The organism is Amycolatopsis sp. NPDC003865 (assembly GCF_053605345.1).
In genome coordinates this window covers 331558-386741 of record NZ_JBSGJA010000003.1, presented here as the reverse complement: position 1 = coordinate 386741, position 55184 = coordinate 331558, and the positions used below count along the sequence as shown (strand labels likewise).

General features: G+C 70.3%; 56 protein-coding genes and 4 tRNA genes (2 of these 60 only partly in view). 26 read left to right on the top strand and 34 right to left on the bottom strand.

Annotation, left to right across the window (positions count from 1 at the left end; all coding sequences use genetic code 11):
* The 4 genes from ACWEVP_RS10505 to rplJ form a co-directional block, all read right to left on the bottom strand.
* Positions 1-1171, bottom strand: the 5' portion of a protein-coding gene (locus tag ACWEVP_RS10505) for an ABC transporter ATP-binding protein (protein WP_452062310.1). The gene continues 23 nt to the left of window position 1, outside the view; only the first 1171 of its 1194 coding nucleotides appear in the window; it begins with the start codon at positions 1169-1171; its stop codon lies beyond the left edge, outside the window.
* 286 nt (positions 1172-1457) lie between these two features.
* A complete protein-coding gene (locus ACWEVP_RS10500; protein ID WP_452062309.1) occupies positions 1458-1595 on the bottom strand; it encodes a hypothetical protein in 138 nt (45 codons plus the stop codon).
* A gap of 101 nt (positions 1596-1696) precedes the next feature.
* A complete protein-coding gene (gene rplL / locus ACWEVP_RS10495) occupies positions 1697-2083 on the bottom strand; it encodes a 50S ribosomal protein L7/L12 (RefSeq protein ID WP_436392906.1) in 387 nt (128 codons plus the stop codon).
* 50 nt (positions 2084-2133) lie between these two features.
* Complete coding sequence (gene rplJ / locus ACWEVP_RS10490) at positions 2134-2688, bottom strand: 50S ribosomal protein L10 (RefSeq protein ID WP_125310035.1); 555 nt, start codon at positions 2686-2688, stop codon at positions 2134-2136.
* Between the two features lie 285 nt (positions 2689-2973).
* Between rplJ and ACWEVP_RS10485 the strand changes: the two genes are divergently transcribed.
* Positions 2974-3819 (top strand): hypothetical protein, encoded by an 846-nt coding sequence (locus tag ACWEVP_RS10485; protein WP_452062308.1) that lies wholly within the window; start codon positions 2974-2976, stop codon positions 3817-3819.
* Position 3820: 1 nt separating this feature from the next.
* On the opposite strand, the gene ACWEVP_RS10480 is transcribed toward ACWEVP_RS10485, so the two are convergent.
* From ACWEVP_RS10480 to ACWEVP_RS10455, 6 genes are all read right to left on the bottom strand, one after another.
* Positions 3821-4600: an alpha/beta fold hydrolase gene (locus ACWEVP_RS10480; RefSeq protein WP_452062307.1), complete on the bottom strand. Its 780-nt coding sequence runs from the start codon at positions 4598-4600 to the stop codon at positions 3821-3823.
* A 70-nt stretch (positions 4601-4670) separates the two neighbouring features.
* Positions 4671-5390, bottom strand: coding sequence for a 50S ribosomal protein L1 (rplA, locus tag ACWEVP_RS10475; RefSeq protein ID WP_452062306.1), 720 nt, complete (start codon positions 5388-5390; stop codon positions 4671-4673).
* Positions 5391-5470: 80 nt separating this feature from the next.
* Positions 5471-5908, bottom strand: a complete 438-nt coding sequence (rplK, locus tag ACWEVP_RS10470; RefSeq protein WP_043781763.1) for a 50S ribosomal protein L11 — start codon at positions 5906-5908, stop codon at positions 5471-5473.
* A gap of 74 nt (positions 5909-5982) precedes the next feature.
* Positions 5983-6819, bottom strand: coding sequence for a transcription termination/antitermination protein NusG (gene nusG / locus ACWEVP_RS10465; protein ID WP_452062305.1), 837 nt, complete (start codon positions 6817-6819; stop codon positions 5983-5985).
* A 73-nt stretch (positions 6820-6892) separates the two neighbouring features.
* On the bottom strand, positions 6893-7333 hold the full coding sequence (gene secE, locus ACWEVP_RS10460) for a preprotein translocase subunit SecE (protein ID WP_364460561.1): 441 nt from the start codon (positions 7331-7333) through the stop codon (positions 6893-6895).
* Between the two features lie 26 nt (positions 7334-7359).
* Positions 7360-7432 (bottom strand) — tRNA-Trp (locus ACWEVP_RS10455).
* A 197-nt stretch (positions 7433-7629) separates the two neighbouring features.
* Here ACWEVP_RS10455 and ACWEVP_RS10450 point away from each other — a divergent pair.
* On the top strand, positions 7630-8559 hold the full coding sequence (locus tag ACWEVP_RS10450) for a TIGR03619 family F420-dependent LLM class oxidoreductase (protein ID WP_452062304.1): 930 nt from the start codon (positions 7630-7632) through the stop codon (positions 8557-8559).
* Positions 8560-8653: 94 nt separating this feature from the next.
* Complete coding sequence (locus tag ACWEVP_RS10445) at positions 8654-9559, top strand: SGNH/GDSL hydrolase family protein (protein WP_452062303.1); 906 nt, start codon at positions 8654-8656, stop codon at positions 9557-9559.
* Positions 9560-9630: 71 nt separating this feature from the next.
* On the opposite strand, the gene ACWEVP_RS10440 is transcribed toward ACWEVP_RS10445, so the two are convergent.
* The 6 genes from ACWEVP_RS10440 to ACWEVP_RS10415 form a co-directional block, all read right to left on the bottom strand.
* Positions 9631-10029: a MaoC family dehydratase gene (locus ACWEVP_RS10440; protein WP_452062302.1), complete on the bottom strand. Its 399-nt coding sequence runs from the start codon at positions 10027-10029 to the stop codon at positions 9631-9633.
* Positions 10026-10475, bottom strand: coding sequence for a MaoC family dehydratase N-terminal domain-containing protein (locus ACWEVP_RS10435; protein ID WP_452062301.1), 450 nt, complete (start codon positions 10473-10475; stop codon positions 10026-10028). The genes ACWEVP_RS10440 and ACWEVP_RS10435 overlap by 4 nt, the downstream gene beginning before the upstream one ends.
* A 77-nt stretch (positions 10476-10552) precedes the next feature.
* Positions 10553-10717, bottom strand: coding sequence for a 50S ribosomal protein L33 (gene rpmG, locus ACWEVP_RS10430; protein WP_005152047.1), 165 nt, complete (start codon positions 10715-10717; stop codon positions 10553-10555).
* A gap of 49 nt (positions 10718-10766) precedes the next feature.
* Positions 10767-10839: transfer RNA gene (locus ACWEVP_RS10425), tRNA-Met, on the bottom strand.
* 50 nt (positions 10840-10889) lie between these two features.
* Positions 10890-10962 (bottom strand) — tRNA-Thr (locus ACWEVP_RS10420).
* 79 nt (positions 10963-11041) lie between these two features.
* Entirely contained in the window at positions 11042-13687 is a 2646-nt protein-coding gene (locus ACWEVP_RS10415) for a putative bifunctional diguanylate cyclase/phosphodiesterase (RefSeq protein ID WP_452062300.1), read from the bottom strand.
* A 237-nt stretch (positions 13688-13924) separates the two neighbouring features.
* On the opposite strand from ACWEVP_RS10415, the gene ACWEVP_RS10410 reads away from it, so the two are divergent.
* The 3 genes from ACWEVP_RS10410 to lon all read left to right on the top strand — a co-directional run bounded on the left by ACWEVP_RS10410 (position 13925) and on the right by lon (position 18291).
* Complete coding sequence (locus ACWEVP_RS10410) at positions 13925-14863, top strand: GNAT family N-acetyltransferase (protein WP_452062299.1); 939 nt, start codon at positions 13925-13927, stop codon at positions 14861-14863.
* A gap of 70 nt (positions 14864-14933) precedes the next feature.
* Positions 14934-15788 (top strand): SAM-dependent methyltransferase, encoded by an 855-nt coding sequence (locus tag ACWEVP_RS10405; RefSeq protein WP_452062298.1) that lies wholly within the window; start codon positions 14934-14936, stop codon positions 15786-15788.
* A 100-nt stretch (positions 15789-15888) separates the two neighbouring features.
* Positions 15889-18291 carry an endopeptidase La gene (lon, locus tag ACWEVP_RS10400; RefSeq protein WP_452062297.1) on the top strand — a complete coding sequence of 801 codons (2403 nt, stop codon included), beginning with the start codon at positions 15889-15891 and terminating at the stop codon, positions 18289-18291.
* Between the two features lie 65 nt (positions 18292-18356).
* Here lon and ACWEVP_RS10395 read toward each other — a convergent pair whose 3' ends face one another.
* Complete coding sequence (locus ACWEVP_RS10395; RefSeq protein WP_452062296.1) at positions 18357-19151, bottom strand: class I SAM-dependent methyltransferase; 795 nt, start codon at positions 19149-19151, stop codon at positions 18357-18359.
* Between the two features lie 220 nt (positions 19152-19371).
* Positions 19372-19454 (bottom strand) — tRNA-Tyr (locus ACWEVP_RS10390).
* Between the two features lie 118 nt (positions 19455-19572).
* On the opposite strand from ACWEVP_RS10390, the gene ACWEVP_RS10385 reads away from it, so the two are divergent.
* Positions 19573-20064, top strand: coding sequence for a YajQ family cyclic di-GMP-binding protein (locus ACWEVP_RS10385; protein WP_452062295.1), 492 nt, complete (start codon positions 19573-19575; stop codon positions 20062-20064).
* 31 nt (positions 20065-20095) lie between these two features.
* Here ACWEVP_RS10385 and ACWEVP_RS10380 read toward each other — a convergent pair whose 3' ends face one another.
* Both ACWEVP_RS10380 and ACWEVP_RS10375 read right to left on the bottom strand, forming a co-directional pair.
* Entirely contained in the window at positions 20096-21298 is a 1203-nt protein-coding gene (locus ACWEVP_RS10380; RefSeq protein ID WP_452062294.1) for a tyrosine-type recombinase/integrase, read from the bottom strand.
* Complete coding sequence (locus ACWEVP_RS10375; RefSeq protein WP_452062293.1) at positions 21288-21830, bottom strand: replication initiator; 543 nt, start codon at positions 21828-21830, stop codon at positions 21288-21290. The genes ACWEVP_RS10380 and ACWEVP_RS10375 overlap by 11 nt, the downstream gene beginning before the upstream one ends.
* Positions 21831-21842: 12 nt before the next feature.
* Between ACWEVP_RS10375 and ACWEVP_RS10370 the strand changes: the two genes are divergently transcribed.
* Together ACWEVP_RS10370 and ACWEVP_RS10365 are read left to right on the top strand one after the other, a co-directional pair.
* On the top strand, positions 21843-22019 hold the full coding sequence (locus tag ACWEVP_RS10370) for a UTRA domain-containing protein (protein WP_452062292.1): 177 nt from the start codon (positions 21843-21845) through the stop codon (positions 22017-22019).
* Positions 22016-22489, top strand: coding sequence for an HIT family protein (locus ACWEVP_RS10365; RefSeq protein WP_452062291.1), 474 nt, complete (start codon positions 22016-22018; stop codon positions 22487-22489). The genes ACWEVP_RS10370 and ACWEVP_RS10365 overlap by 4 nt, the downstream gene beginning before the upstream one ends.
* 421 nt (positions 22490-22910) lie before the next feature.
* On the opposite strand, the gene ACWEVP_RS10360 is transcribed toward ACWEVP_RS10365, so the two are convergent.
* Complete coding sequence (locus tag ACWEVP_RS10360) at positions 22911-23588, bottom strand: TIGR02391 family protein (protein WP_452062290.1); 678 nt, start codon at positions 23586-23588, stop codon at positions 22911-22913.
* Between the two features lie 227 nt (positions 23589-23815).
* Positions 23816-24481 carry a hypothetical protein gene (locus tag ACWEVP_RS10355; RefSeq protein WP_452062289.1) on the bottom strand — a complete coding sequence of 222 codons (666 nt, stop codon included), beginning with the start codon at positions 24479-24481 and terminating at the stop codon, positions 23816-23818.
* A gap of 147 nt (positions 24482-24628) precedes the next feature.
* On the opposite strand from ACWEVP_RS10355, the gene ACWEVP_RS10350 reads away from it, so the two are divergent.
* Together ACWEVP_RS10350 and rfbA are read left to right on the top strand one after the other, a co-directional pair.
* The gene (locus ACWEVP_RS10350) at positions 24629-25765 is read left to right on the top strand and encodes a sialidase family protein (RefSeq protein ID WP_452062288.1); all 1137 of its coding nucleotides are present in this window, start codon (positions 24629-24631) and stop codon (positions 25763-25765) included.
* Positions 25766-25818: 53 nt separating this feature from the next.
* Positions 25819-26694, top strand: a complete 876-nt coding sequence (gene rfbA / locus ACWEVP_RS10345; RefSeq protein WP_452062287.1) for a glucose-1-phosphate thymidylyltransferase RfbA — start codon at positions 25819-25821, stop codon at positions 26692-26694.
* On the opposite strand, the gene ACWEVP_RS10340 is transcribed toward rfbA, so the two are convergent.
* The 3 genes from ACWEVP_RS10340 to htpX form a co-directional block, all read right to left on the bottom strand.
* On the bottom strand, positions 26691-28001 hold the full coding sequence (locus ACWEVP_RS10340) for an NtaA/DmoA family FMN-dependent monooxygenase (protein ID WP_452062286.1): 1311 nt from the start codon (positions 27999-28001) through the stop codon (positions 26691-26693). The two genes, rfbA and ACWEVP_RS10340, sit on opposite strands and share 4 nt — an antisense overlap.
* 1 nt (position 28002) lies before the next feature.
* Positions 28003-29097: an LLM class flavin-dependent oxidoreductase gene (locus ACWEVP_RS10335; protein ID WP_452062285.1), complete on the bottom strand. Its 1095-nt coding sequence runs from the start codon at positions 29095-29097 to the stop codon at positions 28003-28005.
* 81 nt (positions 29098-29178) lie between these two features.
* Positions 29179-30030, bottom strand: coding sequence for a zinc metalloprotease HtpX (gene htpX / locus ACWEVP_RS10330; protein WP_452062284.1), 852 nt, complete (start codon positions 30028-30030; stop codon positions 29179-29181).
* A gap of 134 nt (positions 30031-30164) precedes the next feature.
* Here htpX and ACWEVP_RS10325 point away from each other — a divergent pair, with 134 nt between their 5' ends.
* From ACWEVP_RS10325 to ACWEVP_RS10315, 3 genes are all read left to right on the top strand, one after another.
* On the top strand, positions 30165-31133 hold the full coding sequence (locus ACWEVP_RS10325) for a YncE family protein (RefSeq protein WP_452062283.1): 969 nt from the start codon (positions 30165-30167) through the stop codon (positions 31131-31133).
* Positions 31134-31172: 39 nt separating this feature from the next.
* Positions 31173-32048 (top strand): LLM class F420-dependent oxidoreductase, encoded by an 876-nt coding sequence (locus ACWEVP_RS10320; protein ID WP_452062282.1) that lies wholly within the window; start codon positions 31173-31175, stop codon positions 32046-32048.
* Between the two features lie 86 nt (positions 32049-32134).
* Entirely contained in the window at positions 32135-32725 is a 591-nt protein-coding gene (locus ACWEVP_RS10315) for a helix-turn-helix transcriptional regulator (RefSeq protein ID WP_452062281.1), read from the top strand.
* On the opposite strand, the gene ACWEVP_RS10310 is transcribed toward ACWEVP_RS10315, so the two are convergent.
* The 4 genes from ACWEVP_RS10310 to ACWEVP_RS10295 form a co-directional block, all read right to left on the bottom strand.
* Positions 32718-33812 (bottom strand): lanthionine synthetase C family protein, encoded by a 1095-nt coding sequence (locus ACWEVP_RS10310; protein WP_452062280.1) that lies wholly within the window; start codon positions 33810-33812, stop codon positions 32718-32720. The genes ACWEVP_RS10315 and ACWEVP_RS10310 overlap by 8 nt on opposite strands.
* A complete protein-coding gene (locus tag ACWEVP_RS10305) occupies positions 33809-36754 on the bottom strand; it encodes a lantibiotic dehydratase (protein WP_452062279.1) in 2946 nt (981 codons plus the stop codon). The genes ACWEVP_RS10310 and ACWEVP_RS10305 overlap by 4 nt, the downstream gene beginning before the upstream one ends.
* A gap of 67 nt (positions 36755-36821) precedes the next feature.
* Complete coding sequence (locus ACWEVP_RS10300) at positions 36822-36944, bottom strand: hypothetical protein (RefSeq protein ID WP_452062278.1); 123 nt, start codon at positions 36942-36944, stop codon at positions 36822-36824.
* Positions 36945-37049: 105 nt separating this feature from the next.
* Positions 37050-37418 carry a YrdB family protein gene (locus ACWEVP_RS10295; RefSeq protein WP_452062277.1) on the bottom strand — a complete coding sequence of 123 codons (369 nt, stop codon included), beginning with the start codon at positions 37416-37418 and terminating at the stop codon, positions 37050-37052.
* Positions 37419-37617: 199 nt separating this feature from the next.
* Between ACWEVP_RS10295 and ACWEVP_RS10290 the strand changes: the two genes are divergently transcribed.
* The 12 genes from ACWEVP_RS10290 to ACWEVP_RS10235 all read left to right on the top strand — a co-directional run bounded on the left by ACWEVP_RS10290 (position 37618) and on the right by ACWEVP_RS10235 (position 50343).
* A complete protein-coding gene (locus ACWEVP_RS10290) occupies positions 37618-38850 on the top strand; it encodes a class I SAM-dependent methyltransferase (RefSeq protein WP_452062276.1) in 1233 nt (410 codons plus the stop codon).
* Position 38851: 1 nt separating this feature from the next.
* Positions 38852-39643: a glucose-1-phosphate cytidylyltransferase gene (locus ACWEVP_RS10285; RefSeq protein ID WP_452062275.1), complete on the top strand. Its 792-nt coding sequence runs from the start codon at positions 38852-38854 to the stop codon at positions 39641-39643.
* On the top strand, positions 39640-40287 hold the full coding sequence (locus tag ACWEVP_RS10280) for a PIG-L deacetylase family protein (RefSeq protein WP_452062274.1): 648 nt from the start codon (positions 39640-39642) through the stop codon (positions 40285-40287). Before ACWEVP_RS10285 ends, ACWEVP_RS10280 begins: the two co-directional genes overlap by 4 nt.
* Before the next feature lie 5 nt (positions 40288-40292).
* Complete coding sequence (locus ACWEVP_RS10275; protein ID WP_452062273.1) at positions 40293-41312, top strand: NAD-dependent epimerase/dehydratase family protein; 1020 nt, start codon at positions 40293-40295, stop codon at positions 41310-41312.
* Positions 41312-42592, top strand: a complete 1281-nt coding sequence (locus tag ACWEVP_RS10270; protein WP_452062272.1) for a DUF4910 domain-containing protein — start codon at positions 41312-41314, stop codon at positions 42590-42592. Before ACWEVP_RS10275 ends, ACWEVP_RS10270 begins: the two co-directional genes overlap by 1 nt.
* A gap of 5 nt (positions 42593-42597) precedes the next feature.
* The gene (locus tag ACWEVP_RS10265; RefSeq protein WP_452062271.1) at positions 42598-43923 is read left to right on the top strand and encodes a hypothetical protein; all 1326 of its coding nucleotides are present in this window, start codon (positions 42598-42600) and stop codon (positions 43921-43923) included.
* Between the two features lie 7 nt (positions 43924-43930).
* The gene (locus ACWEVP_RS10260; protein WP_452062270.1) at positions 43931-44875 is read left to right on the top strand and encodes a glycosyltransferase family 2 protein; all 945 of its coding nucleotides are present in this window, start codon (positions 43931-43933) and stop codon (positions 44873-44875) included.
* A complete protein-coding gene (locus ACWEVP_RS10255) occupies positions 44872-46056 on the top strand; it encodes a polysaccharide pyruvyl transferase family protein (RefSeq protein ID WP_452062269.1) in 1185 nt (394 codons plus the stop codon). Before ACWEVP_RS10260 ends, ACWEVP_RS10255 begins: the two co-directional genes overlap by 4 nt.
* Positions 46053-46601 carry a dTDP-4-dehydrorhamnose 3,5-epimerase family protein gene (locus ACWEVP_RS10250; protein ID WP_452062268.1) on the top strand — a complete coding sequence of 183 codons (549 nt, stop codon included), beginning with the start codon at positions 46053-46055 and terminating at the stop codon, positions 46599-46601. The genes ACWEVP_RS10255 and ACWEVP_RS10250 overlap by 4 nt, the downstream gene beginning before the upstream one ends.
* Before the next feature lie 8 nt (positions 46602-46609).
* Positions 46610-47926, top strand: a complete 1317-nt coding sequence (locus tag ACWEVP_RS10245) for a glutamate-1-semialdehyde 2,1-aminomutase (protein WP_452062267.1) — start codon at positions 46610-46612, stop codon at positions 47924-47926.
* A 153-nt stretch (positions 47927-48079) separates the two neighbouring features.
* The gene (locus tag ACWEVP_RS10240; protein ID WP_452062266.1) at positions 48080-49561 is read left to right on the top strand and encodes a right-handed parallel beta-helix repeat-containing protein; all 1482 of its coding nucleotides are present in this window, start codon (positions 48080-48082) and stop codon (positions 49559-49561) included.
* A gap of 167 nt (positions 49562-49728) precedes the next feature.
* The gene (locus tag ACWEVP_RS10235; RefSeq protein ID WP_452062265.1) at positions 49729-50343 is read left to right on the top strand and encodes an HAD family hydrolase; all 615 of its coding nucleotides are present in this window, start codon (positions 49729-49731) and stop codon (positions 50341-50343) included.
* Here the strand turns inward: ACWEVP_RS10235 and ACWEVP_RS10230 are convergent.
* From ACWEVP_RS10230 to ACWEVP_RS10210, 5 genes are all read right to left on the bottom strand, one after another.
* Positions 50330-50944 carry a maleylpyruvate isomerase family mycothiol-dependent enzyme gene (locus tag ACWEVP_RS10230; RefSeq protein ID WP_452062264.1) on the bottom strand — a complete coding sequence of 205 codons (615 nt, stop codon included), beginning with the start codon at positions 50942-50944 and terminating at the stop codon, positions 50330-50332. The genes ACWEVP_RS10235 and ACWEVP_RS10230 overlap by 14 nt on opposite strands.
* A 549-nt stretch (positions 50945-51493) precedes the next feature.
* On the bottom strand, positions 51494-52141 hold the full coding sequence (locus ACWEVP_RS10225; protein WP_452062263.1) for a phosphatase PAP2 family protein: 648 nt from the start codon (positions 52139-52141) through the stop codon (positions 51494-51496).
* Positions 52138-53313, bottom strand: a complete 1176-nt coding sequence (locus ACWEVP_RS10220) for a glycosyltransferase (protein ID WP_452062262.1) — start codon at positions 53311-53313, stop codon at positions 52138-52140. The genes ACWEVP_RS10225 and ACWEVP_RS10220 overlap by 4 nt, the downstream gene beginning before the upstream one ends.
* The gene (locus ACWEVP_RS10215; protein WP_452062261.1) at positions 53310-54563 is read right to left on the bottom strand and encodes an O-antigen ligase domain-containing protein; all 1254 of its coding nucleotides are present in this window, start codon (positions 54561-54563) and stop codon (positions 53310-53312) included. Before ACWEVP_RS10215 ends, ACWEVP_RS10220 begins: the two co-directional genes overlap by 4 nt.
* Before the next feature lies 1 nt (position 54564).
* A protein-coding gene (locus ACWEVP_RS10210) for a right-handed parallel beta-helix repeat-containing protein (RefSeq protein WP_452062260.1) crosses the window boundary here: on the bottom strand, positions 54565-55184 show its 3' end. Its footprint extends 904 nt past the window's final position; 620 of the gene's 1524 nt are visible here — the last part of the coding sequence; its start codon lies off the right edge, out of view; the stop codon is at positions 54565-54567.

The window sequence follows — 55184 nt, the reverse complement described above, 5'->3', positions numbered from 1 at the left end:
TCGGTGGCATGCGGTGCGAGCCGGATCTCGGGGGCTGGCCGCCGGGGATCCGCGCGACCTGGTCGGCGGGCAGCTGGCCGTGGTGCTGGTTCGGCACGCCGTCGCCCTGCCGGGCGCCGGCCGGGACCTGCTGCTGTTGCTGCTGCTGGGCGTGCGCGACCTGCCGCGGGCTGACGCCGTAGTGGCGCTGCTCCTCGGGGCTCAGGGAGGCGATGATGCTCTGCTGCGCCGCGTCCGGGAGGCGGTGCATGATCTCCATGACCCGGTCCTTGCGGCGGACCGCGCCCATCCGGGTCGGCACGCCCGGCGTCGGCTGCATCTGCGGCGGCACGCCGGAGACGTCCTCGACCCCGCCCGCGTGGTGGCCGGCGTCGAACATCGCCTGCTCGGCCGCCATCTGGGCGCTGTCCTTCTCCTCGGACATGCCGATCGGGCCCTGCATCTTGCCGTTGAGGAACTGCTTGACGACCGGCTCCTCGCTGGTCAGCAGCACCTCGCGCGGGCCGAACATGACCAGTTCCTTGCGGAAGAGCATGCCCAGGTTGTCCGGGACCGTGCGGGCCAGGTTGATGTTGTGCGTGACGATCAGGAAGGTCGCGTCGATCTGCGCGTTGACGTCGAGGAACAGCTGCGAGATGTAGGTGGTGCGGACCGGGTCGAGGCCCGAGTCCGGCTCGTCGACCAGGATGATCTCCGGGTCGAGCACCAGGGCGCGGGCGAGGCCGGCGCGCTTGCGCATACCGCCGGAGATCTCGCCGGGGAGCTTCTTGTCGGCGCCGTTCAGACCGGTCATGTCGAGCTTCTCGAGAACGATCCGGCGGATTTCCGTCTCGGACTTCTTCGTGTGCTCGCGCAGCGGGAAGGCGACGTTGTCGTAGAGGTTCATCGAGCCGAACAGCGCGCCGTCCTGGAAGAGGACGCCGAAGAGCTTCCGGATCTCGTAGAGCTTGTGCTCGGAGCAGGTGACGATGTCGACGCCGTTGATCACGCACCGGCCGCGGTCGGGCTTGAGCAGCCCGATCATCGACTTGAGGAACACCGACTTGCCGGTTCCCGACGGTCCGAGCATCGCCGACACCTCGCCCGGGGGCAGCGTCAGCGTGACGTCCCGCCAGATGGCCTGCTTACCGAAGGACTTGGTCAGGCCTTCGATGACCACCTCGGCACCCATCGCACCTCCAGGAGCTGTTCCGCGTCATTGCGCCCGCTGCCACACCCATGCCGCCCCATGTCGGCGGCGGGTGCGGGCTGTGCCGCACGAACCCGCGTCAACCAGGTGCAACGAGCTGAGTGCGAACAGGTTACTCACCAGTTTTCTTTTCTGGCCAGCCCTGGACCCAACGTCATCCCGCCGTGATCGGCATCGGGAGGCACGGTAGCCCATTCGGGGCAACGACGCAGATCTCCGATGCCCGGAACCCACGATTTAGGGACCCGGGGCTATTCGGACAGCACTCCTAGGGGATCAGCGCGAAGGCGGCGACGACCAGCAGGAACACCATGGGCGCCACGACGGCGGGCAGGGAGAGCGTGAGGAGGGGCTTGCGGTCGGTCAGCTGCTGCGCGAGGAGCTCGATGTGCTCGGGGTCGGTCATGGTCGTCAGATCGTTCCGGGACGCGCCGGTGCAACAAACGGAAACGGGCGGGCACCCGGTGGGGTGCCCGCCCGTTCGCGGTGGCGCTTGCGCGCCGGAAATCACTTGATGGAGATCTTGGCGCCCGCGGCCTCGAGCTTCTCCTTGGCGGCCTCGGCGGCCTCCTTGTCGACCTTCTCCAGGAGGGCCTTGGGAGCGGCCTCGACCAGCTCCTTGGCCTCCTTCAGGCCCAGGCCCGAGACGACCTCGCGGACGACCTTGATGACCTGGATCTTCTTGTCGCCGGCGCCCTCGAGGACGACGTCGAACTCGTCCTGCTCCTCGGCGGCGGCGGCCGGGGCGGCACCCGGGGCGGCAGCGGCGACGGCGACCGGCGCGGCGGCGGTCACGTCGAAGACCTCTTCGAACTCCTTCACGAACTCGGAGAGCTCGAGGAGGGTGAGCTCCTTGAAGGCGTCGATCAGCTCGGCGGTGCTCAGCTTCGCCATGATGGCTTCCTCTCAGAAAAAACGAACTGGACGTTCGGGGGTGGGGTGGTTCAGCTCTCGGCGGGTGCTTCGGCTGCTTCGGTACCGGCGGCGTTGCGCTGCTTCTCCTCCAGCGCGGCAGCCAGGCGGGCGACCTGGGACGCCGGCGCCTGGAACAGCGCGGCGGCCTGGGACAGCTTCGCCTTGAACGCGCCCGCCGCCTTGGCGAGCAGGACCTCACGGCTGTCGAGATCGGCGATCCGGTTGATCTCGTCCACGGACAGCGCTTTGCCGTCCATGTAGCCGCCCTTGATCACAAGCGCGTTGTTGTCCTTCGCGAAGTCGCGAAGCGCCTTGGCGGCGTCGACCGCTTCACCCTCGACGAAGGCGATGGCGGTGGCACCGACGAAAAGGTCTTCGAGCCCCGTGACGCCCGCGTCTTCGGCGGCGCGCTTGACGAGGGTGTTCTTCGCGACCCGGTACTTGGCACTGGTGCCGAGAGCGCGGCGCAGCTGGGACAGCTGGGACACGGAGAGGCCGGTGTACTGGGTAACGACGGTGGCCGAGCTGTTGCGGAAGCTCTCCGCGATCTCGGCGACGGCCGCCACCTTGTCGGGCTTCGCCATGGTCGCCTCCTCTCTTGGCTAGTGTTTCCACTGGCATCGAGGAGTCCTGCGAAACGACGAAACGCCCTCGCGCAAGCAGGCGCGGGGCGTTTGGTGATGGGCACGCGTGGGTGCCCTGCCTCGTTCCTCCTGCGCGGGCCGCCCGGCGAGTTGCGGGACCTTCGTTCCCCGTTGAGGCGGGGAAAACCAGCGGTCTTCGGTAGAACCGTTGTCGAGAATACCCTGTCAAGTCGACAAGCCTTCTCCCACCCCCACCTTCGCGGCCGCGTGGGGCATCATGGTGACGTGGCGGAGCAGCGCGATGACGGAAAGCCGGGAGCGGAGATCGAACCGGCGGGCTCCAACGCGCCCGCCCCACAGCCACCGATCGATCCGGCGGACCTCGAGCAGTTCCGCCAGTTCCAGCAGTTCCAGGACTACCTGCGCTTCACCCAGACCCAGCAGGGCAACCAGCCGGCCCCACCACCGGACGCCGGGGTGGTCCAGGCCCCGCCGTCATCGCCCCAGCCCGCGGGCGGCGCCCAGCCCCCGATGATCCCGCCGGGCTACCAGCTGGTCCCGACCGAGCGCCGCCGCGCGCCGCGGTGGTTGAGCTGGCTGGGCAAGAAGGTGATCGCGTGGGTGCTGGCGATCGTGATCCTCGGCGTGGCGGGAACGTGGCTGTACAACCACTTCTTCCCCAACGACTCGGGCAAGACCTCTGCCCAGCTCGCCCAGGAGGGCGGCGGGAAGTACCAGACGAACCACATCCTCTCGACCAGCCCTTACGAAGCCGTCCGCGAGGTCTACGACGCTGTCGCGCAGAACCTCGTCCCGCAGGCGTGCGGGCGGATGGACGAGCCCATCCAGCAGAAGTTCGCCCAGGACCTGGGTTACGCGGACTGCCAGGTCGCGGTGCACGAGCTGAACCGCAAGGTCACCAACAAGAACAAGTACGCCGAGTCGATGCCGTCGTACGTCTCGGAGCCGATCCCGGGTGACCGGTTCACGATCAGCTCGTGCCAGTTCGGTATCGAGGGCGGTCCCGCGCTCGGCGCGTTCACCGTGGCGAAGGTGCCGAAGGGCCAGTGGCTGATCGTCGAGCACACCAACGAACCCACCCCCTGCCCCGCGGCACCGCCGACCAGCTGACTCAGCGAGGCTGCGGCGCGGTCAAAAACGCCACCAGGGCCTCCGAGAACACCGGCGACATCACGGCCGTCATGTGGTCACCCGGGATGCGCACCAACCGCGCCCCCGCGATGGCCGCTGCCAGCCTCTCCGGCTCTGCCGCCAGCAGGTCCTGGTCGCCCGCCAGCACCAGCGTCGGGACGCCGATCGCCGACAGGTTCAGGCTCCCCTCCTGCGACGCCGATGCCAGCGCCACCGCCGCCAGCGCCTGGCGGTCGCCGCCCACCGCGTCGGCCAGCAGGCGGAACGGGACGCCTGAGGGCGGCACCGTCGACGGGTCCTCGGCCAGCAGTGCCGAAGCGATCTCCGCCGGCTTCACCACCCGCAGGTCGACGCCGCCGAAGTCGACGATGCCCGATCCCACTCCGCCCGTCGCCAGCCTGCGGATCCGCTTGTCCGACGCTGTCGCCGCGAGCGCGATGATCGCGCCCATCGAGTAGCCGGCCAGGGACACCTCGTCCAGGGCCAGCTCGTCCAGCAGTGCCGAGATGTCGCGGGCCATGCAGTCGCCCGTGTACGCCGCTTCGTCGTGGGGCTTCTCCGAACGGCCGTGGCCGCGGGCGTCCAGGGAAATGACCGTGAGCCCGGCGGCGCGCAGGGCCGCGACCACGCCGGTGGAGATCCAGTTCGCGTTCGTGTCGGCCGCGAAGCCGTGTTGCAGCAGCACCGGGTGGTGGGCGCCGTCGCCCTCCCACACCGTGTAGTTCAACCGGAGGCCGTCGAACGACGCGAAAGTCGGCATGACCTCCATGAGACATGAAGAAAGGGCGCCCCCGCAGCAAGCGGGAGCGCCCTTTCCGGTGATGTCCGACTCAGACAGCCGCATCCTCGGCGAGGAGGTTGCGGGTCCGCAGCGGGTCGACCGGGATGCCCGGGCCCATCGTCGTGGTGAAGGTGACCTTCTTCAGGTAGCGGCCCTTCGCCGACGACGGCTTGGCGCGGAGGATCTCGTCCAGCGCCGCCGCGTAGTTCTCGACCAGCTTCTCCGTGTCGAAGGAAGCCTTGCCGATCACCAGGTGCAGGTTGGCCTGCTTGTCGACGCGGAAGTTGATCTTACCGCCCTTGATGTCCTTCACGGCCTTCTCGACCGCGGGGGTCACCGTGCCGGTCTTCGGGTTCGGCATCAGGCCACGCGGGCCGAGGATGCGGGCGATGCGGCCCACCTTGGCCATCTGGTCCGGCGTCGCGATCGCGGCGTCGAAGTCGAGCCAGCCACCCTGGATGCGCTCGATCAGTTCGTCGGTGCCGACCGCGTCCGCGCCGGCGGCTTCGGCCTCGGCGGCCTTGTCGCCGACGGCGAAGACGATGACGCGGGCGGTCTTACCGGTGCCGTGCGGCAGGTTCACGGTGCCGCGGACCATCTGGTCGGCCTTGCGGGGGTCCACACCGAGACGCATCGCGACCTCGACGGTCGCGTCCATCTTGGTCTTGGAGGTCTCCTTCGCCAGCTTCGCGGCCTCGAGCGGCGCGTACAGGCGCGCCTTGTCGACGAGTTCCGCAGCCTGGCGGTAAGCCTTGCTGTGCTTGGTCATGCTTCTGTCCTTACTTCAAAAACGGATCAGTGTGGTGTCAGAGCCAGCACTCGGCTCTCCCACGGGTGGAGCTGCAGACGTCAGGCGTCGACGACCGTGATGCCCATCGACCGGGCGGTGCCGGCGATGATCTTCGCGGCCTGGTCGATGTCGTGCGCGTTGAGGTCGGTCTCCTTGGTCTTGGCGATCTCGCGGACCTGGTCCCAGGTGACCTTGGCGACCTTGGTCTTGTGCGGCTCGCCGGAGCCCTTCTCCACGCCCGCGGCCTTCAGCAGCAGCTTCGCGGCCGGCGGCGTCTTCAGCTTGAAGTCGAACGACCGGTCCTCGTACACGGAGATCTCGACCGGGACGACGTCCCCGCGCTGCGACTCGGTCGCGGCGTTGTAGGCCTTGCAGAACTCCATGATGTTGACGCCGTGCTGACCCAGCGCCGGGCCGACCGGCGGCGCGGGGTTGGCCGCACCCGCCTTGATCTGCAGCTTGATGATCGCCGCAAGCTTCTTCTTCTTGGGTGGCATTTCTTTTCCTGTCCTGTACTACGTTCCCCGCGTACCTGCCGTGGACGCGGGGACTGCGGCCGGAAAGGCCGGCCTCAGATCTTGGAGACCTGGTTGAACGACAGCTCGACCGGGGTCTCCCGGCCGAAGATCGACACCAGGACCTTCAGCTTCTGCCCGTCGACGTTGACCTCGGAGATCGTCGCCGGCAGCGTCGCGAACGGGCCGTCCATGACCGTGACCGACTCGCCGACCTCGAAGTCGACCTCGACGGCCGGGCCGCCGAGCGGCGCGGCCGCGGCGGCCTCGCCCTTGCTGGCCTTGGCCGGGGCTTCCTTCTCGACCTGCGGGGCGAGGAACTTCAGCACCTCGTCCACGGTCAGCGGCGACGGCCGCGAGGTGGCGCCGACGAACCCCGTGACACCCGGCGTGTTGCGCACCGCACTCCACGAGGCGTCGTTCAGGTCCATCCGGACCAGGATGTAGCCGGGCAGCACCTTGCGCTGCACCTGCTTGCGCTGGCCGTTCTTGATCTCGGTGACCTCTTCGGTCGGGACCTCGATCTGGAAGATGTAGTCCTCGACGTCCAGGGTCTGGGTCCGGGTCTCGAGGTTGGTCTTCACCTTGTTCTCGTAGCCGGCGTAGGAGTGCACGACGTACCACTCGCCGGGCGCGGCGAGCAGCTCGGCGCGCAGCTTCGCGACCGGGTCCTCGTCGTCCTCGGCGGGTTCGGCGACCTCGTCGGTCACGTCCTCGTCGGCCGCGGCCTCGGCGGAAGCGTCCTCGTCATCGGAAGCGGCTGCGTCGACCTCGTCGGACACCTCGACGGGCTCCAGGTGCGCGGACTCCTCGTCACCGAGTGCCGCGTGCACCTGCTCGTCGGAAAGCTCGGTCAGGTCGTGACCGGCTGATGTGCCGTTGTCGGAGGTCACGTTCCGTCCTCTCAGTTGATCATTGCCGGGGTCAGGCCGGGACCTGAGCCCCATCGGCGCGCGCCGGGGCGCGTCAGCCGAAGATCTTGCCGATGCCCCACTTGAATGCCAGGTCGAGCACGCTCACCAGGGCCACCATGAACACGACGAAGGCCAGCACGACCGCGGTGTAGGTGACCATCTGCTTGCGGTTCGGCCAGATGACCTTGCGCAGCTCCGCCCAGACCTCGCGGATGAAGCGCATGAGCCGCGCGAACACGGAGGCCTTCTTCGCCTTCTGGTCCCGCTTCGGGGTCGGAGCGCCCTTCGCGTCGGGAGCGGTCTTCTCCCCCGACTTGCCGGCCGGCCGGGTCTTGTCGTCCGCACGTGCCGCGGACTTGCCCGCCGGGCGAGCGGTCGCACGGCGCTCACGCCGGGCAGCGGCTGTGACGGGACGGGACTGGCTCTCGGGCTTCTGCCCGGTGCCGTCCTGCTCCTGCTCGCCGCCGCTGGCGTCGCTGTCGCTCACGACCACTCCTCCGCTCCACCAGTTCCGTTACGCAGGGGTGACAGGACTTGAACCTGCAACCTGCGGTTTTGGAGACCGCTGCTCTGCCAATTGAGCTACACCCCTGTGGAGCCCCGATCGCTCGGAGCCCCGTTGGACGCATTCCATCGTCCCCACCATCCAGGCGGGGATGACCGTAGTGCGTTCCAAGTCCCGAAGTCTACGGCAAGCCTCGCGAGAGCCCGCAACCGCGCCCCCCGATCGACCGCCGTACCCCGGCCGGCCTGCGGAAAACTCCCCGCCGGCCACCTGATCATGCCAGGATGTCCGCCATGACGGACAACCCGGAGTCCCGCTCACCGGTGAGCGGGACGCGGCTGGGGCTCGCGCTGCCGCAGTACGGCTCGCTCGCCGACCCCGCGGCCGTCGCGCGCTTCGCGACCGCCGCCGAGGACCTGGGTTTCGGGTCCCTGTGGGTCGGCGACCGGATCCTGACACCGCACGCGCCCTCGGACCTCTACCCGGGCGGCGGGACGCCGGAGCACCCGTACCCCAAGGAGTTCGAGACCTTCGCGGACCCGTTCACGACCTTGGCGACCGCCGCGGCGGTGACCCGCACGGCCCGCCTGGGGATGAGCGCTCTGACCGGCCCGGTGTATTCCCCCGTGCTGCTCGCCAGGGCCCTGACCTCGCTCGACCTCGCCAGCGGCGGCCGGCTGGACGTCGGGCTCGGGCTCGGCTGGCTGCGCGAGGAGTACTTCGCGACGGGCGTCCCGTGGGAGGGCCGCGGCAAGCGGCTCGACGACGTCCTGGACGCTCTCGAGGCACTGTGGACCGGCGACCCGGTGGCGCACGAGGGCCCGCAGTGGCGGATCGCGCCGTCGACGGTCGGCCTGCGCCCGGCGCAGGCGCCGCGGCCGCCGGTGCTGCTCGGCGGGTTCTCGCCGCCCGCGCTCGCCCGGGTCGGACGGCGGGCCGACGGCTGGCTCGCCGGGTGGATGCCCAAGGAGTACCTGATCGGCCTCTGGGCGGTCGCGCTCGACGCGGCCGAGAAGGCCGGGCGCGACCCCGGCGACCTGCGGCGGGTCCTGCGGATCAACCCGCGTGCGGGCACCGGCGTCGAGACGGTCGCCGACGTCGGTCCCTGCCTGGACGTGGCCCGTGAGCTGGGCATCACCGAGGTCCTGGTCGATCTGCACTACGTCGCCAAGGACGTCGATCACGCGCTGGAGCTCGCCGCCGAGCTGGTGTGACGGAGATCATCGTCACGGAGCGGGGTTCGGCGGTTCCCCCTAGTCACCCGGATCGCCGACTTCGGAACCGGCCTCGCACCGGTAGAAACGAAGGGTGGCGAAGAACAGCGGGGGCGGCTGCCTCGTCGTCGTGCTCGTCGTCGGCCTGCTGGCCTTCGGGTACTACAAGTGGCAGCACGGCTCTTCGTCGGCTCCTCCGGACACCGGGGCCGAGACGGGGGGCGGGACGGGCCGGTATGTGGCTTTGGGCGACTCCTACACGTCCTCGCCGCACAACGGACGGCAAGCCGGTCCGCCGCCCGGGTGCCAGCGTTCGCTCGACAACTACCCGCACGTCGTCTCGGCGAAGTTGAAGCCCGCCGAACTGGCCGACGTCAGCTGCAGCGGGGCTACGACGGCGAATTTGACCTCGCCGCAGAAGACTTCCGACGGGACCAATCCGGCTCAGCTCGACGCCGTCAACTCCAAGACCACGCTCGTCACGCTCGGGATCGGCGGGAACGACGTCGGGTTCATCTCCATCGCCGCTTCCTGTGCCACCGCTCATCCCTCCGGGTCGCCTTGCCGGGATCGGTTGACCGCCGGTGGGCACGATCAGCTCGCTGAGCGGATCGATGCCGCCGCGCCGAAGGTGGGGGCCGTGCTCGACAAGATCCACCAGAAGGCGCCCAAGGCCAAGATCGTTGTCGTCGGGTATCCGACCGTCTTGCCTGATGGGGATGGGTGCTGGCCCGTTCTTCCCGTTGGTTCCGGCGATGTCGACTACTTCCGTGGGGCGCTCGGGAAGTTGAACAAGATGCTTGAAGATCAAGCCGATGCCCATCACGCCGGTTATGCCGATACCGCTGCTCCCAGCAAGGGGCATGATGTCTGCTCGGCTTCCGACACCCGCTGGGTCGAAGGCGTCATCCCCGCCTCGCGGACCGCTCCGCTGCATCCCAATGTGCGTGGTGAGCAGGGGATGGCTGATGCCGTGCTCGGGGTTTTGAAGCTTCCCTGAGTTCTCTTCCGGCACCCCGAAGCTGGTCTCGGTGCTCGTTCTCGTTGCCCCTTGCGGTGGTCTCGCTGACGCTAGGCGCGCACCAATGCCTGCGGCTTGCCCAGGACCGTCTTCCCGTCGAACTTGGCCACCAGGTCGATCCTGGCGGTTCCGTCGTCGTTGACCGCCCCCACCTTGCCGGAGAACTCCACCGTTGCTCCCTCGGGCGTGTTGGGGACCACCACCGGCCTGGTGAAGCGGGCGCTCAGGTCGATCAGCCTTGCCGGGTCTCCCAGCCAGTCCGTCACCACCCGGCCGGCCAGGGCCATCGTCAGCATTCCGTGGGCGATCACGTCCGGGAGTCCCACGCCCTTCGCGAACTCCTCGTTCCAGTGGATCGGGTTGAAGTCCAGGGACGCTCCCGCGTAGCGGACCAGCTGCTCGCGCGTCACCCTCAGCTCGATCGAGGGCAGCTCGTCGCCGACGTTCACGCGTCCTCCCCCCGGACCACCAGCTGGGCCCTCGTCGTGGCGATGTGCTCGCCGTCGCCGTCGGCGATCTCCGCTCGCAAGTTGATGAAGTCGTTGCCCGCGCGGGCCATGATCTTGTCGATGTGCGTCGTCAGCAGCAGCCTGTCGCCCACCCGCACCGGGCGGCTGTAGCTGAACTGCTGGTCGCCGTGAACCATGCGCGAGTAGTCGAGCCCGAGCTCCGGGTCGCTCACGATCGCGTTGATCGCCGCCAGGTTGACGATCGTGATGAACGTCGGTGGCGCGATCACGTCCGGGTGACCCGCCGCGCGGGCCGCCTCCGGGTCGCGGTAGACCGGGTTTTCGTCGCCGATCGCGTCGGCGAACTCGCGGATCTTCTCCCGGCTCACTTCGTAGCTGGTCTGCGGCGGGTACACCCGCCCGGTGAACGACTCGTCCAAGGGCACCCGAGGAGGCTACCAACAGCAAGAAGCCGCCCTGGTGGTCCAGGGCGGCTTCTCGAAAGCTGGGTGAACGCGCTACGTCAGCGGGTTTCCTTGTGCGTCCGGTGCGTACCGCAGTTCGGGCAGAACTTCTTCATCTCCAGGCGATCCGGGTTGTTGCGCCGGTTCTTCTTGGTGATGTAGTTGCGGTGCTTGCACTCTTCGCACGCCAGCGTGATCTTGGGTCGCACGTCGGTGGCAGCCACAGCGTTTCCTTCTCTCTCAGGTCCGGGGGCCAGCCCCGTCGTTACCGCGTAGCGGTGGCCGGACTTGAACCGGCGACACAGCGATTATGAGCCGCTTGCTCTGCCAACTGAGCTACACCGCCCTTACATGACCCAAGCCGCGACACGCTGGCGTGACGCGGCTGAGGTCGAGAGCCCCTTTACGGAATCGAACCGTAGACCTTCTCCTTACCATGGAGACGCTCTGCCGACTGAGCTAAAGGGGCCTGCCTCTCGCGAGGACTTGGAAAGATTAGCAAGGGCCGTCACCCCGTCGTGCACCCGGGGTCCGCTAACCGCAAAACCTCAGGTCAGCAGGGTAAGCACGGTCTCGGAGTGGCGGCCAGGGGAGCGCGCCGTGCGGGCCTGCAGCCACGCCTCCAGGCGGTCCTCCGGCAGCGGACGTGAGATCAGGTAGCCCTGCGCGACGTCGCAGCCCATCGCCTCCAGCTGGTCGCGCGCCACGTCCTCCTCGACGCCCTCGGCCACCACCGTCAGCCCGAGCGAGTGCCCCAGCTCGACGATCGACCGGACCACCGCGAGGTCGCCGAGGTCGGTGCCCATGCCGAGGACGAAGCTCTTGTCGATCTTCACCTGGTCGACCGGTAGCTGCCGCAGGTAGGCCAGCGACGAGTAGCCCGTCCCGAAGTCGTCCACCGCGAGCGTGATGCCGAGCGAGTGCAGCTCGCGCAGGATCGGCAGCGCCTTCTGCGGGTCGGACATCACGCCGGACTCGGTCAGCTCGAACGTCAGCAGCTCCGGCGGGATGCCGTAGTGCTCCAGCTCGCGGGCGACCTTGTTCGGGAAGTCCTCGTCGGCCAGGTTGCGGACCGACAGGTTGACCGCCACCGAAATCCGCAGGCCCTCGTCGAGCCACTTCCGGCAGCGCTTGAGCGCCTCGCCGAGCACGAAACCCGTCAGGACGCCGATCAGGCCGGCCGCCTCGATCGCCGGGACGAACTCGTCCGGGCCGAGCCTGCCGAACTCCGGGTGCACCCAGCGCACCAGCGCCTCGACGCCCTGCACCTGCCGGTTCGGCAGGGTGATCTTCGGCTGGTAGTGGACGCTGACCTGGCCGTCCTCGAGAGACTGCCGGAACTGCGTGACCATCTGGAAGCGGCGCAGGAAGATCTGGCCCATGCTCGGCACGTAACCGCGGACCTCTTCGCCGCCCTTCGTCGCCCGGACGGCGACGTCGGCGCGCTGCAGGAGGCCTTCGATGTCGACGACGTCGCCGGACTCCTCGGGCGTCGTCGTCGCGTAGCCGATCATCGCGTTCGCCTCGACCGACAGCCGGTCCACCGGGTACGGCGCGGACAGCTCTTCGCGCAGCCGTTCCGCCGCCGCGTGCGCGTCCTCCGGCGGGCAGCCGACGAGCAGCGCCGCGAAGGACGCGCCTTCCAGGCGGGCGAGCGGGACGTCGGGGCCGAGCGCGTCGCGGATGCGGCGGCCGGCGGCGATCACCATCCGGTCGGCCCACGCGTAGCCCAGCGCGTCGCTGACCGTCGAGAAGACGTCGAGGTCGATCCGCAGCACGACGGCGTTCGCGAAGTCCCGCAACGGTTCCTTCGCCACCTGCCGGAAGCCCGGCCGGTTCAGGTGCCCGGTGAGCGGGTCGTGGTAGGCGTCGTGGCGCAGGGTCGCGAGCAGGCGCCGGTTGTCCAGCGACGTCGCCAGGTGGCTGGCCATCGTGCCGAGCAGCTGGACGTCGTACTTGCCGAACCCGCGCCAGCGGGACAGCCGGTCGTGCGCCTCGACGACGCCGAGCAGCTGGTTCGCGCTGCGCAGCGGCACGACGAGCGCCTCCTGCGCGCCGCGGTCGAGCAGCGCCGCACGGACGTCGGGGTTGGCTTCGGTGATCCGGAAGTGCCGGACGTGCGCGCCGGGCAGGCGCAGCAGCGGGTCGTCGGCGGCCGGGTCGGCGACCGGCAGGTCCTCGCCGGCGACGACGACGCGCATGGCGTCCTTCGGTTCGAGCCGCAGCCGCAGCACGACGCGGCCGGCCGCCAGCTGGTCCTTGATGCGCTCGGCGATCGTGGCCCACTCGCGGACGTCGACGCCGCCGACGAGCTCGTCCGCGCGGCTGGCCGGGCGCGCCGCGGCCTGCTGGCCGGAGCGGGCGACCATCAGGCTGACGTCGGACAGCGCCTCCATGTCCCGCTGCTCGCGCAGCAGGTCGGAGTAGGCCCAGTAGAGCGCGGTCAGGCCGAGGAAGACGGCGAGCACCAGCGGCCACGCCTTGGGCGTGTTCGAAATGACGAGGTAGCCGGACAGGCCGACGGAGGCGTTGACGAACCCGACGACCAGGATCCGCGCGGTGAGCCGGACGGCGGTGCTGACCCGCATGCGGCGCCGCAGGACGCGGACCGCGGCCAGCGCGAGCAGCGTGCTCACCAGCGGCGCGGTCAGGGTGCCCGCCAGCGCGGCGACCCACGGGATCTTGTCGCCCGCCCCGGCGCCGACGGCGACCTTCACCAGCCCGGCGACCCCGAAGGCGCCGGTGATCTCGAGCAGGAACGCGCCCGCGTTGTAGAGGACGCGGCCGGCGACCTTGCGCGCGAGCAGCGTGCCGATGCCGGCGACCAGGTGCGCGGCCAGCACGACTTCGAACGGCGCGACGAAGAACCCGATGACGAGCGGGATCTCGGTGAACGAGATGGTCCACGAGATACCGCTGCGGACGTCGACGTTGATGCCGAGCTGCTCGGCGAGCAGGAACGCGACCGCGAGCACCGGCCCGATCCACAGCAGCCTGCTGTCCCAGTGGAACGGCAGCCACGAGCCGACGGCGAACGCGGCGACGAGCCCGATGCTCAGGACGGCGAAGGTGTACGCGCGGAACCGGCGTTCGTCGGTGCGGGCTTCGGCGGAGACGGGCGGTGTCCCGGAAGCGGCTCCCGGCCCGGGCTGCGCCTGCGCTCCGGCGTCGCCGTGGGCGTTGGTGTCCGGCATCCGACCTTCCCTCCCGGCTTGTCCACCGGTACTGATCCGTGACTTCGGGTGTGGACAAGGGCCATACCGTACCCCGTAGGGCGTACCCGTGTCCCTTTCGAGACAGTAGGAGATCACCCCAGGGTTAACAATGCCTCGATGGCGCTGACCTGCGTGGACCAAGGGGTGAAACAACGGGTGCACAAGCAGGGGTAAGTCCCCTGCACGCGGCGGCCCGGGTAGCGCTTCAATGAACCCATGCACAGCGACGTGATAGCCACCGAACACGCGGCCCGGCTCGCGGCGGTGGACTCCCTGCTCCCCGGTTCTTCTTCCTTCGAGGCGGCCGAAAACGCCGTGGTGCTGGAGGTCGCGACGGGTGACTCCGCCGCCTCCGCCCTCGCCTCGCGCATCCAGGTCGACCAGGACGCGCCGAACGCGCCGTGGCGGGCGCTCACCGAGCACCGGCTCGACCTCCAGCTGGCCGGCCCGCGGCCGGCCGAAGCCCTCGACGCGCTGCTCACACGATGGGATGAACATCTGCGCGCGGTCGCCGAGCGCGGCGACACCGAGACCGCGGCGATCGTGCCGCGAGCGAGCCGCGACGCCGCCGGCACGCGCGAAATGCTGCACCACGGCTTCGCGCCGCTGCGGGTGATCGCGGTCCGCCCGGCCGAGCGGATGATCCCGGCGGGCCCGCGCGGCACACCCGGCGTCAAGATCCGCCGCGCCGAGCCGCGCGACCTCGAAACCGTCGTCGCGCTGGGCCTGGAACTGCACACCTTCGACGCGCAGTACGGCACGGTCAACTTCCGCCAGGGCGTCGAGGACATCATGGCCAAGGACCTGGCGGAGCAGCTGAACCGCCCGGAGCCGCCACTGTGGATCGCCGAGCTGTACGGCCGCCCGCTCGGCATGGTCAACGTCCAGCACCCCGGCGAGACCGGCTGGATCAGCGACCGCGTGAAGGCGTCCCGCGTCGGCTACCTGTCGTCGCTGGCCGTCGCGGAGACCGCGCGGTCGTCCGGTGTCGGTACCGCGCTGGCCGCGCACGCCCACCACGTCCTGGACGAGGAAGGCGCCGACGTCGTCCTCCTGCACCACGCGGCGGCGAACCCGCTGTCGACGCCGTTCTGGTACGCGCAGGGGTACCGGCCGCTGTGGACGTACTGGCAGCGCCGGCCGGCCGTCCGCTGAACAACTGGCGGCTTACCCCGCGACGTCGGTCCTTATAGGCTTGGCCCGGGAGCAGCGAGGGGAGCCGGAAGTGACCGACCAGCGCGATTCGGCGCCGAGAGCGCCCGAGGGCGTCGACACCGAGAAGCCGTCCGCGGCCCGGATCTACGACTGGTACCTGGGCGGCACGCAGAACTGGGCCGTGGACCGCGAGTTCGGCAGGCGCATGGAGCAGCAGTGGCCGCTCGTGCGCCCCGGCTCGAAGCAGAACCGCGAGTTCATGAACCGCGCGGTCCGGGCGGCGCTGCGGGCGGGCATCCGCCAGTTCATCGACCTCGGCTCCGGCGTCCCGACGGCGGGCAACGTCCACGAGGTCGTCGAGGCGGAGCTGCCCGAGGACCACGACGCGAAAGTCGTGTACGTCGACTACGAGCCGGTCGCGGTCGCGCACGCGACGCTGATCCTCGAAGAGGAGATGGCGACGGACTGGGCGGGGATCGTCCAGGCCGACATGCGCGACGCGAAGGCCGTGCTGCGCGCCGAAGAGACGAAGCGGCTCATCGACTTCTCGCAGCCGGTCTGCCTGATGATGATGGCGGTCCTGCACTTCGTCGGCCCGGACGACGACCCCATCGGCCTGCTGAAGGCCTACCGCGACAAGCTCGCGCCGGGCAGCTGGCTGGCGATCTCCCAGATGAGCGAGGGCGACGGAACCGGCAAGTACCTGGACGGGCTGCGCTGGTTCGTCGAGCAGTACCGCAAGACGAGCAACCCGGTGTGGCTGCGCGACCGCGACGAGATCGCACCCCTGTTCGGTGACTGGGAGATCATGGAACCGGGCATCGTGCACCTGCCGGACTGGCGGCCCGACCGGAAGCTGAACGCCTTGGAGGCCGAGGCCCGGCCGTTCGCCTGGTGCGGCATCGGGGTCAAGCCAGGCGCCTGACCTGCGGTTTCGGTGATCGCTGTGGGCGAACGCACCATCGGAAACAAACGCACCCATCGGAGAGTTGAGCAAGGCAGACTCAACTACACGAGGAGTGCACATGTCCGACACCCGCCTCCTGCCCGTGCTCCCGCTCGATGACGACGTCGTGCTGCCGGGCATGGTCGTCCCGCTCGACCTCACCGACACCGAGACGCGAGCCGCGGTGGAGTCCGCCCAGGCCAAGACGCCGAGCCAGGCGTCCTTCCCCGGCATCCGGTCGACCGGCGCCACCAAGGCCGAGGTCCTGATCGTCCCGCGCGTCCACGGCGAGTACGCCGAGTTCGGCACGGTCGCGACGGTCGAGCGCATCGGCCGCGTGCCCGGCGGCAAGGCCGCCGTCCTGCTGCGCGGCACCGCCCGCGCGCTCGTCGGCCGGATCGCCGACGGTCCCGGCGCCGCCCGCTGGGTGCACGCCGAGGACGCCCCCGAAACCACCGACGACCGGACCGCGCAGCTCGCGGCCGAGTACAAGGCCGTCGTCATCTCGATCCTCCAGCAGCGCGGCGGCTGGCAGCTGATCGACGCCGTCCAGCAGGTCGAGGACGCCTCCGCGATCGCCGACCTGTCCGGCAACGCGCCCTACCTCTCCATCGACCAGAAGCTCGAACTGCTCGGCGCCCTGGACGTCACCGCACGCCTGGAGAAGTCGCTCGAGTGGAGCAAGGAGCACCTGGCCGAGCTCGAGGTGACCGACACGATCCGCAAGGACGTCGCCGAGGGCATGGAGAAGCAGCAGAAGGAGTTCCTGCTGCGCCGCCAGCTCGAGGCCATCCGCAAGGAGCTCGGCGAGCTCGACGGCACCGCCGACGAAACGGACTACCGCGCCCGCGTCGAGGGTGCCGAGCTGCCGGACGCCGTCAAGAAGGCCGCGCTGGCCGAGGTGGACAAGCTGGACCGCACGTCCGAGCAGTCCCCCGAGGGCGGCTGGATCCGCACCTGGCTGGACACCGTCCTGGAGCTGCCCTGGAACGAGCGCACCGAGGACGTCTACGACATCGCCGCGGCTCGCGCCGTGCTGGATGCCGACCACGCCGGCCTCGACGACGTCAAGGAACGCATCATCGAGTACCTGGCCGTGCGCAAGCGCCGTGCCGAGTCGGGCATGGGCCCGGTCGGCGGCCGCCGGTCCGGTGCCGTGCTCGCCCTCGCCGGTCCTCCCGGGGTCGGCAAGACGTCGCTGGGCGAGTCCGTCGCGAAGGCGATGGGCCGCAAGTTCGTCCGCGTGGCGCTGGGCGGCATCCGCGACGAGGCGGAGATCCGCGGTCACCGCCGCACGTACGTCGGCGCGCTGCCCGGCCGGATCGTCCGCGCCATCAAGGAAGCCGGCTCGATGAACCCGGTCGTGCTGCTCGACGAGATCGACAAGGTCGGCGCCGACTACCGCGGCGACCCGACCGCGGCGCTGCTCGAAGTGCTGGACCCGGAGCAGAACCACACGTTCCGCGACCACTACCTCGAGGTCGAGCTGGACCTGTCCGACGTCGTGTTCCTGGCCACGGCCAACGCGCTCGAGACCATCCCCGGCCCGCTGCTGGACCGCATGGAGCTCGTCACGCTGGACGGCTACACCGAGCACGAGAAGGTCACCATCGCCCGCGACCACCTGCTCCCCCGCGAGCTGGAGCGCGCCGGGCTGGGTGCTTCGGACGTGGTTTTGACCGACGCGGCGTTCAGCAGGATCGCCGCCGAGTACACCCGCGAGGCGGGCGTGCGTGACGCGAACCGGACGATCGCCAAGGTGCTGCGGAAGGTCGCGACGAAGGTGGCGCTGGACGAGGTCGCCCTGCCGGTTTCGATCGATGCCGCCGACCTTCCCGGCTACCTCGGACGGCCGCGGCACATCCCGGAGTCGTCGCTCCCGGCCTCGACGCAGCGCACGGCGACCCCGGGCGTGGCGACGGGCCTGGCGGTGACCGGCGCGGGTGGTGACGTCCTCTACATCGAGGCGTCGCTGGCCGACGAGGAGTCCGGCGCGTCCGGGCTGCAGCTGACCGGCCAGCTCGGCGACGTGATGAAGGAGTCGGTCCAGATCGCGCTGTCCTACCTGCGTTCGCACGGCGCGGAGCTGGAGCTGCCGGTCGGCGACCTGCGCAAGCGCGGCATCCACGTCCACGTGCCGGCGGGCGCGGTCCCGAAGGACGGGCCGTCGGCGGGCGTCACGATGACGACGGCGCTGGCATCGCTGCTGTCGGGCCGCGTGGTTCGCGCCGACGTCGCGATGACGGGCGAGGTGTCCCTGACGGGCCGCGTCCTCCCGATCGGCGGCGTGAAGCAGAAGCTGCTGGCCGCGCACCGGGCGGGGATGAAGACGGTGATCATCCCGCAGCGCAACGAGCCGGACCTCGACGACGTCCCGGCCGAGGTGCTGTCCGAGCTGGACGTCCACGCGGTGGCGAACGTGCGCGAGGTCCTGGACCTCGCCCTGACCCCGGCTTCGACGCCGGTTTCCCAGGCGGCGTAACCCCGAACGCCGCCACCCGAGAACGGCCGGTTTCCCCCCACCCCCAAGGGAAACCGGCCGTTCGTTCACACCCGGCGTGCGGCGATCAGGTAGCCGGTGCCGAGCAGGCCGGCCGCGCCGCGGGCGGTCTTCGCGTCCCGACGGATGAGCCGGTCGAGCGGCGGCACCAGCGCGGTGACGTCGTAGAAGAGCGTGTCCTGGGGCTGCAGCCCGGCCCGCCACAGCTCGTGACGCAGCCGTCGCGGGGAGTACGCCTCGATCCCGGTGCGGCGCGCGCCGTGCCGCCGCGGGAAGTGCAGCGCGTCCTCGATCCCGCCGAGCACGCGGCGCGCCGGCCAGTACAGGCCCCATTCGACCAGCCGGTACGGGCTGTGCGGGTTGAGCATGGTGACGACGGCGAGGCCGCCGGGGCGGAGCACGCGGGCGATTTCGCGCAGCGCGAGCGGAACATCGACGTATTCCAGCACGCCCATCGCGAGCACGATGTCGAAACCGCCGTCGAGGAACGGCAATTCTTCGATGTCGCCGACGGTGAAATCGGCCGCTTGCCCGGCGTTCCGCCGCGCGGCGTCGACCATCGCGGCGGAGCGGTCGCAGCCCGTCACGGAGAATTCAGCCGGCCGGCTTTCCCGAAGGTGGCGGACCATCATTCCGGGCCCGCAGCCGACGTCGAGGAGCGCGCCACCGGGGTGGCCGCGAAGCACCTGGTCGACGGCGTGGATCCGGGATCGGTGGTACCGGGCGGTGGGCCCGCGGCCGGCATACGCCTCGGCGTAGGCGGCGACGAGCCGGGCATCTGCGTACTGGACCCGCACGAGCTCGTCGCGCGTCGGGTGGTCGAGCGTCCCGGGAACCGGCATGCGTACCTCCACTGGTCTGAGTTCGGCACTTGCGGGGTCGGGACGGTCACGAAAGCCGTTACCGTTTCCCGGCGGTTTCCGGAAATGGGTTCGAAAGGACGAATGAATCTTCCATCGCACCGGCGAGGAATTGCGGCCGATTCGCGGGTTGAGTAAAGAAGAGGTTATGGCTCGCAAAACGGCCCCGCGACCTGGTGGTCGCGGGGCCGTTCCGGCTGGGTGGCGGGTGAGGGATTCGAACCCCCGTAGGCGTAAGCCAACTGGTTTACAGCCAGTCCCCTTTGGCCACTCGGGTAACCCGCCATGGTCGGTCGCACCGGCCGAGGAGAAGCTTACCCAAGGGCTCCCGGCGGGGGTCAACCGGGATACCCGGGGCTAGGCTGGGTGGCCCCTGACAAGCGAGTACGAGGTGTGAGGACACGTGGCGGATCCCTCTTTCGACGTCGTGAGCAAGGTCGACCGCCAGGAGGTGGACAACGCGCTCAACCAGGCAGGCAAGGAGCTCGGCACGCGCTTCGACTTCCGCGGCACGGGCACGACGATCAACTGGTCCGGCGAGGAGGCGATCGCGATCGAGTCCGAGACGGAGGAGCGCGCCCTGGCCGCGGTCGAGGTGTTCAAGGAGAAGCTGATCAAGCGCAGCATCTCGTTGAAGGCGTTCGAAGCGGGCGAGCCGGCGCTGTCGGGCAAGATCTACAAGATCTCGGGCAAGATCCTGCAGGGCATCGCGTCGGACAAGGCGAAGCAGATCGCGAAGTTCATCCGGGACGAGGGCCCGAAGGGCGTGCAGGCCCAGATCCAGGGTGACCAGCTGCGGGTGTCGGGCAAGAAGAAGGACCAGCTGCAGGACGTGATCGCGTTGCTGAAGGGCAAGGACTTCGAGATCGCCTTGCAGTTCACCAACTACCGGTGACGTTGGCGGGTTGACCTGCGGGTATCTGGTTTCAGGTGCCCGTGGGTACAACGTCGGTACAACCGAGCGCGGAGTCGACGAGCGTCCGCGTCTGGTCCACCGCGTCCGGCCAGTACCCGACGTAGGTGTTGAGCGTCACCGTGGGCGTGGTGTGGCCCATCGCGAGTTGGACGGTCTTGACGTTCGCTCCCCCGAAGATCAGCACCGTCGCGAAGTAGTGCCGGAGGTCACGCAGGCCGAAGCCTTCCGGCAGGCCAGCGGCCTTCACGGCCGGACGCCAGATGTACGACCAGTCGGCCCGGTGGATCGGGCGGCCGTCGCCCCGCGTGAACACGAGGTTGGCGGGCCGCCGGATCGGCCGGCGGGGGTCGGTCTCGTCGTCGATCTCCTCCGGCAGGGTCCGGAAGGTCTCCAGGTGGCCGCGCAGGGAGTTCGCGACCAGTGTCGGCAGCTCGTTGGCCCGGCGGCTGGTCTTGGTCTTCGGCGGCGCGAGGTACGGCGTCCGGCCGGACACCACGGTGAGCTGATGGCGGACCTCGACCTCCATCACGTCGAAGTCGATCGCGTCGCGCTCCAGGCCGAAGATCTCGCCGCCTCGCCAGCCACAGCCAGCCGCCAGGTAGACGATCGGCCGGTACCGCTCCGAAAGCGCGTCGTGGAGCGCGTGGACCTCTTCGGGGCGCGCGATGTAGTACTGGGTGTCGTCGATCTCCGGCAGGCGGATGCCGACGCACGGAGATGCCCCGATGCGCTTGTCGGCCACGGCCGCGTTGAACAGCGGAACGAGCGTCCCGAAGTAGACGACCGTGAGCGTGCTCGGAGCGAGCTTGGTCGCTCGATCCTTTACCCAGCCCCGAATGTGCGAGCTTCGGATCTGCGCGATGGGCAGCTCACCGAGCACAGGCACGAGGTGCCGCCGGATGACGCGCTCCGTGCGTTCGGCCGTGCTCGGGCGGTGCAGCAGCGTCTGCCGCCACTGGTCCGCGTACTCCCGGAACGTCAGCCGACCGGCTCGAGGATCGACGTACTGCCCGCGCGAGATGTCGGCGTGCATGTTCGCGTCGTGCCGGTCGGCGTCGGCGCGACGCTCGAACAGCTCGGTACGGTCCTGGCCGGTGTCCGGGTCGACCCAGCGAACACGCCAGCGCTTACCGCGTCCGTGGCGCTTCGCGCGCAGCCTCTCGCCGGTCTCCGCGTCGCGTTTGCGCAGGTACCAGAGGTCGTCAACGGCCATGCGATCCCCCGCCGTCGTCGTCCTGGCCGTCGAGCTTGCGCCGGGCGAGATGCAGTTCGGCGAACACGGCGGCAAGCCGTCGCTCCGCGTCGTTGTGGTAGCCGATGCCGGTCATGGACCAGTCGTTGACGACGGTCAGGACCTCGGTGTCGGCGATGCCCAGGGCCTCACGCTGCTCATCGAGGCGGTACTCCGCCCGGGTACGGCGGATCTGCCCGAACGTCGTCGAGTAGCGGCGCGACTTGGTCAGGAAGTGGCCCCGGAACCCGAGCATGTGCGCCCACTTCCGGAGGTTCAGCTCCCGGTACTCAGGCAGCCCGCCGAGCCGCCAGGCGGTGCGCATGAGCTGCTTGTGGTGCTCGGTGATCGGAAGCTGCTCGATGTGCTCCGCCGAGCGGATGCGGTAGTCGGAGCCCTCGGTCAGCCGGGTGCCCTTGGTGGCGTACTTGGCGACGTAGCCCGCGACGCGCCGGTCATGCCAGCCGCCTTCCGAGCCCTCCGAGGTGCCTTCCGAGGCCGCGATGGGCTCCACGTCGACCTGCTCATGCCGACCCCGGAGGAGACGGAGCTGCTCAACCTCCACGCGGGCGTGCCGGTGATGCACATGTGGGACGTCGACTACGACAAGGACGGCAGGCCACTGCAGGCCGCTCACGACGTCTACGCGGGCGACAAGCACGAGTTCATCTACGAGTGGAACGAAGGCGACATCCAGCCATGACGAGCGAGTGGCCGCGCAACTGGGCTGACCGGATCAGCGGCAAAGCCTGTGAGATGTGCCAGTCGAAGCGCTTGGACGAGGACACCTACGGTATCCGGATCTTCGAGACGTCGGATGTCGATGCCGTGCTACAGCGAGCCGACATCCAGCGCGGGTACACCCTCATGATCTGGCGTGGCCGTAACGTCGTCGAGCCGTTCGAGCTGAGCGAGTCGGAGGCGCAGGCGCACTGGAAAGCGACCTTGACCGTGGCGAAGGCGCTGGCCTCGTTCTACCGGCCGCTCAAGATGAACTATGAGACGCTTGGGAACACCGTCCCGCATCTCCACACGCACCTACTGCCGCGCTTCGTCGAGGACCCTGCTCCGGGGAGGCCGTTCCCGCTGCTGCCTCAGAGTGGCGACGAAGCCCAGATCGATCCTGCGCAACTCGCCAGCGACGCCGCAGCGCTTCGGACTCTTCTCGGTTGAGCCGCTGCCCGTGAGGCGGAGGCTTGGTGAGAACTTTCTCTACAGGGTCAAGGCGGCCCCTCCGGGGCCGCTCGGCCCCAGCTCTTTGCCCCGGCCAAGCCCTCGCGGGGGCGTGCGGCCTGGCGGCCGGTCCCCCGCGAGTCGGCCGGGGCGCGTGGGCCGAAGGGTTCGGGTAAGCCGCGGATCCGAGAAGAGATGTCCTCGCCGGACGGGCAGGTCTCCGAGATGGCCGGCAGGGCTCGCATGTTGCGTCCGTGATTGGCCAGACGGCATCTCGTCAACCTCCCGGAGGGCTATCACGCCGCGTCAAGGGGGCGGTTTCGGAATTCTGTTACCAGAGCGGAGAGGTGCCCCCTTGACCCGGCGTGATCGGGCTACGCCAGGTCGACGAGATGCCGAGCGGCCACCCACTTGATGTCGTTCACGGGTTCAAACGAGATTCAGCTAAGTCCAATCGACGCATTAGCATACTGGCAAACGCCAGATACTCCAGCGTCTCGGCGTCGTCGACTTCAATCTCTTCCCCGTGACCTCGAGGATTCCGGATCGCAGACATCGCACCCATGAACAGCAACTTGAAGCCATCACGTTCGTCATCCGCATTTCTACCGGTCGACTTCGTGATGTCGAGAGCGCCGCTTGAGAAGACCTTTCCCATAAGCGACTGTCCCGTATCACCACTTCCCGCCAGAGCCTGAACTCTAGCCTCCACCGCCTTGAACGCCTCGAAGATCGCTGAGGAGTAGTGCCTGTCGGCAAACAGAGCGCCAGCAACACGCGAAACGCCGTCGTGCATCCCTGGAAGTTCCACCCTGCGCCTGACGATCTGCGGCCTACTTACGATCAACTCCGTCTCAGCCTCGGCGTGATCAAGCTGACTAGAACCAAATGGAGACTTCAGGAAGTCAATTCGAATCACACGCCGACGCTCTTCCTTTCCATTAGGAAGCGTCCGCACTAATACATCATCGACCTCGACATCGGAATTCAGTGGAAAGTGCGCCTTATCGCGACTTATCAATCCCTTTATGGCAAATTCATTCTCTTCCCCCGAAGGCAACACTCGAAGCACAGTGAAGTTCTCGTTGTAGCGGATCATGCCACTCTGTCGCATCGACTTTGCTTAGCGTTACGAACCAACGGTAAGTCGTTACCAGCCGGGTACAAATCCGGTACAGATGGCACCAACCAGCGACGACAAACGACCACCGTCAACGGGCACAAACCCGCAGCTCAGAGTCCCCACCCCCGCCATCGCCCCAGGCCGGACGCAGTTCACCAACTACCGGTGACCCCGTCGCGGGCACCCGGTCGCCGGGTGCCCGCTCAGGACGGTGTGATCGTCCAGCTGGCCTCGTACCCCTCCACCAGCAGGTACGCCGGCCCCACGACCTCGACCGTCTTCGACAGGTCGCCGATCTCGTTGACCAGCAGGTCGCGGACCTTCTCCGAATGCACCCACACCGCCACGTTGCCGCGCGTCTTGGCCGTGAAAGCCACCGTCCGGACTCCGTCCGGGATCCGGAACACCGCGTCGCCCTTGCCTGAAGCCGTTGCGCCCGGGGCGGCCACCGGCAGGCTTCGGTAGTCCGCGATCGTTGCCGTCCAGGCCGCGTTCGCGTGGATCGTCACCTTTGTCGTCGGGCGGTCCGGTTCCGTGTTCAACCACGTCGTGCCCTTGTACTTGCCGATCGCGTTGACCAGGCCGTACTCGCCGCCGTCCGTGTCGACCATCACGTTCGACGAGCACTTCGGGCAGTCGAACGTGAAGAAGCCCAGCTGGTCCGCCGGCCAGCTCGTCGCGAACTCGCCGTCGCCCTTGCCCGTGTGCGTCTCCGGCGGGACGTCCTTCAGCACCGGGGCCGCCGACGTCGTGGGCGGCGCGACCGGAACCGGAGCCGACGCCGACGTCTCGATCGTGCCGAACCCCGTTGACGACCCGCACCCGGACACCAGGAGCAGCACCGACAGAACAGCCAGCCGAATCTTCATGAGAGCCCCCTCGCAACTACTTCACGTTACCGGTCACCCGAAAGCGCGCAGCAAACCCCTCGAACGCGCGAATGGGCCGTGTGACTGTCCACGAAGGACCCGATGGCCGTGCTGTAATCGCGCGGTCACCGCGTGGAGAGGGTCAGGATGCGCCGCTTGCTCGCCTTCGTGTTGTCACTCACCGTGATCGGTGCGACACTGGCGCCCGCGAGCGCCGCCGAGCGCAAGCTGCTCCTGCCCGGCCTCGGCTCCTACGCCCGGCTGATCCGGCTCGACTACTCGATCTTCGGTCGCGGGCACATCATCGCCTCACTGACCAGCGAAGACGCGGGCGGCAAGTTCACGCCCATCATGGAGAGCACCGACGAGGGCGAGACGTTCCACCAGATCGGCGCCATCCACGACCCCGACGGCCGGTACGGCATGTGCTGCGGCACGATCTACGAGCTGCCGCAGCGGGTCGGCCGGCTCCGCGCCGGCACCCTGCTCTGGGCCGCCTCCTACCGGCAGGACGCCGGGGCGCAGCGGCGCGTCGGCATCAAGGTCTGGGCCAGCCCGGACGGCGGCCGGTCGTGGCGGTTCCTGTCCGAGGCCGCCCGGTCGCACAACATCGACGGCATCTGGGAGCCCGAGTTCACCGTCGACGCCGGCGGCACGCTCTGGCTCCACTTCGCCGACGAGACCCAAGCCCCGAAGTACGCCCAGGTCCTCAACCGCGTCGCCTCGACCGACGGCGTGACGTGGGGCACCAAGCAGCTCACCATGGCCATCCCGCCGGACCGGGTCCGGCCGGGCATGCCGATCATCCGGCGGCTGCCCGACGGCCGGTACTACTTCGCCTACGAGATCTGCAACTTCCGCGACCGCTACTGCGACCCGTACTTCAAGATCTCCCCCGACGGCGCCAACTGGGGCAGCCCCACCGACCCCGGCACCCGCGTGAACACCGCGAACGGCAACTACTTCCAGCACGCGCAGACGATCACGCTCTTCCCCGGCGGCCCGAACGGCGTGCGGATCGTCATGGTCGGCCAGATCTACACCAACGCGAAGGGCCAGCCGCAGCCCGGCAACGGCCAGGTCCTGCTGGCCAACGACGACTTCGGCAGCGGCAACTGGTACGAGCTGCCCGCGCCCGTGCACATCAGCGGCATCCACAACAACTTCTGCCCCAACTACTCCTCGACGCTGCTGCCGGTCGACGACGGCCGCAACGTGCTGGAGATCGCCACCGAGTACAACCTCGGCTGCAAGGCCTACTTCGGCAAGGGACCGGCCTTCTAGCCGCGGACCCGGCCCGTAGGGTGGGGCCGACGCCGGATCCGAGGAGGCAGTTCATGAAGGGCATCGTGCTGGCCGGAGGCAGCGGGACACGCCTGCACCCGATCACCCAGGCGGTGTCGAAGCAGCTGCTGCCGGTCTACGACAAACCGATGGTCTACTACCCGATCTCGGTGCTCATGCTGGCCGGGATCCGCGAGATCCTCGTCATCTCCACCCCCGCCGACCTGCCGATGTTCCGCAAGCTGCTCGGCAACGGCGACCAGTTCGGCGTCTCGTTCTCCTACGCCGAGCAGCCCAGCCCGAACGGGCTCGCCGAGGCCTTCGTGATCGGCGCGGACTTCATCGGCGACGACGACGTGGCCCTCGTGCTCGGCGACAACATCTTCTACGGCCAGGGCTTCTCCGGCCGGTTGCAGACCGCCGTGCGCGAGCTCGACGGCTGTGTCCTGTTCGGCTACCCGGTGAAGGACCCCGAGCGCTACGGCGTCGGCGAGGTCGACGCGGCGGGCAAGCTGCTCACCATCGAGGAGAAGCCGGCCAAGCCGCGGTCCAACAAGGCGATCACCGGGCTGTACTTCTACGACAACCAGGTCGTCGAGATCGCGCAAGCGCTCAAGCCGTCGCCGCGCGGCGAGCTGGAGATCACCGACGTCAACCTCACCTACGTGCGCCAGGACCGGGCGTCGCTGGTCGACCTCGGCCGCGGCTTCGCGTGGCTCGACACCGGCACGCACGACTCGCTGCTCGAAGCGGGCCAGTTCGTGCAGGTGCTGGAGCACCGCACCGGCGTGCGCATCGCGTGCCTGGAGGAGATCGCGCTGCGGATGGGGTTCATCGACGCCGCCGAGTGCTACGCGCTGGGCGAGAAGCTGGCGAAGTCCGGCTACGGCGACTACGTGAAGGCAGTCGCCGTAGCCGCGGGCGCCTAGAAGAGCTGCTCGCGCAGCGTCGTGCCGCTGTACTCGGTGCGGAACACACCCTTTTCCTGCAGGAGCGGCACGACCTTCTCGACGAACTCGTCGAGCCCGGTCGGCGTCAGGTGCGGCACCAGGACGAACCCGTCGGCGGCGTCGGACTGCACGTACTCGTCGATCGTCGACGCGACGGTCGACGGCGTGCCGACGAACTGCTGGCGCGCGGTGACCTCGATCACCAGCTCGCGGATCGAAAGCTTCTTCTCCTCCGCGATCGCCCGCCACTTGCGCGCCAGCGCGAGCTGGTCCTTCTCGTGCCGGACGCGGCCCCAGGTCAGCGGCTCGGCGTCCGGGTCGGGGTCGACCTCCGGCAGCGGGCCGTCGACGTCGTAGTCCGACAGGTCGCGGCTCCACACCTGCTCGAGGAACTGGATCGCGGTGGCCGGCCGGACCTGCTGGAGCCGGATCTCGCGCGCGTGCTCTTCGGCTTCGGCGTCGGTGTCGCCGAGGACGAACGTCGCGGCCGGCATGATCAGCAGCTCGCCGGGCTCGCGGCCGTACGCGGCCAGGCGGCGCTTGACGTCGTGGAAGAACGCCTGGCCGTCTTCGAGGGTGCCGTGCCGGCTGAAGATGACGTCGGCGGCCTTCGCGGCGAACTCGCGGCCCTCGTCGGAGTCACCGGCCTGGATGACGATCGGCTGCCCCTGCGGGGTCCGCGGCAGCGTGAACTGCCCGTGGATGTCGAACTGCGGTCCACTGTGGACGAACTTGCCGGGGTCGCGCGCGAAGACGCCGTTCTCCTTGTCCCCCACCAGCGTTCCCGGCTGCCAGCTGTCCCACAGCTCGCGCACGGTGGTCAGGAACTCTTCCGCGCGCGCGTAGCGGTCTTCGCGCTTGAGGAAGCCGCCGCGGCGGAAGTTCTGGCCGGTCCACGCGTCCGGCGACGTCACGACGTTCCACGCCGCGCGGCCGCCGGAGAGGTGGTCGATGCTCGCGACCTGGCGGGCGACCTCGTAGGGCTCGTTGAACGTCGAGGACAGCGTCCCGGCCAGGCCGAGGTGCGTGGTGACGGCCGACAGCGCGGCCAGCACGGTGGTCGTGTTGGGCCGGCCGACGACGTCGGAGTCGAGGATCTTGCCCGCGTGCTCGCGCAACCGGAGGCCCTCGGCGAGGAAGAGGAAGTCGAACTTGCCGCGCTCGGCGGTGCGGGCGAGGTGTTCGAAGGACGCGAAGTCGATCTGGCTACCCGACGCCGGGTCGCTCCACACCGTCGTGTTGTTGACCCCGGGGAAGTGCGCGGCGAGCTTGATCTGCTTGGTCATCTCAGGCTCCCGGGGTGACGGCGTAGGCGTTGACGGCCCGGCCGAGGCCGAGGTGGTCGCGCAGGGTCGTACCGCGGTAGCCGTCCCGGAACGCGCCGGCCGCGCGCAGCAGCGGGACGACCTCGCCGGCGAGCAGGTCGAGGTCGTCGGGCAGGACGGCGGGCCGCAGGTGGAAGCCGGCGACCCCGGTCTCGGCGGCCCAGCGGGGCAGCTCGGCGGCCAGCTGCGCGGGAGTGCCGACGAAAGAGAGGCCTTCGGGCTCGAACGGCGTCCGCGCGTCCAGCTCGTGCTGCCGGTCGCGGGCGCCCTGCTCGGTCTCGGCGAGCACGATCGACACCGTGGCCAGGACCTTCGCGCCGGGGAACCGGACGGCGGCGGCGCGGACCGCCTCGAGGTGGTCCGCGCGGGTGATGACCACGTCCGCGCCGATCGCGTGCGGCGAATCACCGTAGACCGCGGTCACCGGGTGGCCCTGCGGCGGCCGCGGTGTGATCGACGGGCCTTTCACGCTGAAGAACCGGCCCTCGAAGTCGACGTAGTGCAGCTTCTCGCGGTCGATGAACCGGCCGGTCGCGGCGTCGCGGACGATCGCGTCGTCCTCCCAGCTGTCCCAGAGCCGGCTGATGACGTCGAGGACCTCGCCGGTCTCGGTCTCGCCGTCTTGCGGCGACGGCGCCGGGCGGCGGCCGAAGTGCGCGGCCTCGGCGGCGGTCAGCGAGGGCACGGCGAGCACGCCCGCGCGGCCGCGGCTGGCGTAGTCGAGGGTCGCGACCGACGTCGAGACGTGGAACGGCTCGGTGTGGGTGGTGGTGACCGTCGGGACCAGGCCGATCCGGCTGGTCGCCGGCGCGAGGGCGGACAGCGTGAGCAGCGCGTCCAGGCGCCCGCGCACGACCTCCTCGCCGCCGGGCTGCAAAGCCAGGGAGTCGTCGAGGGTCACGAAGTCGAGCGAAGCGGCTTCGGCGAGCTTCGCGTACTTCAGGTAGTGCCCGGAGGTGAACAGCGCGGCGGGCTCGACCGCGGAGACACGCCACGCGGCCGGGTGGTACCCGGCCCCGTCGATGGCGACGCCCAGGTGCAGCTGTGCGGAGACCATGCCTGCGCAACCCGGCGGGCGGGACCGGGATTCCCGCTCCCACCTGGTGAGAAAGCGGCACTTTCACGTGAAAGTGCGGCCTCAGAACCCGCGGCGGGCCATTTCCTCGAGCCGCGCGATGCGGTCGGCGATCGGCGGGTGCGTCGAGAACAGCCTGCTCAGGCCCTCGCCGGGGCGGAACGGGTTCGCGATCATCAGGTGCGACTGCGACACCAGCTGCGGCTCGGCGACCAGGGGCCGCGCCCGCGTGCCCGCCTCCAGCTTCCGCAGCGCCGAGGCCAGGCCCAGCGGGTCGCCGGTCAGTTCCGCGCCGGACGCGTCGGCCTGGTATTCCCGCGACCGGCTGACCCCCATCCGGATGACGGCGGCCGCGATCGGCCCGACGAAGATCAGCATCAGGCTGACCAGCGGGCTGCCGTCGCGGTTGTTGCCGCCGAAGAACAGCGCGATATTCGCGAGCACGCTGATCACGCTGGCCAGCGCGCCGGCGACGCACGAAATGAGGATGTCGCGGTTGTAGACGTGGGACAGCTCGTGGCCGAGCACGGCCCGCAGCTCGCGCTCGTCGAGCAGGTCGAGGATGCCGGTGGTGCAGCAGACGGCCGCGTGCCGCGGGCTGCGGCCGGTCGCGAACGCGTTCGGCGCGACGGTCGGGCTCAGGTAGAGCTGCGGCATCGGCTGGCGGGCGACCTGCGCGAGCTCGCGCACGATCCGGTACATCGCGGGCTGCTCGACCTCCGACACCGGCCGCGCCCGCATCGCGCGCAGCGCCAGCTTGTCGGAGTTGAAATAGGCGTAGGCGTTCATCCCCAGTGCGATGACCAGGCCGATGACCAGCGCGCCGCGGCCGAAGAGCCCGCTGATCGCGATGATGATCGCCGACAGCAGGCCGAGCAGCACCGCCGTCTTCAGTCCGTTCTGGTGCCCGTGCACGCGCGCTCGCCTCCGTCCGCTCTGGAAGTGGGTTACCCAGTGGAAACAACGCGATCGGGGGACGCGAAGTTCCTTCACGTGATGATGGCGCGGGTTAGGCTCGACGGGCGAGTTGATCACGAGCGGAGGCGCCGATGCGAGGTCGCCCGATAGGCCGGAGGACCCTGTTCGCCCTGGTCACGGCCGGTGCCGGGGCCGTTGTCCTGCCCGGGGTGGCGCGGGCGGAGGACGTCCGGTCGATCGACCTCGGCGGATCCCCGGCCGCGGTCGCGGTGAATCCCGTCACGGGGCTCGCGTACGTCACCGATCCCGAGGCCGGGACGGTGTCGGTGATCGACCCGCGCGGGGCCTCGGTGGGCGCGGTGATCAACGTCGGCGGCGCTCCGGGTGACGTCGCCGTCGACCCCAAGGTCAACCGGGTCTACGTCGCGAACCCGCCGGCCGGGACCGTCGTGGTGCTCGACGGCCGCACCCACGACCTGGTGAGCGTGATCGGCGCGGGAGCGGGCGCGTCCGCGCTGGCCGTGGACGAGCAGGCCAACCGTGTCTACGCGGCCAGCGGCGCCACCGGCACGCTCGCGGTGCTCGACGGCGTCAGCTGCACCCTGTCCGCGCTCGTGCCGGGGCCCCAGCCGAGCTTCGCCGGGATCGCCGTCGACGCCGGCCGCAAGCTCGCCTACTGCGCCAGCACCGGCACGGACTCGGTCGAGGTGTTCTCGATCGACAGCGGGAAGTTCGTCGCCAGCGTGAAGGTCGGCGCGCGGCCGACCGCCGTCGCCGTGCACGCCCAGAGCGGCTCGGTGTACGTGGCGAACTCCGGCATCCACCACATGTCCATTGTGGACTCCGCGACGCACACCGAGCGCAAGACCGTGTTGCTGCGCAGCGAATCCTCCGCGCTGGCCGTGCACCAGGGCTCGAACACGGTGTACACCAACGGCGGCCAGAACGGGCTGAGCCGGGTCGACGGCGCGAGCGGGACCCTGACCGGCGAGCTGGCGCTGGGCATCAACCCCGGCGACGTCGCCGTCGACCAGCGCACGCGCACGGTCTTCGTCACCGATCCCTTGCACGGCAGGGTTTCCCTGGTCCGCGATTTCTGACCCGCGGCTGGGGTAACTCCAGGTATACGGTCGGAAGGTATGAAACTCGGACTGCAGATCCCCGACTTCACCTGGCCGAACGGGGCGTCCGCGCTGGGCGCCGACCTGGCCGCCGTCGTCCGCGCGGGCGACCAGGCGGGCTTCGACTCCATCGCCGTGATGGACCACTTCTTCCAGATCGGCGGGGTGGGCCCCGTCGAAAACGACATGCTCGAGGCGTACACGACCCTGGGCTTCATCGCCGCGCACACCGAGCGCGCGAAGCTGCTCACCGTCGTCACCGGCGTCCTCTACCGGCACCCGGGCCTGCTGGCCAAGGCGATCACGACGCTGGACGTGCTGTCCGGCGGCCGCGCGATCCTCGGCATCGGGGCGGGCTGGAACGAGGACGAGTCCCGCGGGCTCGGCTTCCCGTTCCCGCCGGTCGCGGAGCGCTTCGAGCTGCTGGAGGAGAACCTCCAGTACGTGCTCCAGATGTGGGCCGACGGCGACGTGCCGTTCAAGAGCAAGCACTTCGACGCGGCGCGGCTGCTGAACGTGCCGCAAGCGCTGTCGGACCCGCGTCCGCCGATCATGATCGGCGGCGGTGGCGAGAAGAAGACGCTGCGGCTGGTCGCCAAGTACGCCGACCAGTGCAACCTGTTCAACGGCCCCGAGCTGGAGCGCAAGCTCGACGTCCTCAAGCGGCACTGCGAGAACGAAGGCCGCGACTACGGCTCGATCACCAAGACCGTCTACCACATCCTGGACATCGGCGAAGACGGCTCGAAGTCCGGCGAGCTGCTGCAGGAACTGGAGCGGCTGCACGGGCTCGGCATCGACGTCGCGCTGGGCATGGTCCCGCACGTCCACAACCCGGCCGTGCTGGAGAAGTTCGGCACCGACGTCATCCCGGCCGCCGAGAAGATCGGCTGATCCCGCCGGACAAAAGAACAATCAATTCCCCGCGGATCCCCTGATATCGTTTCTTCGACGTTTCGGGATCCGCGGGGGTGAAAATCATGGAATCACAGGCTCAGCTGATCGCGGTCGCGCCGGCCTGCCTCGGCACCGCGCTTTCGCCGCACGTGTTCGTGCTGGAGAAACAGGACATCCGGCTGATGCTGACGGCGGATCTGAACCGCACCCTGCGCGAACACCGCGGCGCCGTCGCCGCGGTGCCCGCTTTCACCGAAGCCGAGGTATCGGTGATCAGCTCGCTCCGCGCGGCATTTCCCGGCCAAGCCGTGCTCGGGGTCGTCGACGACGTGTCCGGATCCCAGACGTACGCCGCGATGCACGCCGGAGCGCACGGGGTGCTCAACCTCCAGCTGCCCCCGGCCCGCGCGGTGACCGTGATCCACCGGCAGGCCGCGCGCGTCGCGCTGGGCGCGCCCGAAGGCCCCGATGCCGGGCCGGCGTTGAGCGTGAGCGACTTCGCGGTCCTGGAAATGGTGATCGAAGCCCGGTCGACGCGCGAGATGGCCCGGCGGTTCTACTGCTCCGAGCGGACGATGTACCGGCGGCTGCGGGACATCTACGGCCACATCGGGGTCGACGGCCGCCGCGGGCTCCTCGAACTGCTCGCCACTCGCCAACGAGCGTTCAGCTGAACAACAGGACGCGGTCCCACGACGACGCGCCTTCGTAGCCCGCGAACGGCAGCAACGCGCAGGCCACCCCGGCCGCGCCCTCGACGAGCCCGGCCGAGTCGACCGGTACCCCGGATTCGTGGTGCCGGAACAGGAATCGCGCGGAGTCGTCCGCGGCCGCGGCGACGATCAGGGCGACGCGGCCGGCCGCCGCGAGCAGCTCCGGATCGCCGGCGGCGGTGCCGATCCGGTGCACGGCGTGCAGCAGGCCCGCGTACCCGTGGCAGACCGTCGGGCCGTCGAGGTGCCAGCCGGCCTCGGGCCGCCGGACGACCGCGCGCAGGGCGTCGACCGCGAGCCGCCGCCAGGCCGGTTCACCGAGCACGGTCCCGGCCCGGTGCAGGGCCACCGCGACCCCGGGAGTGCCGTAGCACCAAGCGCTTTTGCCCGGGATCGGGGTGTGGCCCGCCCGGGCCGGGAAGTACGGGCCGGCGGCGTCGTGCCCGGCGATGTCAGCCAGCCGGCCGGCGATGCGGTGCATCGCGTCCACCTGGCCGGGCACCAGCCGCCCGCGTTCCGCGGCGAGGGCGAGGAACGCGAGGACCCCGGCGGCACCGTGGGCCATCCCGGCGTCGGCCCCGGGCCGCAGTTCCGTGACCGCCGGCTGGACGAGGGCGTCGAGGGCCGGCGTGACGTCGGCGCCGGCGTCGAGGAGCACGCGCCCGAGCCCGGCGAGGCCGTTGACGACGTCGTAGCCGCCGCGGCGGGCGAGCAGGTGCGCCTGCGCGGCCTCGGCGTAGCCGGTCAGCCGTTCCCGCAACCGCTGGTAGCGGACGGTGCCGGCCGCGCACGTCTGCGCGGCGGCGAGCACCGCGGCCGGGCCTTCGTAGAGCCCAGCCGTCGGCGCGCCGCCCAGCGCGGCGGCCGCGGCCGCGAGGTGCCGGTGGGCCACCGGCACCCAGCGCTCGTCCGCCCGGCCCAGCTCGCCGAACAGCATCGCGACCCCGGGGTGGCCGCGGAAGAGGGACGTCGGCCGCGCGGTGATCGGCCCGGCGTCCGCGAGCCGCCGCGCGGTCTCGGTCACCAGCACCGCGAAGTCCGCGGTCACGTGTGCCGCCGGCGGCCGAGGTGGTCGAGAACCGCGGCGCGCGCGTAGCCGTGCACCCGCCGCTCTCGCTCGACGGGGCCGCCGAACAGCCGGTTGCACGTCATGTGCAGCAGGCTCGCCAGGATGTCCGCGGCGTCGTCCCCCTCCCGGACGAGGTCGCCGTAGCGGCGGACGGCCTCGTCACGCGGGCCCAGCGCTTCGACGACCGCGCGCCCCTCGGCCGTCGCGCGCAGGCCGGGCCAGCCGCCCGCCGGATCCACGACGGACCGCCACCGGACGCGGTTCCGGGCGTATTCGCGGCCCGGCGCGACCGCCGGCAGCCGGTCCGCCGCGTCGAACGCGTAGGCCAGCGCCGCCAGCGACACCGCGGCCAGTTCGTCCAGGGAGAAGCCGGTCCGCCGCTCGAGGTCCAGCAGCCGGAGCGCGAGTTCGCTGTCGGCGTGGAACACCGCCTCCGCCGCCGGCATCGCCGACGGGCCCCCGTAGCGCTCCAGCTCCGGCTCGTGGCTCGCCACCAGCCAGTCGCCGATCAGCCGCTGGTCCGTCCACTCGCCGAGGCGGGCCGCGAGCCGGGGGAACACCGACGGCCACAGCGTCGCCGGGTCGCCGTGGAACCGCAGCCGCAGCACCGGGTCCGGCTCCGCGTAGCGGACGAAGTACCAGGGCAGGCCGGCCTCGGCGGCCAGCACCGGCAGCCGGTCGCGCACGACGTCCGGACGCGGTGCGAAGACCTTGACGTAGAGCCATTCCCCGCCCGGGTGGTACCGGCGGCGGCCCGGCACCGGCCGGGGTGGCGGCGCGGTCGGCACCGGCGTCCGGCGGCTGAGCCCGACAACGACTTCGGCGGTCCGGCCGCCCAGCCAGCCGCCCGGGTCGAAGCACTCCGTGACGACCAGGCCGGCGTCCTTGCGCAGTTCGTCGCGCAGGATCGCCAGGTGCCAGGGGTCGTCCAGGTCGAGCACCAGCCGCTGGTCCCGGCTGCGCGCCACGACCCGGTCCGGCACCCGCCACGCCGTCCGCCAGCGGTCGACCGCACCCGGCCAGACGTCGTCAGGCAGGTCGCGCAGCGCGTCCAGCCGCCACACCGCCGGGCTCAGCACCGTGCGCCGGTAGCGCACGCGCGGCAGGTACGGTCCGGCCAGCGCGCTCCCCCAGTCCCACGGCTCCCACTTGCGCGTGCCGGCCAGCCCGGCGTCGTGCAGGAACCGGACGACGTTCGGCGCCTGGTCCTCGAGCCGCAGCATGCTGTGGACCACCGGCAGCAGCTCGGTCCCGGTCGGGACGTGCACGATCATCACCCGGTCGCCGTCGACCCCGACGGCGAGGTCGGCCGGGTCGATCGTGTCGCCGGGGAGGCCGACCGCGATCCGCCGTCCGGTGTGCGCGGGGGTGTTGACGACGTTTGCGCCGCGCCCATCGCGTGGCTGGTAAGCCAGGGTCACGGGCACGAGCGGAGCCAGCTCACGGGCCGCCGTGGCCGCCTCCTCGCGCAACGCGGCGTCCAGCTCGGGAAGCAGCCCGGCGAACCGGCTCGCGGTGGCCGCGGGCTGGCAGGACCCGTGGCTCGGCGCGGTGACCAGCCGGAACTCGCCGGCGGCGAGATCTTCGTGGGAAGCCGCGCACAGCTGGAAGCAGTACTCGCCGAACCGGGTGACCTGGGCCGGGCCGCCCTCGCCGGCCAGGGCATCGACGGTCTCGTCGTCGAGCAGGATCTCGCGCTCGCCGTCCCGGACCGCCTCGGCCAGCAGCGCCGCCACCCGGCGGTCCCGGGCGGTCCGCTCGAGCGGCTGCTCCGGCGGCTCCGGCCGCGCGGCCGGCCACCGGTAGCCCGCCGGGGCGCCGATTCCGGCGGTCTCGTCGAGGGCCTCCAGCAACGGGACCAGCCGTCCGGCGCCGTACCGCTCGGTGAACCGCGACCGCCAGCCGGCGAGGGTGGTCCGGGGCGGCGACATCCGCCACATCGCGGTGACCGCGGCCGCGGCTTCGGCGCGGACGTCCTCGGGCAACCGGACGCTCAGGCCGGCCCGGGTGTCGACGTGCACCGGGTTTTCGTGCGGGCGCACGGCTCGCGCGAGGGCGACGAGGCGGCGCAGCTCGGCGGCCCCTTCGCCGATCGGCCGCTTGTCGTAGGCGTCACGCGCTTCGGCGACGGCGGCGAGGGCCGCGCGCAACGGGACGTCCGCGCCTCGGCGTTCGGCCGTGGCCAGCACGGTGAGCACGTGGGTGAGCGGGTCGCCGCCGTCCAGCGGCGGGCGCAGCGACGTCAGCAGCAGGCCCCGGCGCACCAGCTCGGTGACGAGCCCGAGGACCCGGGCGGCCGGAGCTCGCACTCCGGCGACGACGTCCGCGACGGGCCGTGCCGACCGCGTGGCGGCGAGCACGGCTTCGACCGCCGGGGTGTACCGCACCGAGACGGTCCCGGAGGGCGTGTCGAGGTGCAGCCGGTCACCGCGGCGGAAGATCGTGCCATGTGCCTGGACGTCGAGGTGGGGCAGCAGGCCGGGCTCCGGTTCGGCCGCTTCGACGACCTCCCGCAGCCAGCCGAGGTCGAGCCGGGTCCGCGTGCGCGCCGGCCCGTCGTGCTCCACCTTGGGCGCGGTGTCGAAGCGGCCGGCGGACACCCCGGCGAAGAGCCCGAACGGGGTCGGCCGCGTCCGCGCCCGGAGGTCGTACTTGAGCACGGCGAGGGCGGCCCGCCGCAGCTGGGCCGGCTTGCGCGCGGCGAGCCGGCCGGCCCGCGCGTCCGCCAGGACCGCGGCGAGGCTCGGGCTGGCGATTTCGATCGCCTCCGCCAGCGCGGCCCGGTCCGCGGCCGCTCGCAGGATTTCGCGGCACGCTTCGGGATCCGCGCCGCGGGGTGCCGCCGGGAGTGGCGCGCCCGCGGGGTGCGACGGCGTGCGGACGACGAAAACGTCGTGCACGCGGAAGATCTCGTCGTCCATTTCCGGCCTCCGATGAAAACGGGGGCGGAAAACCGGAGCTACGCCGGTTTTCCGCCCCCCGTGGTGCTCAGAAGGACGAGCAGCAGTCGGTGCCGAGGATCCAGACCACGGTGTCCGGGTTGAACTCCGCCTGCACGTCGAGGTCGAAGTCGTCCGGCACGACCTGCATTTCTCCGGTTGCGTTCTGCATGATTCCGCTCCTGTCCGTGGGTTTCGGGGTGCTCACCCAGTAAATGGGCGGACCCGCGGCCGTAGCAATCGAAGAGAGGCAGGTTGGCAGTGATGGCAGGGCCGGTCAGCCGTCCTTGGCCACGACCCGGGTCAGCGCCGCGATGCCGATGCCGGCGACCGCGAGCACGATCCCGGTGATCGGGTAGCCGACCAGCACGAGGACCACCCCGGTGGCCGCGAACAGGGCGAACTCCACCAGGAAGCGGGCCGGTTCCGGCAGCCGGCGGCGGGCGCGCGGGGCGATGAACAGGCCCCAGATCGCGGCCGCCACGAGCGGCAGCAGGACCGCGTCGACGATCGCCAGCGCCACCCCGCTGCCGAGCTGGGTGCCGGCCAGTGCCAAGCCGCCCAGCAGGGCCAGCTCGGTGAGGAAGCGGACCGTCAGCACCACACCCGCGACCCCGCTCAGGCGGGGACCCGTTTCCGAAGTCATCGGGCCAGCCTAGGGGCCGGGTCCACAGTGGACGTTACGGGTCCGGACGGGTACCGTCCGTGATCTCTGCCACATTCCGCCGAACCAGGTTGCGGTTCCGAATCGGTCCACCACGGGCTCACGCGTCGCTGTAACGACGATCCACCCCTGCTCGACGTGTTAAGCGCACATCGCGACCGCGAGCCAAGGAGCCTGGTAGATGACCACATGTCGACTCTGCGGTTCGACAAACACGGCCAGCGTGGTGGACCTCGGGGCCACTCCCCCGTGTGAGCGATTCTTGACCGCCGAACAGCTCGACGAGCCGGAAGCCACCTTCCCGCTCCACCTCAAGGTGTGCACCGACTGCTGGCTCGCCCAGATCCCGCCGCTGATCGACCCCGACGACACGTTCACCGAGTACGCCTACTTCTCGTCGTTCTCGACGTCGTGGGTCGAACACGCGAAGCGGTTCGTCGACGGCGCGGTCGAGCGGCTGGGGCTCGGCGAGAAGTCGTTCGTCGTCGAGGTCGCCAGCAACGACGGCTACCTGCTCAAGCACGTCGTGGGCCACGGCATCCGGTGTCTGGGCGTCGAACCTTCGGTGAACGTCGGGCAGGCGGCGCGCGACGCCGGCGTGCCCACCCTGACGGCCTTCCTGTCGGAGGAAACCGGCCTGAAGGTGCGCGAGGAGCACGGCCCGGCCGATCTCGTCGCCGCGAACAACGTCTACGCGCACATCCCCGACGTCCTCGGCTTCACCAAGGGCCTGCGCGCCCTGGTCGCGGACGACGGCTGGGTCTCCATCGAGGTCCAGCACCTGCTCACGCTGATCGAGAAGAACCAGTACGACACGATCTACCACGAGCACTTCCAGTACTACACGGTCGAATCCGCGCGCCGGGCCCTCGCGACCGGCGGCCTGACCGTGGTCGACGTCGAGCTCCTGCCGACGCACGGCGGGTCGATCCGGCTGTGGGCGCGTCCCGACGGGGTGGCGGGCGAGCCCAGCGAGCGGATGACCGACGTGCTGGAGCGGGAGAAGTCCGCCGGGCTGCACGAGCTGTCCGGGTACACCGAGTTCGCCGAGCGCGTCACCCGCGTGCGGCTGGACCTGCTGAAGTTCCTCATCGAGGCGCGGGGCGACGGCAAGACCGTCGTCGGCTACGGCGCCCCGGGCAAGGGCAACACCCTGCTGAACCACTGCGGCATCCGGACGGACCTGCTGCAGTACACGGTCGACCGCAACCCGTACAAGCACGGCCGGTTCACCCCGGGCACGCGCATCCCGGTGCTGCCCCCGGAACGGATCGAAGCGGACCGGCCCGACTACGTGCTCGTCCTCCCGTGGAACCTCCGGGAGGAGCTGACCGAACAGCTTTCGTTCGTGGGTGCGTGGGGCGGAAAGCTCGTGTTCCCCATCCCCCACCTGGAAATCGTCGAGGTGCAGTGAAGTGAAGGTCGTCCTCTTCTGCGGTGGCTACGGGATGCGGATGCGCAACGGCGCGGCCGACGACGTCCCGAAGCCGATGGCGATGGTCGGTCCGAGACCGCTCATCTGGCACGTGATGCGCTACTACGCGCACTTCGGCCACACCGAGTTCATCCTGTGCCTCGGTTACGGCGCGGCGCACATCAAGAACTTCTTCCTGTCGTACGAAGAAACGATTTCGAACGACTTCGTCCTCCGCGGCGGCAAGGCCGAGCTGCTCTCGACCGACATCGCCGACTGGACGATCACGTTCGTGCAGACCGGGATCGAGTCGCCGATCGGCGAGCGCCTGCGTCGCGTCCGCGAGTACCTGGACGGCGACGAGATGTTCCTCGCGAACTACGCCGACGTCCTGTCCGACGTCCCGCTGCCCGACATGATCGAGCGGTTCTCGAACTCCGACGCGGGCGCGTCGATGATGGTCGTGCCGCCGCAGTCGTCGTTCCACTGCGTGGAGATGGACGAAGGCGGCAAGGTCGGGTCGATCACCGCCGTGAGCGAAATGCCGCTGTGGGAAAACGGCGGATACTTCGTGCTGCGGCAGGAAGTCTTCGACCACATCCCGGAAAACGGCGACCTGGTCGCCGACGGCTGCGCCGAGCTGGCCAAGCGCGGCCGTCTGCTGGCCTACCCGTACCGCGGCTTCTGGAAGCCGACGGACACGGTCAAGGAGCGCGCGGCCCTCGACAACGCCTACACCCACGGCGACCGGCCATGGGCGCTCTGGGAGCGCCCCGCGGCGAGCATCGCGTGATCGGGCTGCGGCCGGGCCGGCTCGGCGGCGTCGTCGCACTCGGCGCGCACTGCGACGACATCGCGATCGGCGCCGGCGGCACCCTGCTGACGCTGTGCACGTCCCGGCCCGGCCTGCGGGTCGACGCCCTGGTCCTCTCCGGCGGCGGGACGCCTCGCGAGGACGAGGAGCGGGCGGCGCTGGCGGCGTTCTGCCCGGGCGCCGAGCTCGACGTCACGGTGCTGAAGCTGCCGGACGGGCGGTTCCCGGCGCACTGGGAAGAGGCCAAGAACGCGCTTGAGGAACTGCGGCGGCGGGCCGACCCGGACGTCATCCTGGCGCCCCGGACCGACGACGCCCACCAGGACCACCGCGGCCTGGCCAAGCTGGTGCCGACGGCGTTCCGCGACCACCTGGCGCTGGGCTACGAGATCGTCAAATGGGACGGCGACCTCGGCGCCCCCTCGGTGTACCAGCCGCTCGACGACGACGTCGCCGAAGAGAAGGTCCGGCTGCTGCAGGAGCACTACGCGTCGCAGCGGCACCGCGGCTGGTACGACCGCGAGGCGTTCCTGGGGCTGGCCCGGATCCGCGGCATCGAGGCCGCCGCGAAGTACGCCGAAGCGTTCTTCGTCAAGAAACTCACTCTCGATCTGAAGGGCTGAATCCGATGCGGGTGTTGCTGACGGGGCACAAGGGCTACCTGGGGACGGTGATGGCCCCGGTGCTCGCCGCCGCCGGCCACGAGGTCTTCGGCCTGGACTCCGGGCTGTTCGAGGACTGCCTGCTCGGGCCCGCCCCGGCCGACCCGGCCGGGCACGTCGTCGACCTGCGGGACGTCAACGCTTCTCATGTCGAAGGCTTCGACGCGGTCATCCACTTGGCGGCGCTGTCGAACGACCCGCTGGGCTCGCTCGCGCCGGAGCTGACCTACGACATCAACCACCACGCGTCGGTGAAGCTCGCGAAGCTGGCGAAGGAGGCCGGCGTGCAGCGGTACCTCTACGCGTCGACCTGCTCGGTGTACGGCGCGGGCGGCGACAACCTCGTCGACGAGGACGCCCCGCTGCGGCCGGTGACCCCGTACGCGGAGTCGAAGGTGCGCGTCGAGGCCGACGTCCACGAGCTCGCCGACGACGACTTCACCCCGGTGTACATGCGCAACGCGACGGCGTTCGGCTACTCGCCCCGGCTGCGCGGCGACATCGTGCTGAACAACCTGACCGCGCACGCGCACCTGTCCGGCGAGGTCCTGGTGCTCTCGGACGGCACTCCGTGGCGGCCGCTGGTGCACGCCCAGGACATCGCGCGCGCGTTCACGGCGGCCCTGACGGCGCCCAAGGAGGCCGTGCACAACAAGGCCTTCAACATCGGCACCGAGGACAACAACGTCACCGTCGCCGAGATCGCCCAGGAGGTCGTCGAGGCCGTGCCGGGCTCGACGCTGAACATCACCGGCGAGGCCGGCGCCGACCCGCGCTCCTACCGCGTCGACTTCTCGCGCTTCCGCGCGGCCGTCCCCGGCTTCGCCTGCGAGTGGTCGGTCAAGGACGGCGCCGTCGAGCTCATCGAGGCCTACCGCAAGTTCGGGCTCACGCGGGAGTCGTTCCAGCAGCTGTTCACCCGCCTCGCGTGGCTGAAGAGCGAAGGCGAAGCCGGCCGCGTCGACGACACCCTGCGGCGGCGGTAGTGCCGGGCCCGCAGCTGCGAACGGGGGCGGAGCTGCACGCCCTGGTGGAACGGCTGTACCCGATCTGCCGCAGCATCACCGGCGACGGCGTGCGGCAGACCCTGGACATCATCGGCGAGCACATCGCGCTGGAGCGGCACGAGGTTCCGACCGGCACCGCGGTGCTGGACTGGACGATCCCGCAGGAGTGGAACATCCGGGACGCGTACGTCGCCGCTCCGGACGGCTCGCGGGTGATCGACTTCCAGGAGCTGAACCTGCACGTCGTCGGGTACAGCGTGCCGGTGCGCCGGCGGATGCCCCTGAGCGAGCTGCGGGAGCACCTGCACACGCTGCCGGACCAGCCGTCGTGGGTGCCCTACCGGACCAGCTACTACGCCCCGGCCTGGGGCTTCTGCCTGGCGCAGGAGAAGCTCGACGCGCTGCCCGACGGCGAGTACGACGTCGTCATCGACTCGACCCTCGCCGACGGCTCGCTGACCTACGGCGAGCACGTCGTCCCGGGGCGCGTCACCGACGAGGTCATCGTGTCCTGCCACGTCTGCCACCCGTCGCTGGCCAACGACAACCTCGCCGGCATCGCGGTGGCGATCTCGCTCGCCCAGCAGCTCGCTCTCGCGCAGCCGCACTACACCTACCGGTTCCTGTTCATGCCGGGGACGATCGGCTCGATCACGTGGCTGGCGCGCAACGCTTCCCGGATCGAGAAGGTCAAGCACGGCCTGGTGCTGGCGTGCGCGGGCGACCCGGGATCGCTGACGTACAAGAAGTCCCGCCGCGGCGACGCCGAGATCGACCTCGTGCTGCAGCACGTCCTGCGGTCGCGGGAGCACCGAGTCGTCGACTTCTCGCCGTACGGCTACGACGAGCGCCAGTTCTGCTCGCCGGGCTTCAACCTCGGCGTCGGCTCGCTGACCCGCACGCCGTACGCGGGCTACCCCGAGTACCACACCTCGGCCGACAACCCGGGCTTCGTGTCGCCCGCGGCCATGGAGGACACGCTGGGTGTCCTGAAGGACGCGTTCGGCGTCCTGGACCGCAACCGCCGGTACGTCAACCTCAGCCCGTACGGCGAGCCGCAGCTCGGCAAGCGCGGGCTGTACGACTCCCTCGGCGGCCGCAGCGACGCCAAGCAGGCCCAGATGGCGATGCTGTGGGTGCTCAACCTGTCCGACGGCGAGCACTCCCTCCTCGACATCGCCGAGCGCGCCGGGCTGCCGTTCGAGATCGTCGACGTCGCGGCGCGTGCGCTCCACGACGCCGGCCTGGTCAAGGAGTGAGCGACGTGGCCAACCATCGCCGTGCGCCGCGCTCGATCTTCCGGTCGGGCGCGGTGCGCGCGATGGCCGGACGGTTGAGCTGGGGCCTCGGCGACCAGGCGGTGTCCAGCTTGACCAACTTCGCGGTCGGGCTGTACGTGGCCCGCTCGCTCGGCACGTTCGCGTTCGGCATCTTCAGCCTCGTCTGGGTCACCTACGGCGTGGTGCTGAACGTCTCGCGCGGCCTGGCCACCGACCCGCTGATGGTGCGCTTCAGCGCGGTGCCGGTGGACCGCTGGCGCCTGGGGGTCGCCAGCGCGTCCGGCACGGCCATCGGCGTCGGCGTCGCGACCGGGCTGGTCAGCCTGGTCGCCGGGCTGGCCGCGGGCGGCCCGCTCGGCAACGCGTTCGTCGCGCTCGCCGTCGTGCTGCCGGGCCTGCTGCTGCAGGACGCGTGGCGGTTCGCGTTCTTCGCCCGCGGCGAGGGCAAGAAGGCGTTCTTCAACGACTGCGTGTGGGGTGTGGCGCTCGTCCCGGCGCTGTACATCGCCGCTCAGGTCCACACGGTGGTCGCGTTCGTCCTGGCCTGGGGCCTCTCCGGCGCGGCCGCGGCCGGCTACGGCTGGTTCCAGACCGGCATCCTGCCCCACCCCCGCGAGGCACTGGGCTGGTTCCGGCGGCAACGCGACCTGAGCGTCCGCTACCTGGTCGAAAACGTCAGCAACAGCGGCGCGTCCCAGCTGCGCGCATACGGTCTCGGCGCCATCGCCGGGATCACCGCGGTCGGCGCGGTCCGCGGCGCCGAGCAGTTGCTCGGCCCGTTCCTGGCCCTGCTCATGGGGCTGTCCCTGGTCACCGTCGCCGAGGGCGCGCGGGTGCTTCAGCGGGCGCCGCACCGGCTGAAGCACTTCTGCGTGATCCTCGGCGGCGGCCAGGCCGCGGCCGCGCTCTGCTGGGGCCTCGGCCTCCTGCTCCTCCTGCCCGACAGCGCCGGCCGCTGGGTGATGGGCTCGGTGTGGGACTCCTCGTCCCCGCTGATCCTCCCGGTCACCCTCGCCGTGGTCGGCGCGAGCTTCGCCACCGGCGCGGCGGCCGGCCTCCGCGCGCTCGGCGCCGCCCCGCGCAGCCTGCGTTCCCAGCTGATCGCCTCCCTGTTCTACGTCACGTTCGGCATCGCCGGCGCGTTCCTCGGCGGCGCGGCCGGGTCCGCGTGGGGCGTCGCGACCGCGACGCTCAGCGGGTCCGTCGTCTGGTGGCTGCAGCTGCGGGCCGGGCTGCGCGACTACGTGCCGCCGGGTGCCGACGAGCCGACCGTGGTCTTCGAAGCGATCAAAGAGCCGATCAAGGAATGAGGACTCCATGACCACCGTCCCGCGGCTGAGCCTCGGCCTCCCGGTGTACAACGGCGAGGAGTACCTCGCCGAGTCGCTGGACGCCCTGCTCGGCCAGACCTACGAAGACTTCGAGCTGATCATCTCGGACAACGCCTCCACCGACGGCACCGACGAGATCTGCCGCCGCTACGCCGAGAAGGACTCCCGGATCCGCTACGTCCGGCAGCCGAAGAACATCGGCGCGACGCCGAACCACAACTTCGTGTTCGACGTCTCCCGCACCGAGCTCTTCAAGTGGGTCTCCCACGACGACCTCTACGCCCGCGACCTGCTCAAGCGGTGCGTCGAGGCGCTCGACGAGCGTCCGGACATCATCCTGGCCCACTGCGACCAGGCGATCATCGACGGCGACGGCCGCATCGTCCAGCCCCTCGAGTACACGCTGAACACGGCGTCCCCGCACGCGCCGGACCGCTTCCGCAGCATCCTGTTCGAGCCGGGCGGCGACGACTTCTACGGCGTCATCCGCGCCGACGTCCTCCGCCGCGTCAAGCCGCTCGACAGCTACCACCACGCCGACCGGACGTACTCGGCCGAGATGGCCCTGCACGGCCCGTTCCACCAGGTGCCCGAGCTGCTCTACTTCCGCCGCGACCACCCGGGCCGCGCGGAACGGGCCAACCCGACCATCCGGAGCCGGTGCGCGAATCTGGACCCGCGGCGCGCGAACCGGCTCCGGAATCCCACCGTCCGCCTGCTCGGCGAGTACGTGTACGGGTTCGCCGACCTCATCCGCCGCGCGCCGATCTCGGCCGCCGACAAGCGCGAGTGCTTCGGGCACCTCGGCGCCTGGCTGACGAACCGGGCCCGCTCCGGCCACGGCGAGCGCGTCGAGGACCGCGCGCCGACCGCCTCCGACGTCGCCACGGTCAACGAGATCGTGGCCGGCCGGGAAGGCAGGCTCGCGTGAAGCGTGCCCCGCGCGTCGGCGTCTTCGGCCTCCTCGGTTCGGGGAACCTCGGCAACGACGGTTCCCTCGAAGCCGTGCTCGGCTACCTGCGCGCCGAGTACCCGGACGCGGTCCTGACCGGCCTGGTGGGCGGCCCGGACATCGTTCGCGAGCGGTACGGCGTCGACACCACGCCCCTGCACTGGAACCAGGCCGAATACGAGACGGCGTCCGGCCTCCGGTCTATCGTCCTGAAGGGACTCGGCAAGCTGGTCGACGTCGGCCGCACGGCCGCCTGGGTCCGCAAGCAGGACGTCGTCATCGTGCCCGGCATGGGCGTCCTCGAAGCGACGCTTCCGTTGCGTCCGTGGGGTTTCCCGTATTCGCTCTTCCTCCTTTCCGCCACCGGGCGCCTGTTCGGCACCAAGGTGGCCCTCGTGTGCGTGGGCGCGAACCACATCAGCGCGCGGGCGACCCGGACGCTGGTCCGCTGGGCCGGCCGCCTCGCGGCCTACCGGTCCTACCGGGACGACATCTCCCGTGACGCCATGCGCGCCATGGGTGTCGACACCAGCCGCGACGAGGTCTACCCGGACCTCGCTTTCTCCCTCCCCACCCCGGACGCCGACGGCAAGCCGGGCACCGTCGGCGTCGGCGTGATGGCCTACTACGGCGGCAACGACGACCGCGCCGACGGCGACCGCATCTACCGCCACTACGTGGACACGATGAACCGTTTCGTCGCGTGGCTCGTTGACCAGGGCAGACCCGTCCGGCTGTTCATCGGTGACCGGATCGACCGGCAGGTCGTCGACGAGATCATCGAGAAGACCGCTTCCCCGCTGGTGACGGCGGCTTCGGCGGAGACCCTGGACGAGCTGATGCACGAGATGGCGGCGGTGGACAGCGTGGTGGCCACGCGCTACCACAACGTGCTCTGCGCCCTGAAGGTCGCGAAACCGACCGTCGCGATCGGGTACGCGCCGAAGAACGACGTGCTGATGGCGGAACTGGGGCTCGACGGCTTCACCCAGCGGGCGAAGGACGTCGACTACGACCGGCTCGTCGAACAATTCACCGAACTGGAGAACCGTTCGGCGGAACTTCGCCAAACGCTCCGGGAACGGAACGAGATGAACGCGCAACGGCTCAAGGACCAGTTCGCCGCCCTTTCGGCGGCCCTCTTCGGGGGTGGGCGATGAAGGCCATTCCGGTGCCCGAGATCGAGGGCGCGTACCTGTTCGAGCCGACCCCGCACGCGGACCAGCGCGGCTTCTTCAGCCGGACGTTCGACCGCGACGTCGTGGCGTCGGTCGGCATCGACCCGGACGGCTTCGCCCAGGACAGCCTTTCCCGCTCCCGCAAGGGAGTCGTCCGCGGGATGCACCTGCGCGGCGGGGCCGGCGAGGCGAAGCTGGTGCGGTGCTCCCACGGCGCGATCTTCGACGTCGTGGTGGATCTCCGACCGGATTCGCCGACGTTCCGCAATGTCAAAACCTTCGAACTCTCCGGTGAGACGCAGGTTTCGGTGTACATCCCCGCGGGGTGCGCGCACGGATTCCAGTCGCTCACGGATCCTTCGGATGTTGCGTACCGTATCGATCGGGCGCACAATCCGTCCGAAGACATCACAATTTCGTACAAAGACCCTGAATTGGACATTTCGTGGCCACTGTCGGTCACAATGGTCAGTGACCGAGACCAACGTGCGCCGTCTCTCCAAGAGGCGTTGAAACCAACGAGGTGAGCCACGACATGGGAACGAACTTGCCCCGCTCCACGCAGGCGAACGAGCGGCTGCACCGGGTCGTCCCGGGTGGTGCGCACACTTACGCCAAGGGCTCGGACCAGTATCCCGAAGGGATGGCCCCGGTCATCTCCCACGGCCTCGGCGGCCACGTCTGGGACGTCGACGGCAACGACTACATCGAGTACGGCGCCGGGCTGAGAGCGGTCAGCCTCGGCCACGCCCACCCGCGGGTGCTCGAAGCGGTCCGGGCCGAGCTCGGCAAGGGCAGCAACTTCATCCGCCCGTCGATCATCGAGGCCGAGGCCGCCGAGCGGTTCCTCGAGAACGTGCCGACGGCCGACATGGTGAAGTTCACCAAGAACGGCTCGGACGCGACGACGGCCGCGGTCCGCCTGGCCCGCGCGGCCACTGGTCGCCGGCTCGTCGCCAAGTGCGCCGACCACGCGTTCTTCTCGACCGACGACTGGTTCATCGGCACGACGGCGATGAACGCGGGCATCCCGGACGAGACGACGGAAGCGGTCGTGTCCTTCCCGTACGGCGACCTGCGCGCCGCGGAGGAGCTGCTGCAGCGCCACGAGGGCGAGATCGCGTGCATGATCCTGGAGGCCGCGGCGGCGGTGGAGCCGCCGCCGGGGTACCTGCAGGGGCTGCGCGAGCTCACCACCCGCCACGGCGTCGTGCTGGTCTTCGACGAGATGATCACCGGCTTCCGCTGGTCCGCCCACGGCGCCCAGGGCCTCTATGGCGTCACGCCCGACCTTTCGACGTTCGGCAAAGCCCTCGGCAACGGCTTCGCGGTGTCCGCGCTCGCCGGCAAGCGGGAGCTGATGGAGCTCGGCGGGCTGCGCACCGACCGCGAGCGGGTGTTCCTGCTCTCGACGACGCACGGCGCGGAGACCCACTCGCTGGCGGCCGCGATCGCGGTGATGGACGTCTACCGCGACGAGGACGTGATCGGCCGCATGCACGCCCTCGGCGACCGGCTCGCCACCGGCGTCCGCCAGGTGGCGGCCGGGATCGGCGTGGAGGACCACGTGGTGGTCCGCGGCCGGGCGAGCAACCTGGTCTTCGGCACGCTGGACGAGCAGGGCAAGCCGTCCCAGCCGTACCGCACGCTGTTCCTGCGCGAGCTGATCAGCGGTGGGGTCCTCGGACCGTCGTTCGTGGTCAGCGCGGCGCTGACGGAGGCCGACATCGACAAGACGATCGACGTGGTCGCGCAGGCCTGCACGGTGTACCGGAAGGCGCTCGACGCCAACGACCCGGCACCGTGGATGGGCGGCCGGCCGGTGCGGCCGGTGTTCCGCAAGTTCGCTTGATCCCCCGGCCGGCCGGGGAGCGCTTCCCGGCCGGCCGGCTGGTCCGCTGCCGAGTGGCGTCCCCCGGCCGGACGGGCCGGATTCACTCCTTGGGTCCGATGAGGACACTCCAGGGTGACTGTTTTCCGGCCCGATCGTCCGTAACTTCCTGCCATGGGCAGATCTCGTGCGGTTCTCGTCGCCGCTTGCTCGTTCCTGATCGCCGTGGCCTGCCCGGTGGTCGCGCGGGCCACCGACGGGCCCGGGCCGGTGTGCGACCACCAGCCCGCGGAGCACGAGGAAGCGCCTCCCGGGGCCGTCTCCGTCGATCCGGGCGTCGACGGAGACCTCTCGGCCAAGACAGCCGCGAACCCGCCCGGCACCACGTTCTGGCTCCGCCCCGGCACCCACACGCTCGGGACCGACGAGTTCGGCCAGGTCGTCCCGAAGGACGGCGACGTCTACCTCGGCGCCCCGGGCGCGGTCGTCGACGGCCGCGGGGTCAACCGCGCCGCCTTCACCCAGCGCGCCCGCGACGTCGAGCTCCTCGGGCTCACCATCCGCGGGTTCGCCGCGCTCCAGGACCAGGGCGTGGTGAACCACGACTCCGGCGACGGCTGGCTCATCGAGAACACGACCATCGAGGACAACGCGGGCGCGGGCCTGATGGCCGGCGCGCGCCAGGTCGTCCGGCACACCTGCCTGCGGAACAACGGCCAGTACGGGCTGAACGCCTACCAGGCGGGCGACCGCATCACCGGGCTCGTGCTGGAGGGCAACGAAATCACCGGCAACAACACCGGCGACTGGGAGGCCAAGGTGCCGGGCTGCGGGTGCAGCGGCGGCGCCAAGTTCTGGGCCGTGCGCGGCGCCGACATCACCGGCAACTGGGTGCACGGCAACCACGGCGCCGGTCTCTGGGCCGACACGAACAACAACGACTTCCTCGTCGAGGACAACCTCTTCGAAGCCAACGACGCCGAAGCGCTGTTCTACGAGACCAGCTACAACCTGGTGCTGCGCGGCAACACGTTCCGCGGCAACACCCTCGTGCAGGGCCGCGCGTTCGCCTCGCGCGGCGACGGCTTCCCGGTGGCGACGGTGTACCTGTCGGAGTCGGGCGGCGAGCCGCGCGTGGCCGCGCGGACGTCGTCGATCGACATCAGCGGGAACACCTTCGAGGACAACTGGGCCGGGATCACGGTGTGGGAGAACGCCGACCGCTTCTGCAACAGCCCGGCGAACACCTCCACCGGCTATTGCACCGAGACGGCCGCCAAGTCGTCGTGCGTCGCCGGCACGATCGAGAAACCACCGGCGTACGACGACTGCCGCTGGAAGTCCCAGCGCGTGGAAGTGCACGGGAACACCTTCCGGTTCGATCCCGCGCGGGTCGGGTGCGCCGGCCTCTGCGGGCGGATGGCCCTGCTGTCGAACTACGGGACCTTCCCGGACTGGTCCCCCTACAAGGGAACCGTCGTCGAAGAGGCGATCACCTTCCGCCAGGGCAACCGGTGGCACGGCAACTCCTATGCCGGGCCGTGGACCTTCGTCGTGCATGACACCTCCAAGACGGTCGACGCTGCGGGCTGGCGGGCGGAGCCCTACTCGCAGGACGAGTGTTCTTCGTTCGACGGCGGGACCGCCGGCTGCTGATCGAGAGCTTGCCGCGAGGGTCCGACACTTTTCGCCGCGGCCCGCGCCGCCGATCGCGGTTTTCCCTGGTGGCAAAGGGAAAAATCGCGAACGGAGGATTTCGGACAGCGCACACATCACCCGTTCCAGCGATGGCGTTCGCACGCATGTTCGGTACCGTCGAAGACATGCCCACCATCCCCGCACCCCTCCACCGCGACGCGATCGACGTCGTCCTGTTCGACGCGATGGGCGTCCTCTACTCACCCGCCGACGACGTCGGCGAGCTGCTCGTGCCCTACCTCCGCAGCCACGGCTGCGCCTTGCTCCGGGAGGAAATCGCCCAGCTGTACCAGGAATGCAGCCTCGGCAAGATGTCCTCCGCGGACTTCTGGGCGATGTCCGGCGCATCCGGCGCGTCGGACGAGGAGTACTGCCGGAACCACCGCCTGACCGAAGGCGTGGTCGCGCTCCTCGCCGAACTCGACGCCACCGGAGTGCGGCTCGGCTGCCTGAGCAACGACGTCAGCGCGTGGTCGAAACTCCTGCGCGAACGGTTCGGCCTCGGCGAGTACCTGACCGACTGGTTCATCAGCGGCGACACCGGCGTGCGCAAGCCGGCCCCCGAGGCGTTCACGATCCTGTGCCGCCGCTTGGACGTGGTGCCGGACCGGGTCCTCCTCATCGACGACCGCGAGGAGAACGTCGCGGCGGCGCGATCGACCGGGCTGCAGGCCTTGCGGTACGGCACGGATCGACTGTCCACAATGGATCAGCTGCGAAAGGAACTCAGACCGTGGTGAACCGCGCACTCGGCCGGCCCCGAAGACGGCCGGCCGGCAGCCGCCGGTTGCAGAGGACCAGGAGCAGATCCTGGGCCAGGCCGGTGACCGGAGTCCCGGTGCCGAACGACCAGTCGAGGTCGTCGGCGCGCAAGCAGACGCCGGCCAGGTCCGTCCCGAAGTACTTCACCTGCTTCGGCTTGGTTCCACCGAGGACGATTTCGAGCCGCTCCAAGGGCACGCGGCGGTCCAGCCCGAGTGCGGTGGTGATGTCGAGACCGTGGATCACGTCGTGGCTGAGAGCGCCCGCCGGCCCACCGCCGGGTGGCTGCCACGGATGGTCGGCGTTGTCCCGCAGCGAGGCGATCAAGGCGTCCCGCGACAGCTCGGCGGCTCCCTGGCGGGCCGCGCGGTCCGCCATCCGGTTGAAGCGCCCGCCGGACTTCACCAGCTCACGCACGAACCGGCCGGTCGAGAACCGGAAGGGCATGGTCACGTGGGCGACGACTTCGGGAACCCGCCAGCCGGCGCAGAGGGTCGGCGACGTCCATTCGGCCGCCGACAGGTCACCGAGCAGCGCGGCCAGCTCCCGCCGCTCGGCGGCGATCAGATCACGGATCACGGGTCTCTCCTTCGCGAGTAGGTCACCCCACCGACGAACGGGCCCGCCCAGGACCGACACCCGACACCAACCGACCGGCCCGCGGCAGGTCACTCGGCTCCGGCCGCGGCCTGGCGGGGCGATCCCGGACCCGTCAGGTCGAGCCGCTGGCGGCCACTCGCTTCCCACCGGATTCGGCCGACCGGGCGTTCGCTCCCTCAGCCCGCCGGTCCCCTCCGGGGATAGCGCGGCGCTCGCCTCTCCGCCGCGCAGCACGCCAGTCCCCCTCCGGATAACGCGGCGCCCGCCACCCCCGCCGGCCAGCTCCAGACAGCCCGGCCGCCCGCCACTCCACCGCGCAGCACGCCCGCCCCCTCCAGACAGCCCGGCCGCCCGCCACGCCACCGCGCAGCACCCGGTCGCCTCCGGATAGCGCGGCGCCCGCCACGCCACCGCGCAGCACACCCGCCCCCCACCAGACAGCCCGGCCGCCCGCCACCCCGCCGCGCAGCACGCCCGCCTCCTCCGGATAACGCGGCGCTCACCAAACTCTCCCCCGCGTCCTCCGCGTCAGAGCCGATCGGCCACCCGGTCCACCAACCAGCCCGTCACCGGAACCGCGGCCAGCGCCGCGCAAAACCCGCCCACGGCGTCCGTCGGGTAGTGCGCCCCGAGCGCCACCTCGGCCCACCCCATCGCCACCCCGGCGAGCAGCGCCAGCCCCAGGACCAAGACCACCCCGGCGGCCCGCCCCAGCCCCAGCCGGTCCACCAGCAGCAACCCGATCACCAACGCCAGCGCGGTGGCCAAAGCCGTGTGCCCGCTCGGATAAGAAAGGAACTCGCCATGGATCGTGCGGCCCACGATCGGCTTCAGCACCGTCGTCACCGCCACCGTGACCACCACGCCGAGCACCGTCAACACCGCCGCCCGGAGCCGGTGGACCAGGAAACACACCGCCGCGAGCAGCGCGACCAGGACCGTCGACCCCACCGGCTCGCCACCGAAGTCGATGACCAGCGCCGCGTACCGCCACGGCGGCTGCACTCCGTCGATCGAGGGGAGCACCGCCGCGTCGAGCCCGGTCAAACCCGAGTCGTGGAAGTGGAGGATGCCGAGCGCCACCATGACCGCCGTCGCCAAGGCGGCCGTCATCGCCAGGGGGGCGCGCAACGCGGCCGGCAGGGCCGCGGGCGCCGTCCGGACCTGCTGCCTCACCCGTGCGCCTCGATCGCGGCCTCGTATCCCGCGAGCAACCGGTCGAGCCCCACCTCCGGGGTGAAGTCCTTCTCGTACCGGACGCGGGCCGCGTCGCCCATCTCGCCGTTGCGGTCACCGACCACCGCGCGGAGCCGGTCCGCCAGCGACGCGTCGTCGTTCGGCGTGTGCAGGAGGCCGGTCACGCCGTCGTCCACCAGCTCCGGGAAGGCGCCGTGGGCCGCCGCGACCGTGGGGACTCCCGCGGCCATCGCCTCGACCACCACCAGCCCGAACGCCTCGAGCCACGTCGACGGCGCCACCACCGCCACCGCGTCCGCCGTCAGGGCCCGGCATTCCGCCTTGTTCTGCAGGCCGACGTACGACACATCCGCACGGCCGGCCGCCCACGTCGCGACCTCGTCCTGCATCGGGCCGGTGCCGGCGATGACCAGCGGCACGCCCAGGGCGCCGCCGAGCCGGTCCCACGCCCGCATCAACAGCCCGACCCCCTTCTCCTCGGTGACGCGGCCGAGAAACAGCACGTGCTTGCCGTCCCCGGCGCGACGGACTCCGGGGTCGGTGACGAAGTTGTGCTTCACCGCCATCCGCTCGCCGGGCATGCCGGCCGACACCAGGAGGTCACGTTGGGCCGCCGAAATGCAGAAGAACCGCGAAACGCCCGTCCACCACCGGCGGCGGTTCGCGGCCGTGCTCGCCGCCATCGGGAGCGTCGCCACGCGCGAACCGCGGTAGCAACCGTGCTGCACCGCCGGCAGCGGCAGGCCGCCGACGCAGTCGGTGCAGATGCGGCCATCGCGGTGGAGCGTGCCGGGCGGGCAGACCATCCCGTAGTTGTGCAGCGTCGCGACCGCCGGCACCCCCGCGTCCGCGCAGGCCGCTACCACTGACGGCGACAGCAGCGGGAACGTGTTGTGGATGTGCACGACGTCCGGGCGCGACGCGCGCAGCCGGGCGGCGAGCTCCTTGCGCACCGCCGGGTTCCACGGCACGGTCAGCGGCACCGCGGCCTTGCGGACCGTCGGCATCGAGGCGATGTCGTCGCTGCGGCGTTCGAACAGCGACACCTGGTGCCCGCCCTCGGCGAGCAGGGTCACCTCGGCGTCGACGACGTTGTTCTCGCCGCTCGGCTGCTCGGACCGGTACCGGTTGTGCACCACGAGCACCTTCACGTGCCTGTCCCCTTCGCCGGGATGAATGCTTGTTCGTCGGACTGCGGCACCCCGCGGACCAGCAGCGACGCGGCCACGGCCAGGTGCAGCAGGTATGGCGACGCGTCGCCGAGACCGGCTTCGGTGTAGGAGGCCGAAATGCAGTAGGTGATCAGGAAGATCGCGCACGCGCGAGCCAGCGACGGCGGCCGCAGCACGGCCACCACCGCCAACGTGAGGAGGAACCCCGCCACCAGCGCGATCCCGACGAAACCCTGCTCGTGGTAGATCGCGAGCCAGCTGTTGTCGATCGGGAGGCCGTCGTAGGACTTGTCCGTCAGCCCGACCCCGAAGATGTACTCCGCCGTGGATCTCGGGGCCTCCAGCAGCGCGTCCCACACCTTCGCGCGGCCGGTCAGGCTGGAGAAGTTGTCCGCGCTCTGCCCGCGCAGGAACCACGTCTGCAGCGCGCCCGCCAGCACGACGCCGGCGACCCCGCCGACGCCGACCGTCCACGCGAACACCTTCCGCGCACGGGCGCTGGTGAGCAGCATCGACAGGAAGGCCACGACCAGCCCGGCGATCAGGCCGAGCGTCGCCGTGCGGGTGTGCGTGAGCATCAGCAGCCCCACCACCGGCACCACGATGAACACCGCGCTGCGCCACGTCGTGCGGCGCCCGAACCAGAGGAGGAGCGTGAGCCCGGAGATGACCGCCGCGTACTGGCCGATCTGCGGCGGGGTCAGCGGCCAGATCGCTCCCGAAAGCCGGCCGCCGTAGATGTCGGGCATCGCGTTGCCCGGGGAGATCACGAGGCCGATCGCCACCGACGCGAGCACGATGCCGTAGGTCCGGATGTGGTAGCGGACGAAGCTGAACCCGCCGTCCCACCAGCGGGTCAGCAACCAGAGCGTGGAGACGAACACCGTGAGCCGGAAGCACCGGAACAGCGCGCCGGCGCCCTCCTTGAGGTCGATGCTGGCGAGGATGCTCGTTCCCAGCAGCAATGTCAGGAGGAGCAGGTACGCGCTCGGCCGGATCCGCAGGTGCTTGTTCAGCACCAGCGCGATCACGAAGGCCGTCATCAGCGACCCCATGGTCACCAGCTGGCTGACCGACCGCGGGAGCGGGATGACCGTCTTCGCGCCGGTCGAGCCGAGAGTGTTGAGGATCAGCAGCGCCCACGCCAGGCCCGCCCACTTCGGCGTCGCCGAGGCGGGTTCGGCCGCGGCCTCGCCGCGGATGCCCGCGATGCCGGTGTGCGCCGTCATGTCAGCCCCCGCCCTGCGCGGTGAACGTGCTGCCGGTGTCCTGCGAGTACGGCGAGCCTTCCCACTCGCCGATCTCGAGGATGCGGTCGGTGGTGTAGGCGATGAACGTCCACGGGCCGGCGTAGCTGTTGTCGTGCCAGCGGTTGTCCTGCTTGTAGGTGATCGCCTCCTGGACGAGGTCGCCCTTGTACGGCGACCAGTCCGGGTAGCTGCCGAAGTTCGACAGCAGGCCCATCCGCCCGCACGAGGCCTGGCAGCCGACGACGGCCGGGTCGAGGACGAACTTGTTGTCGTGGATGTCGACGTGCTGGGTCTTCCAGCGGCAGTCGCTCAGCAGCGGCCCCCTCGCGATGGCCGGGTCCGCGCACTGCTTCACGTTCGGGACCAGCCGGGTGCAGTCGCCGGAGGAGGTGTTCGCCGGGCTGTTGCAGTAGCGGTCGGCGTTCTCCCACAGCGTGATCCCGGACCAGTTGTTCTCCAGGTAGTTGCGGGAGATCTCGATCTTCGCCGTGCGCGCCTTGATCCGCGGCTCGCCGCCGGACTCGGAGATGTAGACGGCGGCGGTGGGGAAGTTGTCGCCCTTGTCGGCGTAGCGGCGGCCGTCGACCCAGTTGTTCTTGC

Bases quoted from the DNA above. Each gene is read 5' to 3' on its own strand.
- ACWEVP_RS10300 (WP_452062278.1), bottom strand. From the start codon at position 36,944: ATGCAGAACGCAACCGGAGAAATGCAGGTCGTGCCGGACGACTTCGAC.
- rplA (WP_452062306.1), bottom strand. From the start codon at position 5,390: ATGACCAAGCACAGCAAGGCTTACCGCCAGGCTGCGGAACTCGTCGAC.
- ACWEVP_RS10365 (WP_452062291.1), top strand. From the start codon at position 22,016: ATGACGAGCGAGTGGCCGCGCAACTGGGCTGACCGGATCAGCGGCAAA.
- ACWEVP_RS10245 (WP_452062267.1), top strand. From the start codon at position 46,610: ATGGGAACGAACTTGCCCCGCTCCACGCAGGCGAACGAGCGGCTGCAC.
- ACWEVP_RS10500 (WP_452062309.1), bottom strand. From the start codon at position 1,595: ATGACCGACCCCGAGCACATCGAGCTCCTCGCGCAGCAGCTGACCGAC.
- ACWEVP_RS10260 (WP_452062270.1), top strand. From the start codon at position 43,931: ATGACCACCGTCCCGCGGCTGAGCCTCGGCCTCCCGGTGTACAACGGC.
- ACWEVP_RS10305 (WP_452062279.1), bottom strand. From the start codon at position 36,754: ATGGACGACGAGATCTTCCGCGTGCACGACGTTTTCGTCGTCCGCACG.
- rplJ (WP_125310035.1), bottom strand. From the start codon at position 2,688: ATGGCGAAGCCCGACAAGGTGGCGGCCGTCGCCGAGATCGCGGAGAGC.
- ACWEVP_RS10360 (WP_452062290.1), bottom strand. From the start codon at position 23,588: ATGATCCGCTACAACGAGAACTTCACTGTGCTTCGAGTGTTGCCTTCG.
- ACWEVP_RS10415 (WP_452062300.1), bottom strand. From the start codon at position 13,687: ATGCCGGACACCAACGCCCACGGCGACGCCGGAGCGCAGGCGCAGCCC.
- ACWEVP_RS10315 (WP_452062281.1), top strand. From the start codon at position 32,135: ATGGAATCACAGGCTCAGCTGATCGCGGTCGCGCCGGCCTGCCTCGGC.
- lon (WP_452062297.1), top strand. From the start codon at position 15,889: ATGTCCGACACCCGCCTCCTGCCCGTGCTCCCGCTCGATGACGACGTC.
- ACWEVP_RS10395 (WP_452062296.1), bottom strand. From the start codon at position 19,151: ATGCCGGTTCCCGGGACGCTCGACCACCCGACGCGCGACGAGCTCGTG.
- ACWEVP_RS10290 (WP_452062276.1), top strand. From the start codon at position 37,618: ATGACCACATGTCGACTCTGCGGTTCGACAAACACGGCCAGCGTGGTG.
- rplK (WP_043781763.1), bottom strand. From the start codon at position 5,908: ATGCCACCCAAGAAGAAGAAGCTTGCGGCGATCATCAAGCTGCAGATC.
- ACWEVP_RS10410 (WP_452062299.1), top strand. From the start codon at position 13,925: ATGCACAGCGACGTGATAGCCACCGAACACGCGGCCCGGCTCGCGGCG.
- ACWEVP_RS10340 (WP_452062286.1), bottom strand. From the start codon at position 28,001: ATGACCAAGCAGATCAAGCTCGCCGCGCACTTCCCCGGGGTCAACAAC.
- ACWEVP_RS10480 (WP_452062307.1), bottom strand. From the start codon at position 4,600: ATGCCGACTTTCGCGTCGTTCGACGGCCTCCGGTTGAACTACACGGTG.
- ACWEVP_RS10370 (WP_452062292.1), top strand. From the start codon at position 21,843: ATGCCGACCCCGGAGGAGACGGAGCTGCTCAACCTCCACGCGGGCGTG.
- ACWEVP_RS10250 (WP_452062268.1), top strand. From the start codon at position 46,053: ATGAAGGCCATTCCGGTGCCCGAGATCGAGGGCGCGTACCTGTTCGAG.
- ACWEVP_RS10335 (WP_452062285.1), bottom strand. From the start codon at position 29,097: ATGGTCTCCGCACAGCTGCACCTGGGCGTCGCCATCGACGGGGCCGGG.
- ACWEVP_RS10275 (WP_452062273.1), top strand. From the start codon at position 40,293: ATGCGGGTGTTGCTGACGGGGCACAAGGGCTACCTGGGGACGGTGATG.
- ACWEVP_RS10450 (WP_452062304.1), top strand. From the start codon at position 7,630: ATGTCCGCCATGACGGACAACCCGGAGTCCCGCTCACCGGTGAGCGGG.
- ACWEVP_RS10325 (WP_452062283.1), top strand. From the start codon at position 30,165: ATGCGAGGTCGCCCGATAGGCCGGAGGACCCTGTTCGCCCTGGTCACG.
- ACWEVP_RS10295 (WP_452062277.1), bottom strand. From the start codon at position 37,418: ATGACTTCGGAAACGGGTCCCCGCCTGAGCGGGGTCGCGGGTGTGGTG.
- ACWEVP_RS10320 (WP_452062282.1), top strand. From the start codon at position 31,173: ATGAAACTCGGACTGCAGATCCCCGACTTCACCTGGCCGAACGGGGCG.
- ACWEVP_RS10350 (WP_452062288.1), top strand. From the start codon at position 24,629: ATGCGCCGCTTGCTCGCCTTCGTGTTGTCACTCACCGTGATCGGTGCG.
- ACWEVP_RS10240 (WP_452062266.1), top strand. From the start codon at position 48,080: ATGGGCAGATCTCGTGCGGTTCTCGTCGCCGCTTGCTCGTTCCTGATC.
- rplL (WP_436392906.1), bottom strand. From the start codon at position 2,083: ATGGCGAAGCTGAGCACCGCCGAGCTGATCGACGCCTTCAAGGAGCTC.
- rfbA (WP_452062287.1), top strand. From the start codon at position 25,819: ATGAAGGGCATCGTGCTGGCCGGAGGCAGCGGGACACGCCTGCACCCG.
- ACWEVP_RS10355 (WP_452062289.1), bottom strand. From the start codon at position 24,481: ATGAAGATTCGGCTGGCTGTTCTGTCGGTGCTGCTCCTGGTGTCCGGG.
- ACWEVP_RS10380 (WP_452062294.1), bottom strand. From the start codon at position 21,298: ATGGCCGTTGACGACCTCTGGTACCTGCGCAAACGCGACGCGGAGACC.
- ACWEVP_RS10235 (WP_452062265.1), top strand. From the start codon at position 49,729: ATGCCCACCATCCCCGCACCCCTCCACCGCGACGCGATCGACGTCGTC.
- ACWEVP_RS10215 (WP_452062261.1), bottom strand. From the start codon at position 54,563: ATGACGGCGCACACCGGCATCGCGGGCATCCGCGGCGAGGCCGCGGCC.